Source organism: Leifsonia sp. 115AMFTsu3.1, assembly GCF_004362795.1.
Taxonomy (GTDB): domain Bacteria; phylum Actinomycetota; class Actinomycetes; order Actinomycetales; family Microbacteriaceae; genus Leifsonia.
In genome coordinates, this window is record NZ_SNYB01000001.1 from 386995 (window position 1) to 443733 (window position 56739).

Consider the following 56739-nt stretch of genomic DNA (forward strand, 5'->3'; position numbering starts at 1 on the left):
CGCTCTCATACTCAAGGAGGAGTTCATGAAGTCACGGTTGAAAAGCCCGAGGCGACGGGGACGCGTCGGCGTCGCCGTCGCGGTCGCGAGCGTTCTGGCCCTCGCTCTCGCCGCCTGTTCCGGAGGCGGCGGTGGAACGTCGGGCCTCGACGGCAAGACGCTCAAGATGTACACGTGGATCGGCGGCAAGGCCGACAAGCAGCAGTGGAGCGACTACATCGCCGGAGGCAAGCACGCCGACCCGGACATGGCTGTCAGCTTCTCCGGCCCGCCCATCGGCGACTACTACACCAAGCTGCCCACCGTGATGAAGGGCAGCAGTGCGCCGTGCCTGGTCACGTTCCAGAACGGCCGGGTGAACCAGTACGTGCAGGGGCTGGAGCCCCTGGACGATCTGGTGAAGAAGAACAAGGTCGACCTGTCGGCGTACAGCTCGGCGATGCTCGAGCAGCTCAGCGTCGACGGCAAGCTCTACTCCATCCCGTTCAATGCCGGTCCCAACGTCATCTTCTACAACAAGAAGATGTTCGCGGACGCCGGGGTGGCCGAGCCCGGTCTCGACTGGACGGTCGATGACTTCATCGCCGCGGCGAAGGCCACCACGAAGAATGGCGTGTACGGCTTCGCGATCGGACAGGGCTCGACGCCCATCAGCACTCTCATGGCGGCCGACGGCCACCCCTACGCCGACAAGAACGGTCCGAAGCTGGACGACCCGAACTTCCGCGACGCGCTGCAGCTGCTCGTCGACCTGGCCAACAAGTACAAGGTCGCGAAGCCGCTGGAGGCGGCCGCGGGCGGCACCTTCCCGGACATCGATGCGTTCAGCACGGGTCAGGCGGCCATGGAACTCGAGGGTCTGTGGGATCTGCAGCACGAGCAGCAGACCCTCGGCAAGGACAACGTCGGCATCGCTGTGGTCCCGAGCAAGAGCGGCACCTCCAAGGGCTTCATCAGCGGTTCGGGCTTCGGCATCACGAAGACCTGCGGCGACAAGCAGAAGGCCTTCAAGGCCATCGAGGCGATGACGAGCAAGAGCGGACTGGAGTTCGTGACGAAGTCGCAGGCCTCCGTGCCGGCGCGGCTCGATGCGCTGGACGCGTGGTCCACCAACGTCGGGTCGCCTGCGTTCACCGCGGTCATCAAGCAGATGACCGGTGACGCGACTCCATCACCGGTGCCCTCCAGCCAGGCGCAGCTCGACACGCTGCTGACCCAGTACGAGGTGGATGCGTTCTCCGGCAAGAGCACAGTCGAGCAGGTCCTCCAGCAAGTGAAGGCGGGCCTTCCGCAATGACGTTCGTGCGTCTGGACCGTGCGGAGGAAGAGGTCTCCGAGGGGTCCGTCGCCCAACCGGAGCGCCCGAGGGGCCGGCTTCGCCGCCGGCCCCTCGGGGGGCCCCGCTGGGTGGGGTGGGCCTTCGTGCTCCCCGGGCTCATCGGGCTGGCCGTGTTCATCGTCATCCCGCAGGTCGCCTCGCTGATCCTGGGGTTCTCCGACTCGAGCGTGCTCGGGGGCGTCCAGTTCACGGGCACGGAGAACTACATCCGGCTGTTCCGCGACCCGCAATTCCTCAACAGCGTCATGGTGACGGCGATCTTCGTGCTCGTGTACGTCCCGGCGAACATCGCGATCTCCCTGGCGATGGCGATGTGGCTCAAGACCCGCATCGCGGGCCGCAACTGGCTCCGGGTGATCTTCCTGATCCCAGCCCTGTCCCCGATGGTGGCGAACGCCGCGGTCTTCCGGTTGCTGTTCCAGAAGGACGGCGCCGTCAACCAGGGCCTCGCGGTCTTCGGACTCGGTCCGATCCCCTGGCTCAGTGACGGCAACTGGGCGTTGGCCACCGTGATCGGGGTGTCCCTCTGGCAGTCGTTCGGCTACAACATGATCGTGCTCGGCGCTGGGATCGACTCGATCAGCCCCGATGTGATCGCGGCGTCGCGGATCGACGGCGCCGGTCGCTTCCGCCGCCTGGTCTCGATCACCCTGCCGCTGGTCAGCCCCGCCCTGTTCTTCACCACGGTGCTGACCGTCATCGGCGCCTGGCAGACCTTCGCCCAGGCTTACGTGATCACCGGCGGCGGGCCGGGCAACAGCACGATGACGATCATGCTGTACCTCTATCAGACCGCTTTCACGAACAATCAGCTGGGCTATGCGTCCGCCATCGCGACCGTGCTGTTCGTGATCATCGCGATCTTCACGCTGTTCCAACTCTGGGGACAGAGGAAGTGGGTCCACTATGACTGAGCATCAGCTGCCGGCCTCCGCTCCACGCTGGCGTCGCCGCGGGCGGACCATCGGGTTCGCCGCCAACACCACGGCCGCGTGGCTGTTCGCGCTCGTGTTCTCGTTTCCGCTGATCTGGACCGTCTTCACGGCGCTGAAGCCGGCGAACGAGGTGTTCGCTGCGCAGATCACCTTCATCGGCTCGAAAGTCCTCTGGTCCAATTTCGTGGATGCGTGGACGGAGGTGGACTTCGGTCGCCTCCTTCTCAACAGCCTGGTCGTGGCCGCCATCTCCACGTTCCTCACCCTGATCGTGGCGACCCTGACGGCGTTCGCGTTCGCCCGGCTGCGTTTCCCCGGCCGCAGCGCGGTCTTCCTGCTGTTCGTCATCACGTTGACCCTGCCGAGCGAGGTCGCCGTCGTGCCGTTGTTCCTCGGCTTCGACCAGGCAGGGCTCGCCGACACGTGGGTCGCGCTGATCCTCCCCGGCCTGTTCGGAGCGTTCGGAGCCTTCCTGCTCCGGCAGTTCATGCTCCAGATCCCCGGGGAGCTGGAGGAGGCCGCCCGCCTTGACGGGGCCTCCACCTGGCGCATCCTGATCAGCGTCATCGTCCCGCTCGTGCGCCCGGCCCTGTCCGTCCTGGCGATCTTCGCCTTCCTCGGGAGCTGGAACAGCTTCCTGTGGCCGTTGATCATCCTCAACAGCTCGGAGAAGTGGACCATACCCATCGGCATCGCCGGTTTCACGACGCAGACCGGCACGCAATGGCAACTGCTGATGGCCGCGTGCGTGATGACGATCGCCCCGGTGGTGGTCGTGGTCGCTCTCGCCCAGAGACAGCTGGTGGCCGCGATCGGCGCGGGCGCCTTCGGCGGCCGTTGAGCCCCGACGAACGGAGACATGTGAACCTCGAACCGCTCGACCCCTCGACGCTGCCGGCGCCCGTCGACGTCTCGGACAACCGTGCAGCGCTCGCGATGGTCGACGCCGTCATCGACGCCGGGCCGTACGACGCCACCTGGGAGTCGCTGTCCCGGTATCGCGCTCCGCAGTGGTACCGCGACGCCAAGTTCGGCATCTTCCTGCACTGGGGAGCCTTCTCGGTGCCGGCGTTCGGGAACGAGTGGTACCCGCGCACGATGTACCGGCGCGGCACGCCCGCGTTCGACCACCACCTGGCGACGTACGGGCCGCATGACCGTTTCGGTTACAAGGACTTCCTTCCGCATTTCCGCATGGAGCACTACGACCCGCAGGAGTGGGTCGCACTGTTCAAGCGCGCGGGCGCGCAGTTCGTCGTGCCGGTCGCCGAGCATCACGACGGCTACGCGATGTACGACACGGCGCGTTCGCGCTGGAACGTGACGCAGGTCGGCCCGCAGCGCGACGTGATGGGAGACCTGCTGGCGGCGGTCGACCAGGCCTGGTTGATCACCGGCGCGTCCACCCACCGGGCGGAGCACTGGTTCTTCATGAACGGGGGAGCGGAGTTCGACTCCGACGTCCGCGATCCCGCGTACGCCGACCTGTACGGGCCGGCCCTCCGCAAGGAGATGAATCCCACCGAGCGGTTCCTGGAGGACTGGCTGCTGCGGACCGTCGAGATCATCGACTCCTACCGGCCGCAGATCCTCTACTTCGACACCGGAATCGAGGAGCCGTCGTTCGAGCCCTACATCCGCAGACTCGCCGCGTACTACTACAACCGTGCGGCGGAGTGGGGGCGCGACGTCGTCATCAACTACAAGTGGGAGTCGTTCGCGCCGGGCTCGGCGGTGCTCGACATCGAGCGCGGCACGATGGGCGGCATCCGCCCCGACGTCTGGCAGAACGACACATCGGTGTCGCGGACATCGTGGAGCTGGGTGGAAGGGCACGACTACAAGGACGCCTCCGAGCTCATCCAGGAGCTCGTCGACGTGGTCGCGAAGAACGGGAACCTGCTGCTCAACATCGGCCCCCGTCCTGACGGGACGATCCCCGACGAGGAGGCCGCGCTGCTGGAGGCCGTGGGCGACTGGCTGGCCGTCCACGGCGAAGCGATCTACGGCTCCAGCCCGTGGGTCGTCTTCGGCGAGGGGCCGACGGCTCCCGCCGCCGGCTCGTTCACCGACGCAGCCGCTCCCGTGTACTCGGCGGAGGACCTCCGTTTCACCAGGATGACGGAGGTCGGCCACGACTACGTCTACGCGATCGGGATGGTGCGGCCGGAGGACGGCCGGATGCGCATCCGGAGCTTCGGGTCGGGCAGCCGCTTCCTCGACCGCCCGATCGCCGACGTGCGCGTCCTGGGCTCGTCGGAGCGGCCGGAGTGGACGCGCACCGGCGAGGCCCTGGAAGTGGTGCTCCCGCCCGCGGAGACCACGGGACCCGGTGGCGCGGTGGTGCGTATCGAGCTGGAGCCGCCTGTCGCCGAGACACGCATCGACTTCTTCCACGGCCTGGGCATCTAGTGCGGGCGCCGCGACACATCCGCCCGCTCACATCGAAAAACGGAGAACACACATGACCACGATCGACACCGTGCCCACCCGCCGCCTCGCGAGCGGGGCCGTGATGCCCGCGATCGGCGTCGGGACGTTCGGATCCGACCATTACGGGCCGGACGAGGTGGCCGCTGCCGTGGGCGGCGCGATCCGAGCCGGGTACCGCCTGATCGACTGCGCGTCCGTGTACGGCAACGAGGCACAGGTCGGCGTGGTCCTGCAGGACGCGATCGCCGGCGGCGTACCCCGTGACGAGCTGTTCGTGATGTCGAAGGTGTGGAACGACGCCCACGAACCCGAGGCCGCGGTCGCCTCGGTCCGCCGGTCGTTGAGCGACCTGCGCCTGGACGTTCTCGACGCGGTGTTCGTGCACTGGCCGTTCCCGAACCACCACGCACCGTTCGCCGACGCGGCCGACCGCGACCCGGACGCGCGCCCGTACATCCACGAGGAGTACATGGCGCTCTGGCACGCGCTGGAGGGCCTCGTCGACGAGGGGGTCGTACGGCACCTCGGGACTTCGAACGTCACCATCCCGAAGCTGACGGCGATCCTCTCCGATGCGCGGATCGCACCGGCGTTGAACGAGATGGAACTGCACCCGTGCTTCCAGCAGCCCGAGCTCTTCCGGTTCTGCCTCGATCACGGCATCCAGCCGGTGGGCTACTCGCCCCTGGGCTCGCCGTCGCGACCCGAACGCGACCGCGTCCTCTCGGATGTGTCGGACATGGAGCATCCCGTCGTGGTCTCGATCGCCCGTGCGCACGGAGTGCATCCGGCGGCGATCTGCCTGAAGTGGGCGGTGCAGCGCGGCCAGATCCCGATCCCGTTCTCGGTGAAGGAGTCGCAGTTGATCGCCAACCTGCGGTCGGTCGTCGAGGACCCGCTGACCCCTGCGGAGCTCGAGGAGCTGCGATCGGCGGAACAGAACAACCGCCTCATCAAGGGTCAGGTGTTCCTGTGGCCCGGCGCCGGCAGCTGGCTCGACCTGTGGGACGTCGACGGAACGATCCCGAGCTGGGATGGTTACGCCGCGGATCGCACGGCCGCCCGCGCAGCAGCGGAGGTGTCCGCATGATCACCGGTCCGCTCGTCCATCCTCCGCTCCTGGAGGCGCTCGCCTCGTCGGGCCACGGCTCCGGGGTGCTCATCGCCGACGGGAACTACCCGTACCTGACCGCCACCGGATCGGGTGTGCGCCTCATCCATCTCAATCTGCGCCCTGGCCTGCTCGACGTCACATCGGTGCTCGACGCCGTGCTCACCGTCGTCAACATCGAAGCGGCAACCGTCATGCAGACCCCGCCCGGGGTCGCGGCGCCGGCGCAGGACGACTACGAACGCCGTCTGGGCGCGGACGTGCCCATGGAGAGAGTCGACCGCTTCGCGTTCTACGACCGGGTGCGCTCGCCGGACGTGGGCGTCGTCATCGCCACCGGGGACGAGCGCCTGTACGGCAACCTGCTGCTCACGATCGGTCTGCGCTGACGCGGATCCGCTTCGCACACCACCATCTGGAGATCATTCCCATGGTACCCGCCTCGCTTCCCGTCATCACCGTCGACGACCGCGTCACCGAGTCGACCGTCCTTCCCCACGTCTGGAGCCTCTGCGCGGGGGCGGGCCGGGCCAATGAAGCGCTTCGGGCCGACTGGCAGCAGCAGTTCCGTGAGGCCGTGGATCGCCTCGGGTTCCGTTACCTCCGCTTCCATGGGGTCTTCCACGACGACATGTTCGTGTACCGCGGCTCCTATGGTGGAGGCTTCGGGCCGGATGTGCCTCTCGAGACCCCGGTGCACACCTTCTCCTACGTGGACAAGGTGTTCGACTTCCTGATCGATCTGGGAGTGCGGCCGTTCGTGGAACTCGGCTTCATGCCGCGCGAGCTCGCCACCCAGACCGAGACGGTGTTCTGGTGGGGTGCGCACTGCAGCCCGCCGAAGGACATGGATCGCTGGGCGGAACTGGTGGTGCGTTCGGTGGAGCACTGGATCGAGCGCTACGGTCTCGCCGAAGTGCGGGAGTGGCGGTTCGAGGTCTGGAACGAACCCAACCTCGTTCCCCATTTCTGGACCGGAACGAAGACCGAGTACTTCGAGCTGTACGCCCGGACGGTGCAGGCCATCAAGGCTATCGATCCCGAACTCCAGGTCGGCGGTCCGTCGACCAGCGTCTTCGTGCCGGACGAGCGGTACGCGGGAGAGACCGAGGACCGCTCGGCTGAGCACGCCACCGCCGCGGCATCCGACCCGGACGCACTGGACTGGAGACCGGTGTGGATCGAGGACTTCCTCGCCTGGTGCGCTGAGCGGGAGCTCCCGGTCGACTTCATCTCGACGCACCTGTACCCCACCGACTTCGCCTTCGGAGCCAACGGCGAGGCCGTCAGTCTCACCCGCTACGCGGATGCGACCTCGGACGACTTGACGTTGCTCCGGCGGCTGATCGGCCAGAGCGCCTACCCGGACGCGGAGGTGCACATCACCGAGTGGTCGAGCTCACCGTCGAGCCGCGACCACATCCACGACACGGTGTTCGCCGCCACCTAAATCACGCGGGCCTATCTCCGCTGCGCAGACCTGGCCGACTCCATCTCCTACTGGACCTTCACCGACATCTTCGAGGAGGGCGGCGCCGGGATCGGCCCGTTCCATGGCGGATTCGGCCTGGTGAACGAGCAGGGCATCCACAAGCCGACCTTCCACGCCTTCGAGATGCTCAACCGGCTGGGCGATCGGCTGATCGCCTCCACCGAACGCGGCGTCGTCTCGCAGCACAGCGCGACGGGAAAGCTGGCCGCGGTCTTCTACAACTACCCCGACGACATGAACGGCCGCTCGGTCGGCTCGCGCACCTCCTATGAGGCGACGCGCGACCTGATCGGAATAGGTGCCGACGAGCGCGTGCGGCACACCATCGGCGGGCTGGAGCCGGGCGCCGTCTTCGCGGTCGAGATCCTCGCCCCCGGGCACGGCGACGCGGCCGAAGCGTGGAGTGCCATGGGCCGGCCCCTCAACCTCTCCCGTGCCCAGGCCACCTACCTGCGCGAGCAGGGCGACGCCCTTCAGCGGCAGACCCTGATCGCCTCGGAGAACGGGACCCTCGAGATCGACCTCGCCCTGGCCCCGTGGGCCGTGGCGTCGGTCTTCGCACTGTAGGCGCCACCATGACCACGATCACCGGCGCCCGCGTCTTCGACGTGCGCTTTCCCACGTCGCTCAGTCTCGACGGCTCGGACGCGATGAACAAGGACGGCGACTACTCGGCCGCCTACGTCGTGCTCGACACGGATGACGCCGAGCTCAACGGGTTCGGGTTCACCTTCACGATCGGCCGCGGAAACGACCTGTGCGTCGAGGCCGCTCGCCAGCGGGCGCTTCCGCTGATCGGCCGCTCGGTGGAGGAGGTCGTCGGCGATCTCGGCGCAACGTACCGTCTGCTCGCGTCCGACACCCAGTTGCGCTGGCTCGGCCCGGAGAAGGGCGTCGTGCATCTGGCGATGGCCGCCGTCATGAACGCCGTCTGGGATCTCGCCGCCCGTCGCGCAGGCAAGCCGCTGTGGCGTCTCCTGGCGGAGATGACACCGGAGGAGCTCGTCGGCGCCGCAGACCTCCGCTACCTGTCCGACGCGCTCACTCGCGACGAGGCGATCGACATCCTCACCGAGATGGCGCTGACCCGCGCTCAGCGCATCTCCGAGCTCGAAGCACGCGGAGGCTATCCCTGCTACACGACCAGTGCCGGCTGGCTCGGCTACAGCGACGACAAGCTCCGTCGTCTGCTCAGGGAGGCGGTCGATGCGGGCTACCGGCACGTGAAGCTCAAGGTCGGCGCGAACCTGGACGACGACATCCGTCGTCTTCGGATCACCCGCGAGGTCATCGGCTGGGACGCCACGCTCATGATCGACGCCAATCAGGTGTGGGATGTGCCGGAGGCCATCGAATGGGTGCGGCGGCTCGCCGAGTTCACGCCACTGTGGATCGAGGAACCGACGAGCCCGGACGATGTCCTCGGACACGCCGCCGTCCGGAAGGCTGTCGCGCCCATCGGGGTCGCCACGGGCGAGCACGGCATGAACCGGGTCTTGTTTAAGCAGATGTTCCAGGCCGAAGCCATCGATTTCTGCCAACTCGACGCCGCTCGGCTCGCGAGCGTCAACGAGATCCTCGCCGTGTACCTGATGGCGAAGAAGTTCGGCGTGCCGGTCTGCCCGCACGCCGGAGGTGTCGGACTGTGCGAACTGGTCCAGCACCTGTCCATCTTCGACTACGTCGCGGTCTCGGGGACTCTGGAGAACCGGGTGACCGAGTTCGTCGATCACCTCCACGAGCACTTCACCGACCCGTGCATCGTCGTCGACGGCAACTACACGCTCCCGTCGAAGCCCGGGTACAGCGCCGAGATGTTCGGTGAATCCGTCGCGCGGTATTCGTACCCGGACGGCGGCTACTGGCGCCAGGCCGCGCTCACGCCCTGATCACCGACGACCCGCCGCCTGTCGGTCAGCTCGACTGGCCCGCGCGGGCGCCCGGCGCGTGATCCGGCAGTCGGCGGCGCTCCCACGAGATGTGGATGTGGTCGTGCATGGCCCGCTCGGCGGCGGCCGCATCCCCGTTGGCGATGGCCTCCACGATGGCCGCGTGCTCGTCGAGAGTCAGCGCCACGGCATCCGGCGGGTTGATGCCCTGGTATCGGCTGGACTCGACGGCGCGCTTGTAGAGGTGCTTGGCGATGTTCTCCGCGAGGCGGTTGCCGGAGATCTCCATGAGCGCGTAGTGGAACACCACGTCGGCCTGCCGGAAGGAGTCCGTCTCCGACTCGCTCTCGCGCATCGCGGTGAGCGCGTTCTCGAGGCGCCGCAGCCCGTCGGCCGTGTGCGAGCGGGCGACCGCGCCTGCCATCGCCGACTCGAGGCTTGCGCGCACGACGGTCAGTTCGTCGAGCACGCCGAGGCTCTCGTCGTTGTCGATGAGCGCAGAGAGCACCACCGGGTCGAGCATGTTCCAGTAGCCGGGCGCCTGGACCTGCGTGCCGCGACCCTGGGACACGATCACCAGGCCCTTCTCCTCGAGCCGCTTCACGGACTCGCGGAGGACCGTTCGACTGACCCCGAAGTGCTCGCTGAGCGGGCCCTCCGGCGGCAGGAGGTCGCCCTCCTTCAGTTGGCCCGTGACGATGATCTCGACGAGCTCGGCCACCACGGCGACGCCCAGCCGCGCGGCGGGCAGCCGCTGCGGGATGAGCCGGGCTGCAGCGTCGGAGTCGGTCGCCATAGGTATGACCTTAGCGCGTCGTGCTCACCGTGCGGCCTGCGCGTGATCGGAGTCTCTGAGCCCTTTCAGGCGTTCGCCCCCTCCACCCAGGCGCGAAGCCGCCTCCGTTCGGGATGCTGAGTGGATGCGCAACACCGTTCCCGCCGTCACCGCCCTGTTCTGGGTGACCAAGCTGCTGACGACGGCCATGGGGGAGACGGCGTCCGACTTCCTGGTGAAGACCATCGACCCTGTCGTCGCCGTCGGTGGGGCGTTCGTGGTGTTCGCCGTGGCGCTCGGGCTGCAGTTCGCCGTGCGGCGGTACATCCCGTGGGTCTACTGGAGCGCCGTGCTGATGGTCGCCGTCTTCGGCACGATGGTGGCCGATGTGCTGCATGTCGAACTCGGCGTCCCGTACCTCGTCTCGACGGTGGTGTTCGCCGTCGCTCTCGCGATGGTCTTCGTCCTCTGGTTCGCCACCCAGCGAACCCTGTCGGTGCACCGCATCGACACTCCGGCGCGCCAGGTGTTCTACTGGTGCGCGGTCCTGGCGACCTTCGCCCTGGGAACAGCGGTCGGCGACCTGACCGCGACCACGCTCGGGCTGGGCTACTTCGCCTCCGCCCTGCTGTTCGGCATCCTGTTCGCCCTTCCCGGCGCGGCTTATCGCTGGTGGGGCTTCGGCGCGACGGCCGCGTTCTGGACCGCGTACGTGCTGACCCGGCCGTTCGGGGCGTCCCTGTCCGACGGTCTCGCCGTGTCGCACGCTCGCGGCGGCCTGGCGCTGGGGACCGGACCGGTGAGCCTGGTCCTGCTCGCCGCCATCGCGGTCTGCGTGACGGTGCTCAGCGTCCGGGGACGCCCCGCCGCCGGAACGGTCGCGGAGGCACCGTCGGCCGCTGGTCTCTGAGCGGATCAGACCTCCGTGTGGCCCAGACGCGGTTCCGGCACGAAGGCGGCGACGGCCTCGGCGGCGGACTCCAGCTCCAGCACGATCAGCTCGTTGGCGCCGGCACGCAGAACGCCGCGCGGGACGAACAGCGTCTCCTGCGGCCCGCGAGTCCAGTAGCGCCCCAGGTGGAAGCCGTTGATCCAGGCGACGCCCTTGCCCCATCCCGTCGTGTCGAGGAACAGGGGGCACGGCTCGTCCAGGCCGAAGACGGCGCGGGCGAAGACCGGACCGGCCAGGCGCTCGGGCGTCTCGGCGCCGGCGGCGTCGAGGGCGTCGCGCACGGGCGCGAGCGACGAGAGCTCGAGCGGGAGCACGCTCCAGCGCCGCAGCTCCTCGCCGTTCAACTGCACCGGACCGATGAGTCCCTTCGGCTCGCCGATACGGGGACCGTAGTCGACGCGGCCCTGGTCCTCGACGAGCACGGTGAGCGTTCCGCGGCTGGGGGAGAGCGCGATGGCGGAGTCGTGGTGATCGCGGGCGAGCACGCCGAGGCGGCTGGCGCCGACGGAGACGTACGCGCGGTCGCGGACCTCGCCGAACTCCAGTACCGCGGGCTCAGTCGTGTCGATCTCGGTGCGGTACAGGCCGAGACCGCTGTAATGGCCCAGCTCGTCGAATGTCGGCAGCGAGTCCGTGTGCGACCACTCGCCCAGCCGGTCGGCGACAGACCAGAGCGGAACCGAGGAGCCGAACGGGACGGTGAACGCGGGCGCAGCCGCGGCCGCGACGGGCTCGAGCTCCGGCACCGGTGCGTACTGCGCGATCACATCTCGGAACGCCCAGAACTTCTCGGTCGGCTCGCCCGCCTCGTCGAGCGGGGCGTCGTAGTCGTAGCTGGTGACGATCGGCTGGTAGACGCCCTTGTCGTTGGCGCCGTTGGTGAAGCCGAAATTGGTTCCGCCGTGGAACATGTACAGGTTGACGGACGCGCCCAGCGCGAGCAGCGCATCCAGATCGGCCGCCGACTCCTCCACCGAGGTGGTGTGGTGGTGACCGCCCCAGCTGTCGAACCAGCCGTCCCAGAACTCCGAGCACATCAGCGGACCGGTCGGCTGGTGCCGCCGCAGCGTCGCCAGCCGCTCGCGCGAACGGGAGCCGAAGGAGGCGGTCTTCAGCAGCTCCGGCAGCGAACCGTTCTCGAGCATGTCGTCCTGCGGCTGGTCGACCGTCGTCAGCGGCACCGTGATCCCGGCGCCTCGGATGACCTCGACCAGCTGACGCAGGTAATCCTTATCGTCGCCGTACGCGCCGTACTCGTTCTCGACCTGCACGAGCAGCACAGGGCCGCCCTCCGTCACCTGCAGCGGCCGGACGATGTCGAGCACGTTCCGCAGGTAGGCGGACAGCGCGGCGACGAACCGCGGCTCCGACCGCCGGATGCCAACCTCCGGATCCGTGAACAGCCACGCGGGCAGGCCGCCGTTGTCCCATTCGGCGCAGATGTACGGTCCGGGGCGCACGATCGCGTACATCCCCTCGTCGGCCACCGCCTTCAAGAACCGGGCGAGATCGAGCGCGCCGTCGGCACGCCATTCGCCGGGGCGCGGTTCGTGCGCGTTCCACGGCACGTAGGTCTCGATCGTGTTGAGCCCCATCAGGCGCGCCTTGTGGATGCGGTCGGCCCAGTCGTCCGGGTGCACCCGGAAGTAGTGCAGCGCTCCGGAGAGGATGCGGAACGGCTCGCCGTCGAGGACGAAGTCGTCGCCCGCGATCTCGAAGGTGGTCATGGTTCTCCTGAAGGGGTGGGAAGGCCGTGGCCGGCCGCGGCGTGCGCGGCCGGCCACGGAGGTGCTGCTGTTGCTACTTGCCGGTGACGGTGAAGCCCTGCTGGTTGCCGTACTCCACCAGCGCCTTCTGCCAGGCCTGCAGGCCGGGGTTCAGACTGGAGTTCGACGTGTAGGACTGTCCGACCGTGTCGCCGTAGATGCTGTTCGCGTAGACCTGGAACGGCAGGTACTGCCAGCCGGTCGACACGTTCTTCGAGCCGTCCACCAGCACCTCGTTGATCTTCTGGCCGCCGAAGTACTCGGGGGCGGAAGCGAGGAACTCGGAGGAGTTCAGGTCCTTCGTGGTCGACGGGAAGCCGCCGGACTCGAGGAACACCTTGATGCTGTCCTCGTCGTTGTTCAGCCACTTGAGGAAGCCGGCCGCGAGCGCCTGGTTCTTGCTCTGCTTGAGCACGACCTGGCCGCCGCCGCCGTTCTCGGCGTTGGCCGGCTTGCCGTCGTAGGTCGGGATCGGGGCGACGCGCCACTGACCGGCGCCGTCCTTCACCGACGACTCGAGCACGCCGGGCATCCACGCGCCGGTGATCAGCGTGGCGATGGAGCCGTTGCCGAGCGCCTTGAACCAGTCGTCGCTCCAGCCGGGGACGCTGGAGAGCAGCTTGCCCTCGACCAGCTTGTCCCAGGTGCCCGTCCACTTCTTGGTGCCCTCGTCCTGGAGGTTGATCGACACCTTGGTGCCGTCGACGTCGAACGGGCGGCCGCCCGCCTGCCAGATCATCGAGGTGGTGAAGCCGGAGTCGCCCGAGTCGCTCGTGATGTAGGCGTTGGGGTCGGCGGCGTGCAGCTTCTGCGCGGCCGCGACGTACTCGTCCCAGGTCTTCGGCACGGCGATGCCGTTCTTGTCGAAGACGGTCTTGTTGTAGAACATCGCCATGGGGCCGGAGTCCTGCGGGAGGCCGACCAGTTTGCCGCCGACGTTCACCGAGCCCCACGGGCCGGGGGTGTAGTCGTCCTGCAGCTTGTCGAAGCCGTACTGCTTGAGGTCGACGAGCGAGTCGGAGAGAGCGAACTGCGGGATGGCGTAGTACTCGACCTGCGCGACGTCGGGGGCGCCCGATCCGGCTTTGATCGCGTTCTGCAGCTTGGTGTACTCGGTCGTGTTCGTGCCGGCGTTGACCAGCTTGACCTTGACCTTCGGGTACTCCTTCTCGAACGCGGCGACCTGGGCCTCCGCCGACGGGGTCCACGACCAGTAGGTGATGGTCCCGCCCTGCTTGAGCGCCGCGTCGATGTCTGAGGCGCTTCCGCCGCCGGACGAGGTGCCGCCGGAGCAGGCGGCCAGGGAGGCGGCGGCGACGGCGCCGACCACCGCAGCGGTGACGATCCGGGCGATGCGCCGGGACGCGAGAGTGCTCTTCATGAGCTTCCTTTCACTTCTTCGTGGAATGAGATTGCGGATGGGGGATGGGGTTACTGCTTGACGCTTCCGGCGGCCAGACCCGACTGCCAGTAGCGCTGGAGCACCAGGAACGCGGCCACGATCGGGACGATCGTGATGAGAGATCCGGTGATCACGAGGTTGAAGATCGGCTGGGCGCCGACCCCGGTCGCCTGCGCGCTCCACTGGCTGAGGCCCACCGTGAGGGGGTACCAGGTGGGGTCGCTCAGCATGATGAGCGGCAGGAAGTAGTTGTTCCAGGTCGCGACGATCGCGAACAGTGCGACCGTGACGATGCCGGGCGCGAGGAGCCGCAGCGAGATGGTGAAGAACGTGCGGAACTCGCCTGCCCCGTCCATCCGCGCCGCCTCCAGCAGCTCCGTCGGGATGGCCTCGCTCGCGTAGGTCCAGATGAGGTAGAAGCCGAACGGGCTGATGAGCGAGGGCAGGATGACCGACCAGGGGGTGTTGGTGAGCCCGGCCTGGCTGAACAGCAGGAACGTCGGGACGGCCAGGGCGGTCCCCGGGACGGCGATCGCGCCGAGCACCACGGCGAACACGGCGCGCTTGCCCGGGAAGTTGTACTTCGCCATTCCGTAGCCGGCGACGGTGGCGAGCAGCGTGGCCCCGCCCGCACCGACGACCACGTAGAGGAGGGTGTTGCCCAGCCACTGCACGAAGATTCCGCCGCGGTAGGTGAAGGTGTCGGCGATGTTCTGGAAGAGGTTGAAGTCCTTGCCGAACCAGAGCCCGAACGACGAGTAGAGGTCCGGCTGGGTCTTCGTCGCGTTGACGATCAGCCAGATGAGCGGCACGAACGAGTAGATGACGAAGAGCACCATCACGATCGTCAGCAGCGGCGACTTGCGGATGCGGCGGCCGGAGGAGGCGCCGGCCCGGACGCGCGCTGCGGCGCGCGACGGAGCCTTGCGCGGGCGGGTGCTGCGGGTGTCGGTCAGCGTGGCCATCAGCGGGCCTCCTTCCTCGTGCCGCGCAGCTGCACCACATACGCGATGACGGCGGTCAGGACGCCCATCACGATCGCGACGGTCGCGGCGTAGTTGAACTGCTGGCCGGCGAACGAGAGGTTGTAGGCGTACATGTTCGGGGTGAAGTAGCTGCTGATCGCGTTGGGCGCCAGCTGCTTGAGCAGGTTCGGCTCGTTGAAGAGCTGGAAGCTGCCGATGATCGAGAAGATCGTCGCGATCACGAGCGCGCCGCGGATGGCGGGCAGCTTGATGCTGAACACCGTGCGGAACGCTCCGGCGCCGTCGATCTCGGCCGCCTCATAGAGCTCGCCCGGGATGACGCGCAGCGCCGCGTAGAAGATGAGCATGTTGTAGCCCATGAACTCCCAGGTGACGATGTTGCCGATGGAGGCGAGCACCCACTGCCCGCTGAGCGGCACGAGCCCGGTCCCGAGCAGCTGGTTGATGCTCGCGGTCAGACCGAACTGGTCGCCGTAGATGAAGCCCCAGATCAGCGCGGCCACCACGCCAGGCACGGCGTAGGGGAGGAAGAGCGCGATCCGGAAGAATCCGGCGCCGTGCAGCCGCGCGCTGTCGAGCGCGAGGGCGGCGATCAGCGAGAGGACCAGCATGATCGGCACCTGCACGACGAGGAACAGCGAGACGCGGCCGAGGGATGCCCAGAACTTCTCGTCCTGGAACACGGCGACGTAGTTGCCGAGCCCGACGAACGCGTTGCCGCCGATGAGCTGCTGGCGGAAGAGGCTGAGGTAGATCGCGTAGACCACCGGCGCGATGATCATCGCCGCGAAGACGACCATGAAGGGGGCCACGAAGGCCCAGCCGCGCCAGTCGCGGCGCGACCGGCGGCCGCGGCGGGGGGTGCCGGGCGCGGTGGCCCGCGTGAGGGACGTCGTTGTCATGTCTTCCCTGGGTTCGAGATCGGTGTGCGGATGTTTACGTCAACATCGTGGCGGCTACTCTAACATGTTCACGTCAACATGATGCAAGGTCGTGTTTGACACTCGTGTTGAACACCGAGAAGTGGAGACCATGGCAGAGTCGCTGGCCGAATCCCCGTCCGCCCGTGCAACCGGGCGCAAACGCGGTCCGTCGTTGGGCGATGTCGCAGCGCACGCGGGCGTCTCCACGCAGACCGTGTCGCGGGTGGCGAACGGCCTCACCAACGTCGAGGAGACCACGCGTCAGCGTGTCCTCGCCTCGATGCAGGCGCTGGGCTACCGTCCGAATCGCGCGGCGCGGGCGCTGCGGTCCGGCCGCTTCCGGAACATCGGCGTGGTCATGTTCACCCTGTCGTCCTACGGCAACATGCGGACGCTGGATGCCATCGCCGTGTCAGCGGCGACCGCGGGCTACTCGATCACGGTCGTCCCGGTCGAACGCCCGACACAGCAGGATGTGAGCGTCGCGCTCAGCCGTCTGCTGGAGCAGGCGGTCGACGGCATCATCGTCGTGATCGAGGCGCACATCGTCGACCGTGCCGACGTCGAGCTGCCGTCCGGGCTGTCGGTCGTGGTCGTCGACTCGACCGAGCGCCCCGACTACCCGCAGGTCGACACGGACCAGGCGGAGGGTGCGCGGCAGGCCACCCAGCACCTGCTCGATCTCGGCCATCGCACGGTCTGGCACATCTCCGGTCCCGGCGACTCGTATTCGGCCGCACGCAGGGAGGAGTCGTGGCGCCGGACGCTGGAGGCGGCGGGAGCTTCTGTGCCGGAGGTCTTCCGCGGTGATTGGTCGACCTCGGCCGGTTACCGCCACGGGCAGGAGATCGCCGCGCGCCCCGAGATCACGGCCGTCTTCGCGGCGAACGACCAGATGGCCCTCGGCGTTCTGCGCGCCCTCCACGAGGCGGGCCGGCGGGTGCCGGAGGACGTCAGCGTCGTCGGATTCGACGACATGGCCGAGTCGGACTCGTTCTGGCCGCCGCTGACGACCATCCATCAGGAGTTCGAGGCCATCGGCCGCCGCGCCCTCGAACTGCTGATCGCGGAGATCGAGGCGCGCCCGGAGCCGGTGCGCTCCTCGGTGCTCCACACGCGACTGGTCGTGCGCGCGAGCACGGCCGCACCGCCGGCCTCCTGACCGGCGGGCCGCTCGCTACGAGGGCTCTTCGTCCGCTTCGAGCGACTCGTCCGCATCCACGAAGTCGTCGTCGGTCTCGGTGGCCTCAGTGGCCGCCGCGGCCTGCGCCTCCGCCAGTTCGCTGGCCTCGTCCTCGTGCCGGTGTCTCGCCATGGGTTCCCCTCTCGACACCTCATCTTCTCGTAGACCCGGCACGAGCGGAGAGCCCCGAGCCGTTTCTGAGAATCGACTCATGTTCGAAACAAACGTCCGGTATGGTCTCGCCCACCGAACGCTCACGGACGAAGCATCCCTGGAGGATCACCGTTGGAACCACGGAACACCGCACCTCGGAGGCGGCTGCGGCGCCTCCTCCCCGCCGTCCTCGCAGCCACCCTGATCGGCGCCAGCCAGATCGCACTCAGCACTCCGGCCGCCGCCGCTGACGGCACACCCGGTGCGACAGCGATCGGGGACTCGCTCTTCCGCGGTATCGGCAACGGCGGCTACGACGTCACGCACTACGACGTGGCGCTCGCGTTCAACGCCGACAAGAGCATCACCGCCACGACCCTGATCACCGCAACGGCGACGCAGGCGCTCTCCTCGTTCTCCCTCGACTTCGAGGGTCTCACCGTCTCGTCGGTGCTCGTCAACGGAACCCCGGCGACGTTCAGCCGGACGAGCGATCCGAGCATCAGCTCATACAAGCTGGTCGTCACGCCGGCGTCGACGGTGACCGGCGACTTCACCGTGGCGGTTGCCTACTCAGGCACCCCGGTCACGCACGTGGATCCCGACGGATCGAGCGAGGGATGGGTCTCCACCTCCGACGGGGCGACCGCCCTCGGCCAGCCGGTCGGCACCATGACCTGGCTTCCCAGCAACAACACCCCTTCCGACAAGGCCACCTACGACATCACCATCGACGCCCCGACGACGATCGACGGCGTCTCCGCTGCCGCCGTCAGCAACGGTGAGCTCGTCGCGAAGACGCCCAGCGGCGACGGGAGCCGCACCTCCTGGCACTGGCGGCAGACGCGGCCGATGGCCACCGAACTGGCGATGATCACCATCGGCAAGTACCTCGTCTACGAGTCGGATATCGCGCTCGCGGTGAGCGGTAGGACCATCCACGAATGGACCTTCGTCGACCCGGCCGTCACGACCACGAACCAGGCGACGATCCAGACGCGCCGTGCCGCACTCCCCGAGATCCTCAACTACCTCGAGTCGAAGTACGGCGCCTACCCGGGCGGGAGCACGGGCTTCGTCGTCGACATCACCTCCCTCGGCTACGCCCTGGAGACCCAGGATCGCCCCTATTTCGAACGCTCCGTCTCGTCGGGCACGTTCATCCACGAGCTGGCGCACCAATGGTTCGGCGACTCGGTGACGCCGGCCGACTGGAACAGCATCTGGCTCAACGAGGGCCCGGCCACGTTCATCCCCACCCAGTACAACCAGGACCACGGCAGCAGCACCACGACGGCCTCGTCGCTGTTCACCACCTGGAACACGACTGCGGCGAGCAGCGCCCGCTGGACCATTCCCTCCGCAGCCATGTCCGACCCGGCCGACCTCTTCGACTGGCAGGTCTACACCCGGGGCGCGATGACCCTGGAGGCGTTGCGCCAGTCCGTCGGCCAGGCCGCTTTCGACGCCATCATGAAGACCTGGGTGCAGCGCTACGCCGGTCAGAGCAAGACGACCGAGGACTTCATCGCGCTCGCCGAAGAACTCTCCGGTCGCGATCTGGGCGCCTTCTTCCAGGACTGGGTCTACGACGCCGACAAGCCGGCGTGGCCGTCGACGTGGACGCTCGGCCTGACCTCCGACCCGGTGGACGGCGAGGTCGCCCCTCAACAGGAGATCACCTACACCCTGACCGCGAACAACACGGGCCAGGTCCCGTTGACCGGCGCGACCGCGACAGTCGACCTCGCCGACGTGCTCGACGATGCGGCCATCGACGCATCGTCGCTCCCGACCGGTCTGGCGCTGAACGGCTCCACCCTCACCTGGACCGTGCCGGACACCGCGACGAGCGGCACGGCGACCGTCGCCTTCACCGCGGTCGTCGCGAAGACCTCTTCGGGCGGCACGCTCACCGCGACGGCCTCGGTGGGAGCACTGGGCGCGACCTGTGCGGACTGCTCCTCGACCCTCACGACGCCGGTCATCTCCGGTCCGGACCCGATCACCGAGGCCGACCTGACCGATGCGACCCGCGGCCCGGTGCGCGTGCCGGCGACAGCCGTTCCGGGTGGCGTGGTCCGCGTGACGATCGTCGGCGGGGCGCACGAGGGCGAGACGGTCACTCCCGTGCTCTTCTCGACCCCGCGGCCGCTCGCGGCGGCCGTCGTCTCCGGCGGGGCCTTCTCGGTCACCATTCCGGCGGACGCCCCACTGGGAGCGCACAAGCTGGCGATCGTCGATGCCCAGGGCGACCTGATCGGCTGGGGCGCTCTGACCCTGGTCGCCGCCGTGGGTTCGTCGGATCCGCAGACCGAGTCGGCCGCCACGGGCTCCGGCGCACTCGCCAGCACAGGCTCGTCGGTGACACTGCCGCTCAGCATCGCCTCCGGAGTGCTCTTGGCCGGAGTTGCAGCGCTGCTGCTGGCGGGGTGGCGTCGCCGTCGGGCGACACGAATGACGGCCGTGGCCCCGTCACAGGACTAGCCCCCGGCGCGGAGGTCGGCCGCAAATGAAAAGCCCCGCTGAACGGCAATGCCTGTTCAGCGGGGCTTCTCTACTGTCTCAACCAGTGGGGTGTGTATAAACACAGTGCGCCACGAGGGATTCGAACCCCCAACCTTCTGATCCGTAGTCAGATGCTCTATCCGTTGAGCTAGTGGCGCATGACCCGCACGCGGACCGGATACGAGCTTACATGACGGCATCCAAGACCGCCAATTGACGGCGGAGAGCGACCTGGCGGTAGGACGTCTCGATGAGCTCGGAGGTCTCCGACCAATCCCGGGTGCCCCGATCGAGGTCGATGGCGAGCCAGCCGCTCGGGCCCCAGTACTTCGGGACGAACACGCGCGGGTCCTCACGCCAGGCCGGCGCTTCCGCGGGATCCGGTTTGAAGACGAGGGTGTCCGGGCGGTCCATCGGAGCCCCGAGCGCGGCGAATGCACGGCCCTTCTCGCCGGCCTTCCACGAGGGGCGGCCGTGGTTCAGCGTCTCGACTGCCTCGGGCAGGCCTAGGCAGAGGCTTCGGATGCGCTCCACGAGAGCATCGCCCTCCTCGAAGAGCAGTGGATGCTCCATCAGCGTGTCCTCCGCATCACCGGAAGACCTCGTCCAGGAAGCACACCAGCGCCCGCCAGCTCCGCGCGTCGGCGAGGGGACGGTACCGGTCCGTGCCCGGGATGGTGAACGCATGCGGTGCACCCGAGTACGTGTTCACCTGCCAGTCGACGTGCGGAGCGCCGCGCAGCTCCTGCTCGAACGCAACCACCGCTTCATCGGGAACGACCGGGTCGTCGCCGCCGGTCAGCACCAGCAGGGAGGCGGCGATCTGCGCCGCGTCGGACGGATCGTGCGCGATCAGGCCGCCGTGGAACGAGGCGACGCCGCGGGCAGGGGCACCGGTGCGCGCGAACTCGAGGGCGGCCGTCCCCCCGAAGCAGTAGCCGATGACGGCGAGGCGTGCGGGGTCGACGGCGGGATGCTGCTGCAACCAGCTGAATCCTGCAGCCACCCGGGCGCGAAGCAGCGGGAGGTCGTTGTAGTACTTGCCGGCCTCCGCGGGCGCCGCGTCTCCGGCCGGCCGCACGCCGGTCCCGTAGAGGTCGGCGGCGAAGGCGACGTACCCGGACCGCGCCAGCATCTGGGCGCGCATCCGCACGTTGTCGCCGACGCCGTGCCAGTCGTGCAGCACCAGCACCGCCGGCCGTCGCTCGTCGGCCTGCGCATCCCGTGCCAGGTATCCCTCGAGCGGGACTCCCTCGTGTTCGTACGCCACCGTCTCAGCCTCGATGACCGAGCGCTCACCGATCGGGACCTGCTCGAGCAGGGCCTGGAAGGCGGGGGCGAGAGCGGGCGACGGGCTGTCGTTCGTCACAGGGCGGCTCCTGGGTCGTCACGTCGCGCGGACGGCAGGCGCCGTCGGCGGCCGGGTCTGCTGTGACGTGGTCGCGGGATGCGCGCGGGAGCCGTCGGGTGCGGGTCGGGTTCCCACGCGTTCACACTACCGCGGGTTCCCTCGGAGCACGACGGACGTACGATGGGCCACATGGCCACCGAGTTCAGCGATCAGACGGATGCGAGCCGCTACGCGATGCACGTCGACGGCGAGCTCGTCGGCATGCTCGACTACCGCATCCTCGGCGACTCCATCTCCCTGACGCGCGCCTTCACCGTGCCGCACCACCGGGGCAAGGGCTACGCCGCGCAGCTGGTCGAGTACGCGGTCGGCGAGATCGAGAAGGGCGGGACGCTGCGGATCGTGCCGATGTGCTGGTACGTGGCCGACTGGTTCGAGGCGCACCCGGAACGCGCTGCCCTGCTGCAGCGCCGGGCGGGCTGACCGCTCGATGACAGCTGAGGGGTCGGCCGTTCCTTCGCGTCTCGTCGCGCGGGTCTCGCGGTTCGGCGACCCTACGGCCATGGTGCTGGCCCGTGAGGCGGTGCGTCCGCCGCGGGGCAACGAGGTCGTCGTGCGAGTGACGCACGCCTCCCTCGGCGCGACGGATGTACTGGCCCGGCGCGGCGGGTACGTGCTGCAGCCGGCCCCCGGCTTCATCACGGGATACGACTTCGTCGGTGAGCTCGTCACGGAGTCGGCGGTGTCGGTCGCCCTGGGCCTGCGCGTCGGTGCCCGGGTGGTCGCCGCGCTTCCGCGGATGGGCGCTCACGCGACGTTCGTGACGGTCGCTCCGACACTGCTCGTCGCCCTCCCCGCGGACCTCGACCCGGCGACGGCCGCGGTGCTCCCGCTCGACGGGGTGACAGCGGGTCACGCCCTCGATCTCGCCGGCGCGGGGGACAGCATCCTGGTGCAGGGCGCGTCCGGAGCCGTCGGGATGCTCGCCGCGCAGCTGGCCCTGCGTGCCGGACGGACCGTGATCGGCACCGCCTCCGCCCGCAGCCGTGCCGCGATCGCCGACCTCGGCATCCCGCTGGTCGACTACGGCGCTTCCGACTGGCCCGCCCTGGTTCGCGAGGCGGCGGGCGGCGGGGTGGATGCGGCGATCGACCACACGGGCTCACCGCGCGTCCGCGAGGTGCTCGCCTCCGAGGGCGTGCTCGTCCGCACGGGCTTCGCCGGGCGCGCCGGGCAGGAGCGGGCCGACGCCGTCCGGGGGTTCGCCCGGGCCGCGCGCGACCGGTCGGAGCGCATCTGCAGCGCCCCGCTGTTCATCGCAACCCGCCGCACCGCCTACCGCCGCCTCCTCTCGTCGCTTCTTGCCGACGTCGCCGCCGGCGGGTTGCGCACGGCGGAGCCGGTGGAGTTCCCGCTCTCCGAGGTGTGGGAGGCGCACCGGGCGGCCGAGTCAGCGGCGCCGGGACGCAAGGTCGTCCTCACGATGGTCTGAGCCGGCTCAGAACGCGAACATCTGCCCCAGCACGACCACGGCGATGATGAAGAGCACGACGATCCCCGCGATGGTGACCACCGCGCGAGCCGACAGGCGCGCGATCCCGAAGCCGACCAGGAACGGCAGCGCCAGGCAGCCGAGCGCGAGCACCCACCAGAAGGCCGCATAACCGCCCGCCGACGCTGACTCCAGGCGCCCGCCGAACAGCTTCTGGGTCGTGGGATGCGTCGCGAACGCGATGCAGGCCGACAGCGGATACGCGATCAGCACGGCGGTGATGAGGCCTGCGAACGCCCCCCAGAGCCCCCGCTTCTCGCCCAGCTGGAGCGTCTCCTCGTGGTGCGGCCCTTGGCGGCTCTTGGTGCTCATGGCGCACAGCATAGCCAGCGGCCCGGCCGCCGGGAATGCAGCAGAACGTCGGCGCTCAGGGCCGTCAGAAGTCGTCGTCGGAGCCGATGACGACCGGCACGCACTCCGAGAAGCGGTACCGGATCAGTTCGGGCCACAGCGTCGAATCGCACAGGTCGAACACATCCATCACTGCCGCCCCGCCGATGTGCGATGGCAGGCGCAGCTCGAAGGGCGGTTCGCTTGTCCGTTCGAACTCGATCTCGAAGGCATCGTCGTCGCGCTCCAGCACGGCGAGAACTGTCTCCATGGTGGCCCTCCCTCGACGGATGGATCGTCTGTTCCCACCGTTACGCCCCGACGTCGTCGTGGCAAGCCCTGGCGTGCCGGCATCCTGTCGTCGATTGGCAGCATTCTTTCTGGCACTTGGTGTCATAATCGGCTGACAACCCGACGAGGAAGGGACGACGATGACCGAATCGAAGCCGCTGACGGCGCACAGCACCATCGGCGAATGGCTGGATCACCCGAAGGGCGCTCCGCTCATCCAGGGGCTGCTCGCCCAGGCGGGAGTCGGCGAGGAGATGCTCGCGCCGGTGCGGGGGCTTCCGCTCCAGCAGCTGGTCGCGCTCAGCCAGGGGCAGCTGCCGCAGTCCGTCGTCGACGACCTGGTGCTGCAGGCCAACGACGGCGTCATGCCCGAGGATGTGGAGACCGGCTGGGTGGAGAAGGTCACCCCTGGTCGCTTCGACGGCCGCACGGTGATCGTCACCGGCGCTGCGTCGGGGATCGGCCGGGCGACCGCGTCCCGCATCGCCCGCGAGGGCGGCCGGGTGATCGCCGTGGACATCTCCGCGGAGCGCCTGGACGAGCTCGCGTCGAGCCTCCCGGCCGGCGCGGTCACCACCGTGGTGGGCGACATCACCAAACAGGACGACATCGACAGCATCGTGGCCGCCGCCGGAGACCGCATCGACGCCCTGGCGAACGTCGCGGGCGTCAACGACGACTTCTCGCCGGCGCACGAGACCTCCGACGCCGTCTGGGACCGTACGATCGGCATCAATCTGACCGGCGGGTTCAAGCTCACGCGGGCGGTGCTCCCCGCCATGCTGCAGGCGGGTGCCGGCTCGATCGTCAACGTGGCGTCGGAGGCCGGCCTGCGCGGGAACGCGTCCGGCACCGCGTACACCGTCTCCAAGCACGGCGTCATCGGTCTCACCCGCAGCACGGCGTTCATGTATGGTCCGCAGGGCATCCGGGTCAATGCCGTCGCCCCGGGCGGAGTGGCCACCGGCATCCCGATGCCCCCGCACCCGTCGGAGGCCGGGACCGCGCGACTCACCCCGTTCCAGCAGCAGATCCCGACCATCGCGACCGCCGAGCAGCTGGCCGCGTCGATCACCTTCCTGCTCAGCGACGACGGCGTCAACATCAACGGCGCGGTGCTTCCGAGCGACGGCGGCTGGTCGGTCCAGTAACTGCCGCAGGGGGTGTCGGTCAGCTGCGCTGGTCGCGCCTCGAACGGATGGCGTAGGCGGTGCCGGCCGTGAGCGCTGCGAGCAGCAGCACGCGGCCGGCCTGCTTGCGCCGGCCGCCCCAGCCACCCGTCACGCCGAGCGGAGCGCCGGACGGCCTGTCGAGGTTTCCGGATGTCGGAGCGGCCGGCGCCTTCCGGAACTGGCCGATCTCCGTCTCCCGCGCGATCGCCGCCTCCACCGCCTGAGGGTGCCGACGGTGCCGGCGGACCATCGCCCTGCCGGCGCCGCTGACCGTCCGCTCCGGTGCCCCCGGCCGCTTCCATGCGGCGAGAATCTGCTTCACCGCATCCGTCGGCGGATAGACCGGAGGAAGGGCCTGCAGGGCGCGGCCGGTGCGGTTGCCCGCGTGCTGGAAGATCGGGGTGTCCAGGGTGGGCGGCAGCACCGTCACCACGTGCACCGGCGACGTCGCCAGCGACAGCTCGGAACGCAGGCTGCGCCCGAGGGCGATCACCGCGGCCTTCGACATCGAGTACGCCGCCGTGTACGGCTGCGGCACCTCTCCGAGGATGGATGCGACGTTGATGATGGTGCCGGATCGCTGGCGCAGCATGACGCGCAGGGCGCTCCTGCTGCCGTTCGCGTAGCCGTGGATGTCGACGTCGATGATGCGCTCGAACTCGGCAGGCGGCTGCTCCCAGAACACTCCGTAGCTGCTCACCGCGGCCGCGTTGATCCACACGTCGAGCCGGCCGTGACGGGCGATGGCGGTGTCGACGGCGCGGTCGCTCGTCTCGCGGTCGGCCGTGTCGCCGGCCACCGTGACGACATCGCTGGCTCCCTTGGCCGTGCACTCGGCGGCGACGTCCTGAAGGGCGGTTGCGCCGCGGGCGACGAGCACCAGCCTCGCGTGACGCTTGGCGAACTCCAGGGCGGTTCCCCGGCCCAGGCCGCTGGATGCTCCGGTGATGACGACGACAGGGGATGCGCTCATGCCGCCGACGGTAGGCGCTGTTGCCGGATGCCGTGAGGCCTTGACAGCGTCATACTCGCGCGGTGGCCGCGCGTGAAGGGTCTGCCGCGCCCCGACCGCCGGTCCGACGATCGGGGGACAGCAGAAGGAGAACACCATGACCGCCACCGACAACGACACCGGCTTCCGCCGCGCCAAGCGGCCCCGTTCCATCATCGCCGGCCCCTATGGACACCCGTTCCACGCGACCGTCGTCACCATCCCGATCGGCGCCTGGACGGCAGCCGTCGTGTTCGATATCGCGGCCCTGCTCGGTGCCGCGCCGGGCGCGCTGGCGACGGGTGCTCTGTGGCTCGTGGTGATCGGCGTCATCGGCGGCGTCGTGGCCGCGATCCTCGGGCTGCTCGACTTCTCCCAGCTCCCGGCGGGCACGAAGGTGAAGCGCACCGCCGTCTGGCACCTGATCTTCAACTCCACGGCGCTCGTGCTGTTCATCATCAGTGCGATCGTTCGCGAGGGGGACCCCGACCATCCCAGCGTTGCGGGCTTCGTGCTCGCGCTGATCGGCATCTTCGTCGTCGGTGTCTCCGGCTTCCTGGGCGGTGAGCTCGCCTACCGTCACGGCGTCCGCGTCGCCGACGAGCGGGACCAGCAGCGCGCCTACGACGCATGAGCCCGGACCACCCCGTGAGCGTGACCGGCTACGGTTCTGATGTGTCGCGCATCCAGGAAGTCGCCCGCGAGTCCTTCGGCTGGGAGCAGCTGCGCCCTGGCTTGGCCGAGGCCATTGAGGTGCTGCTCGGCGGGGGCGATGTGCTCGCCGTCATGCCGACCGGGTACGGCAAGTCGTCGCTCTATCAGGTGACAGGCGCCATCCTCGACGGCGTGACCATCGTCGTCTCGCCGCTGATCTCCCTGCAGGAGGATCAGGTGCGCGCGCTCAGCGAGGCGAGGGATGTGCCGCGCGCGGTCGCCATCAACTCCTCCGCCGGACAGCGCGAACGCGAGCGCGACTGGGAGGCGCTGGAGTCGGGCGAGGCCGGATTCGCCTTCCTCGCTCCTGAGCAGCTCGCCAACCCGGAGGTGCGTGAGCGGCTGCGCGCCGTCGACGTCTCGCTGTTCGCGGTCGACGAGGCGCACTGCGTCTCCTCGTGGGGCCATGACTTCCGCCCCGACTACCTGCTGCTCGGCGACGTCATTGACGAACTGGGCCATCCACCGGTCGTCGCGATGACGGCGACTGGAGCGCCTCCCGTGCGCGCCGAGATCTCCGAGCGGCTGGGCCTCCGCAAACCGCGGTTGTTCGCGACAGGGTTCGACCGCCCGAATCTCCGGCTGGAGGTGGTGCGTCACGAAGAGGATGCGGCGAAGCGTGCCGCCGTCGTGGAGCAGATCCGCGGGCTGGAGGGGGCCGGGCTCGTCTACGTCGCCACTCGCAAGGATGCCGAGCTGTACGCCGATGAGATCGGGGAGGCCGGCATCCCGGCGGCGGCATATCACGCCGGACTGCGCCGAGCCGAGCGCGACGACGTCTACGAGCGCTTCATGGACGGGCGCGCCCGCGTGGTCACGGCCACCAGCGCCTTCGGGATGGGCATCGACAAGCACGACGTGCGCTCGGTCGTCCACGCGTCGGTGACCGACTCCCTCGACAGCTACTACCAGGAGGCGGGACGGGCGGGCCGCGACGGCGAGCCGGCTCGGGTCACCTTGCACTATCGACCGGAGGATTTCGCCCTCACCAAGTTCTTCTCCGGCGGCGGACCGGACGCCGACGAGCTCGCCCGCGTCTTCGGGGCGATCGCCCTCGAGCCGGGCATCACCCGTGCAGGCCTCGCGGAACGCGTGCGGATCAGTGTGCGCTCGCTCGGGCGGCTTCTCGGCCTGCTGCGGGATGCGGACGTGCTGTCCGGGAGCGACGACGATCTCCGTGCGGCCGATGTCGTTCCGGGCGATGCGGCCGCGAAGGCGGTCGCCGAAGCAGAGTCGCGACAGCGCATCGAGCACTCCCGCGCGCAGCTGATGCAGGAGTATGCCGAAACCGGAATGTGCCGTCGTCAGTTCCTGCTGGGCTACTTCGGCGAGGAGCTTCCCGAGCCGTGCGGCAACTGCGACACCTGCTCCTCCGGAAGCGCACAGCGCTGGGCAGCCGAGCACGACGCGATCCGGGAGGACCAGTTCCCGCTCGCCGCGCGCGTACGCCACGAGACGTGGGGCGCGGGCGTCGTCATGCACACCGAGGCGGACCGGCTCACCGTGTTCTTCGACGACGCGGGCTACAAGGTCCTCTCGCTCTCGGCCGTGACGGACGCCGGACTGCTCGAGGTCGTCAGTCCGGCCGCCTGACCTCCACTCGGCTCCACCCGATCGCGGGCGTGCACCGGTACGCCTAACTCCTCAGTCGGCCACCTCGGGTACGGGGTTCGCGCGACGGCGTCACGATCCCGGCTTCGCTTCGTCTCCATTGATGTGCCCTCCTGACGCCGCGGCGTCCGGCACGGCACGTCCAATGCCGTCCAACTGACTGGGGTACCCGATGCCGGCTCGGTCCACCGCGAGCAATCGCACCTTCCGACAAGCGATTCTCTGCGCACTCACGATGCTGGCGGTGCTGGTCGGAGTCTGGGCTCCGGCAGCGGCAGCCTCCGCCGCTCCAGCTCACGAGCCGTGCCCCGCACAGCGAGATGCTGCTTCCTGCGACGCCGACGGCGACACGGTGCCGGATACCGTCGAGCGAGTGGTCGCCGGTACTGCTACGGGAGCCACGGGGCGCGAAGACGCCGACAAGGATGGCGTCCCGGACTGGACCGAGGTGATGGCCTGCGGGACGGCGCGATGTGCATCCCCCACCACAGATAGTGCTGGCGACGGAATCCCGGACTACGCACGCATACTTACCTGCGGTTCGGCGGCGTGTTACACGGACAATACCGACAGCAATCGCAACGGGGTGCCGCGCTGGGCGAGTGTGGTGATCTGCGGAACCACGGAATGTGCAACGGGGCACGAGGACTACGACGCCGACGGCGTCTCCGATGCCATTCAGCTGGCCGCCTGCGTGAAGCCGCGGGGGGATCTGGCGTCGACGGGTCAGGCGATCGCGATCTGGCTGATCATTGCGTTCGCGGCCGGGCTGATCGTGACCGGCGTGATGCTGGCGCGGAAGCGCGCGCTGTTCGCCGCCGCCGTCCGCCCCAGTGGGATCGCGTGATGCGGTTCTCGACGCCGCGCCTCCGGTGGATGACGCGCGGGCTGATCGGGGGCGTAGCCGTCGTCGCCCTGACACTGTCCGGAACCGTCACGACCGCTGAGGCGTCGCCGGCAGAGACATCGCGTCGTGTCGCGGCAGCCACGCTCGCCGAGGTCCGTGCTGCCGCAGCCGAACAGGAGGTGCGCGTCAGAGAAGAAATCGAGGCTCCCGCACCGCAAGCTCAGGGGACCATCCGACCGGGAACCGAATCGACGGTTCAGGCCAAGGACTTGGGCGCGTCGGCCACCTTCTCCGGCAACGGTGTCGCGTCGTCGCTCACGGTGAACGTCGGCGCGGCGCCGGCCAACGCTTTGCGCGCTGCCAAGGCCGAGGCGCCCGGCGCAGGTGCGCCGGTGTCGGACCCGGTCGAAATCACCGCCGTGAACGACGCCGGCGAGCAGGTCACACAGTTCCCGGCCTCGACGGAGAACAGGCGGGGAGGTGGCGACAATGGCCCGGTCGTCTCAGACGTCATCCCCGGCATCGCCCTCGAACTGAAACCGGACCTCTCGGCCGTCAAGGCAAAAAGCCTCGATCCTTCGACCCTGCAGATCTACACCCGAGAGGGTGCGGGCGAGCCCTGGACAGCGCTGCCGTCCTACTACGACGCGAAGGCCGGTGTCGTGAAGGGTGTGTCCACGCACCTCTCGCAGTTCGTCGTGATCGGCATCCCGTTCCCGGTCCCGGCCGGTCCCGTGGTCGTGCTCGATCCGGACAACGACGAGGGACGTGCGTCGACCCCCGCGCCGCCGGTCACCGAGCTCGGGTACAATATCCAACTTGCGCAACAGGTGGCGGCACTCTTGGAGCAGGACTGCCGGGCGACGGTCACGATCACACGACAAGACCCGAACCAGCCATTCGTCCCGCGCGAGATCCGAGCGGGGATGGCAGCTGCCGCCGATCCCGTCGCTACATTGGGGATCGGCTTCAACACCAATCAGGGAACCGCGTGGGGATCGCCCGGCGATGGGGGATCCCAGGTGTACTCCCGGGGCGGGGCGCCCGACGACGCGCTCTCCAACGCACTGGTCGGTGTGCTGCCCACCTATACCAACCGGCCCGCAAAGAGCCTTGGCAACAATGGGAACTTCCCGGGCGACGAGTTCGCGGGACTTCCCAACGCGTTCACCCACGTGGAGCCGCTGTTCCTCGACCACAACTACGACCGTCCCGTCATCAATGAAGGGATGACGGACATTGCCAACGGTGTCCTGACCGGACTCGGCGTCTACCTGGAATCGCAGGGCTTCGACTGCACGGACCCCGTGACCGGCGGCTGGCCATCCCCGCCGTCCGCGGCGGAGATCGCGCGGTGGCGCCAGCTGGGACACCAGAACCACCAGACCTATGGTGGCGAGCCGTTCTCGTTCTCCACGGGGAACCTGATCGAGGACGAGAAATTGTTCTCGCTCCCCGGCCCCGGAGGATCGGTGACCGACCTGACCCTCACGTACAACTCGCAGGACGGACGGCTGACACGCGTGGGTGCCGGCTGGTCGTTCGAATGGGGTGCACGCGCCCAACGCTTCATTGACGGCTCGGTGATGGTGGTCCGCGGCGATGGGGCGTCCTTCGTGTTCACTGCAGACGGCCATGGCGGGTATACGACGGCCGACGCCGGGGTGCACCAGACGCTGTCCGAGGTACCGGGAGGGAAACTCCGGTTGACCGATGTCTCGGGCGAATCCTGGGTCTTCGACGCCTCCAACATCGACGGCATCGGCAACCTCGTCTCATACACGGACGACCAAGGACACGTGACCACCCTGGCCTACGGGCCGGCGACGGACCCGAAGGCCTCCCAGTTCTATCCGCTCGCCTCCATCACGGACCCGGCAGGCCAGGTCATCTCGGTCGGCTCGGACGCTCTGGGTCGGGTTACGGGTTTCACGCGCCCGGGCGGTGATCGGTGGGGACTCGCGTACGACGGCGAAGGGAACCTCGCGACGATCACCCTTCCCGACGGGCGGACGCATTCGTTCACCTACGACGATGCCCACCAGCTGCTGACGGGGACTGACGCCACCGGAGCGCTGTACCTCAAGAACCAGTACGACAGCCAGGGACGTGTGGTCAAGCAGTGGGACGTTCAGGGCAACGTTCGAACGCTCGACTACTCCACCCAGGGTCAGACCACGTACACGGACAACCTCGGACGTGTCTCGGTGTATTTCTACGATGCCCAGTCGCGGATCACGAAGGTACAGCATCCCGACGGCACCACCGCATCGTTCCGCTTCGACGCGGACAACAACGTGACGTCGTCAACGGACGAGAACGGCGCACGGACGGCCTATACCTACGACCAGTCAGGGAACCTGACCTCGGAGACTGCACCGGATGGTGTTGTGACGAAGTACACGTACAGCACCTCGGGCCACGTGGCAACCAAGACCGACGCCGGGGGACCGGGCGGCTCCCCGCGCACGTGGACATACGACTATGACGGTTCCGGGCGCACGGTCGCGGTGCATCAGCCGGATGCCACGATCGTGCGTTACGCCTACGACGCGGCAGGGAACCTGGTCTCCTCCGAGCAACCCTCCGGAGCAACCACGACCTATAACTATGACGCGGCGGGGCGGCCGGCGTCGCAAACCGATCCCGCCGGGGGCGTCACACGGTACTCGTACGATGCGGCCGGACGGATGCTCTCGCAGGTCGACCCCGGCGGCCACTCCACCCGCTACAGCTGGGATTCGGGCGACCGCGTCGTCACGGCGACCAACGCGGTGGGAAGTGTGTTCCGTTATGGGTGGGAACCGAACGACCACCTCGCTTCGCTGACCGATCCCACCGGAGCCGTTACGAAGTACTCGTGGGACGCGATGTTCCACCTGACCGACTCGACGAGTCCGTCAGGGGCCGTGACCACGTATGGCTACACGGCTGAGGATTCACTGTCGAAGCGGTCGGACCCCCTTGGCGGCACGGCGTCCTTCACCAGCGACGCGCGAGATCGAACGGTGAAGACCGTCGACCCGAATGGCGGGACGTGGAGCTATTCCTATGACAGCGTCGGAAACCTGACATCCGTCGTCTCTCCCGAGGGCGGAAAGACGTCTTACGCGTATGACACCCACGGCAACCTGACAGCGGAGACGAGCCCCACCGGGAGCAAGACGCGCTACAGCTACGACAGCGTCGGCCGTCTCATCAAGCAGATCGACGCGGACGGCGTCACCACCTCGTACGCCTACGACCTGATGGACCGCGTCGCCCGTATCACCGATGGTCGTGGAAAGCACACGGACCTGGCCTACGACTCCGACGGCAACCTCACCTCGGTCACAGACCGCGGCGGAGCCGTAACGGCCTACCGCTACGACGTGGTGGGCCGGGTCGTCTCCCAGACGAGCCCGTCGGGCGACGTCACCTCCTTCGGCTACGACTCGGACGGCAATGTCACCTCTGTCACGGATGCCTTGGGTCGGACCCGGTCCTACTCCTATGACGCACTCGAGCAACTCGTCGCGGCGACCGATGCAGAGGGAAGCGCGACCGCGTACGCATACGACGCCAACGGTCGCACCACCTCCGTCACCGACCCGAACGGCAACGTGACCGCTTTCGCGTATGACGGTGATGGCAATCAGGTAAGCACCACGGATCCACTCGGAGGGGTGACCCAGTATGGATGGGACGCCGCCGGAAACCAGACCTCCGTCACGGACGCGAAGGGCCACCGCACTCTCTACAGCTACGACCCGGCCGGTCAGCTGGTCAAGGTCACGGAAGGCCGTAAGTCGGGAGCGAAACCCTCGCCCGACACGAATGTCGTCTCGACGTACACCTACGATCGCGACGGCAACCTTGCGACGATCACCGACCCGAACGGGCACACCACTCGATACACGTCCGACGCATCGGGACGGACGACCTCCGAAACGAACCCCGTCGGCAACACGACGAGCTGGATGTACACACCGGCAGGGCGGATTGCCAAGACCACCTTTGGTACGGGGGCGACCACCGCACTTTCCTACGACAAGCGAGGTGACCTGGTCAGGCAGGACCAGGCCGGCGCTGTGGCGACTTACGAGTACGACGCGGAGCAGCGTTTGATCGCGATGACCGATCCCACGGGCGTCTCCGGCTGGGTCTATGACGATGACGGCCGCGTCACCACCCAGATCGACCAGTCGGGCGGCCGACTCGCGAACGCGTACGACAAGGCGGGCCAGCTCGCGTCCATGACGCTGCCGACCGGCCAGAAGCTGACGTACACGTACGATCGGGCGGGCAAGACGACATCCCAGTCGTCGCCCTGGGGGTCACTGGCCTACGCGTGGGATCCGGCGGGCAACCTGACCGAACTGCAACGCTCGACCGGCGTCACTACGACGTACGCATACGACGGGTCGAACCGCGTCACCGATGTGCGGCACTCCACGCCGGCGGTTGTCGCCGGGACGACATCCACGCCGTCGCCGAAACCTGCTGCCTATGCTTCGGGGGACGCCACGGCTGCCAAGTGCACCACGGTCGCCGGCTACTTGTCCGCCCGGAGCGCCCCGGCGGCGGGGGAGAGCACGCTGTGCACCCACACGAACACCTATCTGAAGGGTCGGACTCTCCCAACGGCGTCCAAACCTGTACCCGACGGCGGTTCCCTCGCTTACCACTACGACTACGACGCCGACGGCAACCTCGCGGGGGCGAGCCGCACCGTCGCTCAGCCGACGCAGGAGTTCGCCCCAAAGCCCGGCTCCACCCACCCGTCGGGTACGTCGGGGCGGTCGACCGACTCGACGCCCGCCGCGAAGGCGGCACCGATATCGAACGTGACCTCCGTGACTTACGGATACGACCGGCTCGACCGGCTGGCGACGTCTCAGACGTCGTCGGCCGAGAAGAACATGTACGGCTATGACGCCGCGGGTAACCGGACATCGTGGTCTCGGTCGGGCGCGAAGGACGGGGACTTCGCGCAGACGGCGACGTTCAACGACGCCAACCAGCTGACGCAATCCGTGACCACGGGTTCTGGTCGTGGAGTCTCCGCTGGCGTCGCCTCGTATTCGTATGACGGCGCCGGGAACCGGGTGTCGCAGGCGGTAGCGGGGACGGGAACTTCATTCGCGTACTACGCGGCAGGTCAGGTGGGTGCCGTAACGCGTGAGGGCCGGTCGACAACCTATGCCTATGACGGTCTGGGGCGCCGGGCGTCGGTGACGGATCAGTCGAGGTATGGCACGTCGACCACCCGCAACAGTTACGACGGTGCCGAGCTGGTGCAAGCGAACGTGTCCGGTCAGGGGACCACAACGCTGGTCCGGGATGCTGCGGGTGCGTTGGCTGAGCATGTGACCTCCACGGGTGAGGCGACATGGGATCTGCTGGATGGGCTGGGTTCGACGGTCGCAGGTGCTCGGGCGGGTTCGGTGACCGAATTGTCTTCGTACGATGATTGGGGAGCTCAGCGTTTCGAGTCGAGCGGTTGGTCGGCTCCGGAGTCGTATACCGGTCATCCGCAGGATGTGACGCAGGGTCAGGTGCACACGTTCGCTCGCAGCTATGACCCGGCGACCGGCAGTTGGACGACCCCGGACAGTTGGCGTGGTCTGCTGACGGAGCCGGCCTCCCTGGCCCGGTACCGTTACGTGTCGAGCAACCCGGTCACGTTCCTGGACCCGGACGGTCACAAGTGCGCGCCACGTACTGGTGCCAGCGATGCGCTCCCACTCGGGTGCGGCGCACCGCCCCACAAGGCATACCAAGACGTGAAGATGCCACCCGAGCCGCCGCCCTACACCCCCGCGAAGAAGGACCCGAAGACACCCGCGGCCAAGGGGCCGGGCGACAAGAATGACCTAGGTGAGCGACACGGCTGCCCGAGTAGTCAGACTGCGTCTCTTAATGCCTACACCGACAAGGGCTGCGTCTCGGATGACGAACTCAAAAGGCAGGCTGAAAACTGGGGAAAGTTCTTCGATTTCCTGGGATTTGTCGGCGCAGCGGCAGGCCTAGCGTCGCTGATCCCGGGGTTCCAATGGCTCGCGCCAATCGCGCTCGTGGCGAGCATGGCGGGGACGATTTACAGCTGCCTTGCCGGAGGGTCGCGCCTGACAGGATGCATCGTCGGTGTGGTTACGACACTCATTCCGGCCGTCGGCGGCGCGATCGGAAAGGCTGCACGAAAGCAACTTACCGACTGGATAGACGATGCTTTGAAGGCTTTGGGCGTAGCCGGAAACACAACAGGCGTTGCCCACGGTTGGGGTTAGCCCAGTGCCGGCGAAAAGTGCGCGGAGAAAACACGATTGGAGCGGCCGATGAGCAATAGCCCTGAACGGAGGCAACGCTGGGAGCGGCGGGACCTTCTCCCCGGGCCCAGTGTCTTGCAGTGGTCCAGCTGGGCGCTGTGGGGTGGATGCGCTGCAGTGGTGGGCGGGGCCGGTGCGGTCATCTGCGGTCTCACCGTCGTCGCGCGGACGCAAGCGTTGGATCCGGTGACGCTTGCGTTCATGATGACTTTCCTCGTCGGCTGCATAGTCCTTTTCTTTTGTGTCCGGATGATGGAGCGCAAGGAAAAGCAAGAACTCGCTGCGGGTTACACGACAAGCAAGCAAGGACATTACGAAGTGGAGAGACGTCACTCGCCGACGGGTCTCATCGTTCGCAAGGCCGGGCAGCCAGCGCTTACCCGCGACCAAGAGGCGGCAGCGAACGCGTTGGTACGTGACTTTTTATCGTCTCGAGCACAAGGGCGATGAGTTCGCCTGAAGGGTGCGATCCTGAGCGCCACCCCTACCGAGCAAGTCGTCGGGCCAGGGAGCGTGGCGAGATGGGTTCGTCGACTGTCTCAGCATGGCGGGACGAGAGAGTTCGCTGATGATGACGGTGTTTCGATGGCTCGCCGGCTTTGCAGTAGCGGGTACGTTGACCGGTCTGCTCGTTGCCGTTGTCTTCGGCAGCGCTCAGGCTCTCTCGCAGTTCCTTGCGCTCCTTGCCGTTGTTGCGGTGCTCGTCCTCATCCGGCTCGGTCTGCGCATCAAGGCAACCCGAGCGGTCGCGCGAGCTCGAAAGCAGCTAAGCCATCGCGGACTTGATACATGGGTGTGCTGTCTCGAAGAGGAGTCGTTGGGTGCTCTGCCGGAACTGGCAGAGAAATTCGGCTCGCTCGTTAATAGTGGGCAGGGCCTTCCGCCGTTCATCGTGACTTTGGACGATCGTCACCTTTGCCTATACACGCCACACGGTGGGGGCTCTCCCGTCACGCGCCTTGATCGGTCGCACGTGCGGGCCACCTTCGGCACTCGCGAGGGAAGGCTAGAGCGAAGAGCCGCCATTCTGACCATCGACCCGCATGGGGCCCCTGTGCGACTTCGGGCGCTGGCTACGCGATTGCTCGTGCCATCTGGTCGGGCCACCAAGGGGCTGGTGCGTGCGGTGTCCCAAATCTGATGCAGTCTCGACTTCCGGATGTCCCAGCCGAAAGGGGAGTCGCATTGTGACTGACGCGGTAAACCTTGCTATCGGGCTCGGCATTATCGGAGTTGGGCTCTTCGTCCTTCCGTTCGCGATCCTCGACGCCCTCGGCTGACCCGATGATGCAAAACGCCAACAGAAGAGACGCGCTATTTGGAGCGGCCGGATTCGTCGTTGGCTCACTCATTCTCGCCGGAATGGTCGCAGGAGCATTGACTACGGGGCAGGCGTCGCAGCTCCAGGCTTTCGTGATCGGGGGAGTTGCGGCGCTGTTCGCTGTCTCCAGTCTTATGCTGCTCTATCGCGCTTCTGTACGGCGCCAGCTGGATCGTATCCGGGCTGCCGAGGGTTCCGAAGCCATAGCGATCCAGTTGTCATCTCGTACGCGTCGCGACCTTGAATCGTCCGGACTCGCGCCTGTTTTCACTCTCCATAACCTGGCCGTGACGATCCGGTCGAACGACATCCGACTGTGGACCGGGCTGCGGGAACCCTTCGCCTTCGGGAGTATCGAGTCGTCAAGCGTGGAGTCCATCGAGGTCGTGGGTCGTGCCCTCCGACTCACGTTGCGTTCCCAGCGGCGCGCCGCGTGCACGTTGGAGCTTGCCCCTCGATCAGTGGATACCCCGATGCCGAAGTTCCTCACTCCGTCTGAGTTGACGGAGATCCGAGATCGGATGCTCCAGATTTCCTGACTACGTCGGGTCACATCTCAGCACACGATTCGCGAGACAGCGTCACGATCCCGGGTCTGTTTCGTCTTGGTGGAAGAGACGATCGAAAAGGAATCGCATGACGAGCACCGAACAGCACGCGCCACCTGTCCAGAAACCGGCCCCAGCCGGTCCGCGTAGCGGCTTCACCCGGATCGTCATTGCGAGCGCGGCCGGCGTGGTGGTCTTCGCTGCAGGTGCCGGGGCGTCGGGTGCGGTCGCGATGAATTCCCAGCGGACCGTGGAGAACACGTTCGTGGCGGCAAAGAAGAAGGCCGTCGCGTTGTACGAAGACGATAGGGCGGCGCAGAAGAAGCTGGCGACGAAGCAGAAGGAGGTCGAGGCGGCTCGTGGGGCGCTGACGCAATTGCAGCGTCTGCTGGAAGGTTCGGAAGCGGTGTCCGATACCACGCGCGAACACCTCGATGACGCCCTGGATGAGCTGACGTCCTACGACCCGGAGGCGACACCGGCCGACGCTGTTCCACGGCCTCAGCCGAAGGACGCGGCCGGAATGTGGATCGGCGATCTCTCTGCCGAGGCGCACCGCTTGGTCGAGTTTTCCCTGGATCACGAGGAGGACCACGAGGCCACCGAGCGAGCCGTGGACTACCTGGAGGAGACGCTCGCCGACGCCAAGCAGGTCGCTCAGGAGATCATCGCCGAAAGTTGGTCGGCCGGGCTGAACCTTCCCGGCGCATGACTGCGAGCGGCACTCCTCGGGAACGTCGCCGCCGCGTCCGCTTGGCCGCCGTGCTGACCGTGGCTGGCGCTCTCGTTGCAGGCAGCGTCGGCTGCACGCCGATCGCCGAGCGCCCGGAGGCGGCCGTCCGGGCCTACCTGGACCGGATCGTGGCCGGGGACATCGAGGGGGCACTCGAGCTGGATGGAACCCGACTGGCGGTGAGCGAGGTCCTCCTCACGAACGCGGCCTACCGCGCGGCGACCGACCGGATCACCGGCTACAGGATCATGACGACGAACATCGATGGAGACGAGGCGCAGGTCAGGGTTCGGACCGTTCAGAAGAGCGGCCGAGCGCTGACGCGGTTGACGGTGAAGCGAACCGCGGGCCGGTGGCACCTTCTTCCCGCTTCGCTCGGCTACATCGAAATCCGGCCGGGGCCCGACGGCTTGGGTCGGACGATCAGTGGGCAGCGGATCCCGGATGAGCGCGAGCTGACTCTTCACGCCTTCCCTGGCACGTACCGTCTGGAGGGCGTTTCGACAGACGACATCACGGTGAAGAGCGCCCCGGCCGTCCTCACCGGGTTCGGCTCGCACTCTGGCCTGGTGCCGACGGTCGCGCTGACGGAACGAGGGAAGGAGCGCGCCGTCGGAGCGGCGAAAGCCCACCTCGACGCGTGCGCCGCGCTCGGAGATGCGGCCAGAGGAGCGGAGTGCCCGTTCGAGATGGACACCACGGAGAAATGGTGGACGACGAGCCGGTGGAACATCGAGCGAGAGCCGACGTTCACGGTCAGTGAATGGGAGCCGGAGTGCGACCCGCCGGGTCGATCGAGCTTCCGGAGCGCCGGGTGCTGGATGGTCGACTCGGACAGCGTACCGGTCACCTTCACCGCGTCATCCCCTGACTCATTCGACTCGACGACGGAACCGGTGGACACCCAACTCCACGGCTGGCTTCGCGGTTTCACGGATGCCGGGGCCGGGTTCAATGCCTTTCCCACGCGTTTCCGGTAGCCGGCAGGCATGGACAAAGAAGGGCGCAGGGTCCGCGACCCTGCGCCCTTCTTCCGCGCCGCTCAGCCCTGGCGGGCCTTCATGCGCGGGTTCTTCTTGTTGATGATGAACGTGCGGCCCCGGCGACGCACCACCTGAGCTCCGGGCATCGCCTTGAGCGACTTCACCGAGTTGCGTACCTTCATGACGGACCTCCCTTGTTGAAACCTATTCTCAATAACAATGGGGGATCGTCGTTTATTGCCCGGCTGCGGCTAGATCCCGAATGTGGCCAGCCAGGAATCGACCACCGGGATGTCCAGACGCTGGTAGCCGCCGAGGTAGCGGCAGTTGTCCGTGTAGCCGTAGCTCGTCACCGCGACCAGCTGGTCGCCGAGGAACACCGGGCCGCCCGAGTCGCCGAAGCAGGTCCCGCCGGTTCCGCGGGTGTCGTTCGGATTGCCGTTGGTCTGCAGGATCTGCGGGGTCAGCTTCTGGCCGGGCATGTCCACGTAGCGCCGGATGAGGGGGTAGCTCATCGGCTGCGGCTTCTGCGGGCCGGACTCCGGCTTGCGGACTTCCGTGCCGTAACCGACTGCGGTGAACAGCGTCTTCGACAGGTTGCTCGTCTTGATCGCGTCGAGCGTGCCCACGGGCGCGATCTGCGGGTAGCCGGATCCGAACGAGGCCACGGGCTGGTCGAGCACGATGACGCCGACGTCGTTCCAGTTCGCGGTGTCGGTGAAGTCCGAGTAGTCCGGATGCGTGTACGCCGTTCCCGAGTAGTAGCCGGCCGCGGTGATCTCGGCGGCGGTGAACCCGGCGGTCGGGTCGGCGGCGACCGGGAACGGAGCGGGCGGCTGCTCGGCGATCACGGAGTCGAACGTGACGAGTGTCTTGCCCAGCGTCCCCGAGGTGCAGTGTGCGGCGGTCACGACCACCGTCGGCGACACCAGCGTCGCCGAGCACCGGAAGCGCCCGTCGGCGTCGTAGAACAGGATCAGGCCGACATCGGGATGCTTGTCCCCGTCGGCGACCCCTCCCGTGCTGGCGACGGCGGGTGTGCCGACGGCCAGTCCGGCGAATGCGGCCAGCGCGATGGCGGCGGCCAGGATTCTCTTACGCATGGATCCCCCTTTGGATCTCGTAGCGGTTCAGTCCTCCGAGTATGCACATCCCCCAGTCGGGGGCCAAGGCTCGATGCCTGCGCGATGTTCGTTCGGAACCACTTCGATGAGCAGCGTCACGATCACGAGACGGCCCACGTCTTCATGTGTGAAGGGTTCGGGCGAACGGGCCGGACCCCTTCAGGCGATGTGGCGGGGAGTACGGGAACTGTCCCGCCACATCGCCCCCACGCGCCGTCGAACCGTTGATCGGGTGCGCCGCGGACCGTTTCGCGAAAAGGCGTCACCCCCTATGCTGTTCCGGGGGAAAGGGGATTCTGATGGGCGCGATCGCAGTGCACGAGTTCGTGTCGCTGGACGGCGTGTTCGAAGATCCGAGCTGGACGTTCGAGTTCGGGTTCGATCCCGACATGGGCGAGGACATCGGCCGCATCACGCGGGCGTCGGACGCGATCCTGCTCGGCAGGCGCACGTTCGAGATGTTCGCTCCCGCGTGGTCCCCGCGCACCGCCGACGACGATCCGGGTGCGCCTTTCTTCAACGACAGCCCGAAGGGCGTCGTCAGCTCGACCCTGGACGACCAGACCGCGGAGCGCACGTGGCGTAATTCGCGGTCGCTCGGCGCGTACGACGCCGAGCGCATCCGGGCCTTCGCCGACGAGTTCAGCGGCGGGGTGTACATCAGCGGGTCCGGCTCGCTGGTGCGGGCCCTGCTGGCCGACGGACTCGTCGACTCACTCCATCTGTTCGTCTATCCGCTGGTCCGTGGGACGGGCGCACGCCTGTTCCCCGAGGGAAGCGCGCCCGCTAAGCTGCGGCTGCGTCACCACGACGCCTACGACAACGGCGTCCTCCACCTCCACTACACGGCCGCCTGACACCGCCCGCGTGCGGCCGCCCCATCGCGGCCGCCGGACCGGTTCTCAATTGAGGCCGCTCATCGTCCGCAATCGACGTTAGCCTCGCTCATGGCGGGGCTGCTCCGCCATCACATCCATACACAGCACACCCGGGAATCACTGTGACTCTGCTTCGTCTCTCACTCCGCTTCGTGCGCCCCTACTGGCGCGCGGTGACCGCGGTCGTGGTCCTTCAGCTGATCGCGACCATGGCCGCCCTCTACCTTCCGACCCTCAACGCCCAGATCATCGACAAGGGCGTCGTCACCGGCGACACCGACTTCATCTGGCGCACCGGCGGCACGATGCTCGTCGTCTGCTTCATCCAGGTGATCGCCGCCGTAACGGCAACCTACTTCGGGGCGCGCGCCTCGATGTCCGCGGGCAAGGACATCCGGCGCTCCTTCTACCGCAAGGTGGATGCGCTGCCGTCGCTCGACCTCGCCCGCTGGGGGATGCCGACGCTCATCACGCGCAACACGAACGATGTCCAGCAGGTGCAGATGCTCCTGCTGATGACGTTCAACTTCATGGTGTCCACCCCGATCATGTGCATCGCAGGAATCATCTTCGCGGTGCAGGTCGACGCCGGGCTCTCCTGGCTGATCTGGGTCTCGGTCGCCGTGCTGTTCATCGTCGTCGGCGTCCTCGTCTCGCTCCTGCTGCCGATGTTCCGCATCATGCAGGAGCGCATCGACGGCGTGAACGGCGTCATCCGCGAGCAGATCGTCGGCATCCGCGTCATCCGCGCCTTCGTCCGCGAGCGCTTCGAGACGAAGCGGTACGACGACGCCAACGCGGCCCTCACGCGCATCTCGGTCAAGGTCGGAAACGTCTTCGTGCTGATGTTCCCGATCATCATGCTCATCCTCAACGCGGCGACCGTCGCCGTGCTCTGGTTCGGTGGTCACCGGGTCGACGCCGGCGACATCCAGATCGGCGCGCTGACCGCCTTCCTGCAGTACCTCCTACAGATCCTGGTCGCCGTCATGATGGGCGTGTTCATGGCCATGATGATCCCGCGCGCCATGGTCTGCGCGGAGCGCATCGAAGAGGTTCTCGGTGCGACGCCCAGCACCGCTCAGGCTCAGGCCGACGCCGACGAGGTCCCGACGAACGGCCGGGTCGAGGTGCAGGATGTCACCTTCGGCTACCCGGGCGCCGAGAAGCCGGTGCTCAGCGACGTGACGTTCACGGCCGAGCCCGGCAAGGTGACCGCGATCGTGGGCTCCACCGGTTCCGGCAAGACCACCCTGGTCTCGGTGATCGCCAACCTGTTCACGCCGCAGAGCGGACACGTCCACATCGGCGGCGTCGCCGTCGACGCGCTCACCCGCAAGCAGATCGCCGGGGTGCTCGGGCTGGTGCCGCAGCGGCCGTACCTCTTCTCCGGGACGATCGCCTCGAACCTGCGCTTCGGGCGTCCGGATGCGACCGACGAGGAGCTCTGGGAGGCGTTGCGCGTGGCCCAGGCCGAGGACTTCGTCCGAGCGAAGGAGCACGGCCTCGACGAGCGCATCTCCCAGGGCGGTACCAACGTCTCCGGCGGACAGCGCCAGCGACTGTGCATCGCCCGCGCCCTCGTCGCCCAGCCGAAGGTGTACCTCTTCGACGACTCGTTCTCGGCGCTCGACGTCGCGACCGACGCCCGCCTGCGGCGCGCGCTCGCCGAATCCATCGGGGACGCGGCGATGATCGTCGTCGCGCAGCGCGTCTCCACGATCCGCGAAGCCGACACGATCATCGTCATGGACGACGGACGGGTCGTCGGACGCGGCACCCACGACGAACTGCTGGAGTCCAACGAGACGTACCGCCAGATCGTCGAGTCGCAGCTGAGCCTGGAGGTGGCCTGAGATGGCACGGACCACAGAACGCAAGAAGCGCGGCGGACGCCCCGAGGAGGGGCAGAACCCGACCGCGAAGGACATCGTCCTCGACGAGCTCGAGGAGGAATACGACTTCACGCCCACCGAAGCCGACGGCGACATGTTCGGCGGAGCACCGGCGAAGAAGGCGGAGAACTTCTGGCCGTCGTTCAAGCGGCTCATGGGACTCCTCAAGCCCGAGTGGCTCGGGATGGCCTGGGTCACCCTTCTCACGGTCGTGTCGGTCGTGCTCGTCGTCATCGCGCCGAAGATCCTCGGTGACGCGACCAACGTCATCTTCAACGGCATCTACGTCACGAAGCAGGGCATCGACTTCACGGAGCTCGGGCGCCTCCTGCTCATCGTTCTCACGATGTACTTGGTCGCGTCGCTGCTGCAGTGGTGGCAGGGCTACCTGCTCAACGCCCTCGTCATGCGCGTGGTCTATGGGCTGCGCAAGGACGTGGAGTCGAAGCTCAACCGCCTCCCGCTGAGCTACTTCGACACCCGGCAGCGCGGAGACCTCATGTCCCGCGTGACCAACGACGTCGACAACATCCAGACGGCTCTGCAGCAGGCGTTCTCGCAGCTGATCCAGTCCGTGCTGATGGTCATCGGCATCGGGATCATGATGTTCATCGTGTCGTGGCAGCTCGCGCTGATCGCGCTGATCTCCATCCCACTCTCCGGTGTGATCGCCGGGGTGATCGGCTCGCGCTCGCAGAAGCTCTTCACCGCGCAGTGGGCTTCGACCGGTTCGCTCAACGGCCACATCGAGGAGTCCTACTCCGGTCTCGACCTGGTGCGCGCCTTCGGCCGCGACGAGGTCATGCTCGGCGAGTTCGACGAGCGCAACTCGAAGCTGCACCGGGCGCAGGTCGGCGCGCAGTTCGTCTCGGGCAGCATCATGCCGGCGATGAACTTCGTCTCCTACCTCTCCTACGTGCTCATCGCGGTCGTCGGCGGCCTGATGGTCGCCGGGCGCACGCTGACCATCGGAGACGCCACCGCGTTCATCCAGTACTCCCGCGAGTTCTCGCAGCCGATCGGGCAGATCGCCGGCATGGCCAACATGCTGCAGTCGGGTGTCGCCTCGGCCGAGCGGACGTTCGAGTTCCTGGACTCGGAGGAGCAGATGCCCGAGACGCCGACGCAGCACCTCCCGGAACGTGCGGACGGCCGGGTGGAGCTCGACACGGTGGACTTCTCGTACGACCCCGAGACGCCGCTGATCCAAGACCTGTCGCTCAGCGTCCAGCCGGGCAGCACGGTCGCGATCGTCGGTCCGACGGGAGCGGGCAAGACCACGCTCGTCAACCTGATCATGCGTTTCTACGAGCTGAACGGCGGCACCATCCGCCTCGACGGCATCGACACAACGCACCTGTCGCGGGATGAACTCCGCGGCCAGGTCGGAATGGTGCTGCAGGACGCATGGCTGTTCTCGGGGACCATCCGCGAGAACATCCGGTACGGGCGCCTCGAGGCGACCGACGACGAGGTGATCGAGGCGGCGAAGGCCACCATGGTCGACCGGTTCGTCCGGCAGCTGCCCGACGGCTACGACACGGTGATCGACGCGGAGGGCGGCAACGTCTCGGCCGGTGAGCGCCAGCTCATCACCATCGCGCGGGCGTTCATCGCGAACCCGTCGCTGCTGATCCTCGACGAGGCCACCTCCTCGGTCGACACCCGTACAGAGCTGCTCGTCCAGCACGCGATGGCGGCGCTGCGCACCGACCGGACCTCGTTCGTCATCGCGCACCGCCTGTCCACCATCCGCGACGCGCACACCATCCTCGTGATGGAGCACGGCCGGATCGTCGAGCAGGGCGACCACGCAACGCTTCTCGAGCGGCGCGGGGCGTACTACGACCTGTACATGACGCAGTTCCGCGGCGACGACGCGGGGGCAGAGGTCGACCAGCAGGATGAGGCAGGCATGCCCGAAGAGGTCGCCGCCCCGTAAGGGTGGCGCGCGGACCGCCTAGCGGGGTTGGGGCGGTCCGCGCGCCGGACACCAGTGAACAACCACCGCGGCACCGGGTCACTCTCGTTGACACCGGTGCCGCGGCGTGCGGCTAGACCGAACTGTTCAGCGGTCGATCGCACCTAGCGTCGGGCGATCTTCGCCACCGTACGGATGGCGAACACTCCGGCGAGTACCCACGGCCCCACCACGATGATCGGGTCGAGCCACGTGTGCTTCACGTCCGCGCGGCGAACCCCGAACCGCGACGACACGGCATGGTGGCCTGCCTCGCCCAGGACGCCCGACTCCGTGATCGGGTCGTCGGGCCGGCGGGACGCGAGCGACTTCACATGTGCGCCCACCGACTCCACCCGGTCGCCCAGCACGAGCAGCAGCCAGTGCGCGGTCTGCCCCTCGCTGTAGCGGTCGTAGGCGAAGCGGCGGATCGCGCCCGAGACGCCGTGGAGCGGTTGAGCCGTTCCGAACACCGGCGTCATCCGGGTGTGCTCGATCGAGCGCTCTCGCCCCTGTACGGGCTGTTGCTGCTCCGGGATCTCCCAGTGCGCACCGGGCGGCTCCAGGTCGAGACGCTCCCGCGGATGCGACGGCCGGTCGGCCGGGTCGCTGTCGACTCCCCAGCCGGGGATGCGCCTGCGGAGCTCCTCCGGGTCGTACTTCTTCGTGTGATCTGTGGCGACGTACGGCATCTGCTGTCCTCCCTCGATCCGTGGTTACGCGGCGCTCGGCACGACGAGCGGCTTGATGATCCCGTCGAGCTTCGACGAAAACAGGTGGTACCCCTCCGCGATGTGCTCCAGGGGGATGCGGTGGGTGACGATGTCCGACGGCGTGAGGTATCCGTTCCGGACATGCTCGAACAGGCGGGGCCACTGACGTTTCACCGGGCACTGGTTGGTGTGGATGGTGAGGCCCTTGTTCATGGCGTCGCCGAACTTCACCGCGCTGAACAGCGGGCCGTACGCCCCCATCACGGAGATCGTGCCGCCCTTGCGCACGGAGTCGATCGCCCAGTTCAGCGCGATCGGGGAACCGCCCTGCAGCTTCAGCTTGGAGGCGGTGATGTGCTGCAGCGCAGCGCCGTCGGCCTCCGCACCCACCGCGTCGATGACGACGTCCGCGCCGAGACCGTCGGTCGCCCGCTTGAGCGCGAGCACCACATCCCCCAGCTCGACGAAGTTGTACGTCTCGGCGTGCGCGAACTCGCGCGCCTTGGCCAGCCGGTAGTCGAGGTGGTCGACCACGATGACCCGGCCGGCGCCCATCAGCCACGACGACTTCGCGGCGTACAGGCCCACCGGGCCGGCACCGAACACGACGACCGTGTCGCCCTCGACGATGTCACCGAGCTGGGCGCCGAAGTAGCCGGTGGGGAGGGCGTCCGTGAGCGTGACGGCGTCCTCGTCCGACATCCAGTCCGGGATGATCGTCGGCCCGACATCGGCGAGCGGGACCCGGACGTACTCGGCCTGGCCGCCGTCGTAGCCGCCGGTCGTGTGCGAATAGCCGTAGATTCCCCCGACCGCGGTGGCGTTCGGGTTCACGTTGTGGCAGTTGGAGTAGAGCCCCCGCTGGCAGAAGTAGCAGGTGCCGCAGAAGATGTTGAACGGCACCATCACCCGGTCGCCGACCTTCAGCGTCTCGACGTCCGGCCCGACTTCGTCGACCACCCCGATGAACTCGTGGCCGAACGTGTGGCCGATCCGGGTGTCCGGCATCATGCCGTGGTAGAGGTGCAGGTCGGATCCGCAGATCGCGGCCAGCGTGACCCGGACGATGGCGTCTCCCGGGTGCTCGATTGTGGGTCGGTCCTTCTCCTCCACGCGGACCTTGTACGGGCCGCGGTACGTCATCGCCAACATGGCTCTCCTCTCGTCCCGACCCACTTCATGCCGGATGCACGAGTGAATCGAGGAGTTGACAGCCGGGAGGGGCGGTGTAGCCCTACACCTTTTTGCTAGGCAAGTGAACGAGTTGCCGAGCGGGTCGGAGCGCCGTACAACGGGGACATGACGAAAGACGAGCGCGCCTCCCTGCCTCCCGGACCCGACTTCTCCTACGGCGGGTACACGGTGAAGCTGGAGCCCGAGCACGGGCAGACCGGACGGTGGCGCGTTGTCGACGACGAGAACTACTACGGTCTGGTCGCCGCGGCGGAGCCGCTCCGAGGTGAGCCCGAGGTCCATTTCGCGGCGCACTTCCCGGGCGAGGAGGACATCCCGCCGATGAAGATCGTGCCGCTGTGGACGCTGGCGGTGGAATTCCTGCTGGATGCGGGCAAGGGCGAGGCTCTGTGGGGACTCCCCGACGACCGGACGGCGCCGCATCCCATCGTCGCCGACGCCCTTCCGGAACCGTCCGCCGAGGCCGAGGCCGAGGCCGAGGCCGAGCCCGAAGCCGACGCGAGCAGACAGGCCTGAGACGCACGAAGGCCCGGAGCCGAGCGGCTCCGGGCCTTCGTCGCGTCGCGCCGCGTTAAGCGGTGACGCCGATCGCGAAGCTGACGGCTCCCTGGTCGTCGACCTGTGCATCGAGCACCTTGTCGTCGAGGACCTCGGCCGCCTGCGTCTCAAGGAAGATGCGGGCGCCGCCCGACTCGACCACCTGGTCCGAAGGGTCCGGCTCCGGGGTGACCGCCGCGGCGAACGCGGTGTTGTCGGGGTTGCTGCTGCTGATCCGCAGACCCGCGGAGTCGTCCGGGGACTGGTCGGTCAGCGTCTTGACGATGGTGCTGGCGTTCTCGGTGAGGGTGAGCATGTGCTCTCCTTCCTATCGATGGTCCAGGAGTCGACTACGTTCCCGCGCACTCCGGCCGACCGCAACCGGCTCGGAGGCCATTGCCAGGGAACGTTCACGCGGCTCTACTCGAAGGCCTTCACGAGCTCGCGGTCGAAGGCGTCCAGGTCGTCGGGCTTGCGCGACGAGACGAGGGTGAACGGGCCGTCGTCGACCACGACCTCCTCGTCGACCCAGGTCGCCCCGGCGTTGCGGTAGTCCGTCTGCAGGCTCGGCCAGCTGGTCAGTGTCCGGCCGCCCACGACGCCCGCCTCGATCAGCACCCAGCCGCCGTGGCAGATCACGGCGATGGGTTTCCCTGCGGCGGCGAAGTCCTTCACCAGCGACACGGCTTCGGGGAACGTGCGCACCTGGTCGCCGTTGGCGACACCGCCCGGCAGCACGAGGGCGTCGAACTGGTCGGCGCTCGCAGAGCCGAGGGTCACATCCACGGGGAAGGTGTCGGCCGGCGTCAGGTGGTTGAACGCCTGCACCTCGCCCTCGTCCTTCGACACGAGCTTGGGCGTGCCGCCCGCCTCTGTCACCGCCTGCCAGGGCTGCACGAGCTCGGCCTGCTCGATGCCCTCGGGGCCCACCAGGAACGCGATCGTCTTGTTGGTCAATGCCATGTTGTTGGTCTCCTTCCGATGCCCCACCTGTACGCCGGGGGCACGGCAGAATGAACCCATGGCGAGCATCCCGCAGCTGACTCTCAACGACGGCAACACCATCCCGCAGCTGGGCTTCGGCGTGTACAAGATCCCGGAGGCCGAGACGGCGGAGGCGGTGGTGACGGCGCTGGAGGCGGGCTACCGCCACATCGACACGGCGGCGTTCTACGAGAACGAGCGCGGGGTCGGCGAGGGCGTGCGGCGCAGCGGGATCGACCGGTCGGACGTGTTCGTCACGAGCAAGGTGTGGTGGACCGAGAACGGTTACGACTCGACGCTGCGGTCGTTCGACGCCAGCCTCGAGCGACTCGGCTTCGACACGATCGACCTGTTCCTCATCCACTGGCCGGCGCCGCGTAGTGACCGGTACGTGGAGACCTGGCGCGCCCTGGAGCGGGTGCGGGAGGAGGGTCGCGCGCGGTCGATCGGAGTGGCGAACTTCCACATCCATCACCTCGACCGGCTGGCGCGCGAGACCGGCACGGTGCCCGCGGTGAACCAGGTGGAGCTGCATCCCTGGCTCCCGCAGGCCGAGGTGCGCGCGTATGACGCGTCCCACGGGATCGTGACGGAGGCGTGGTCGCCGCTGGCGCGCGGCCGGGTGCTCGGCGACCCCGTCCTCGACGTGCTCGCCGCGAAGCACGGAGTGACGCCGGCGCAGGTGGTGATCCGGTGGCAGCTGCAGCTCGGAAACGTGGTCATCCCCAAGTCGACATCGCCGGAGCGCATCCGGTCGAACATCGACGTCTTCGCGTTCGAACTGGATGCGGAGGATCTGGCCGCGATCGCAACGCTCGAGTCGGGGGAGCGCACGGGCAAGGACCCGGACGACCTGGGCTGAGCCCGCTGCGTCCTAGTCGACTCGGCTGACCGGCTGGCGCAGGATCGTCCGCAGCTTCTCCTGCGCCGTCCTCCGGGCGTCGCTCAGGTAGATCTCGTGGTGGCGGCCGGTCATCCGTAGCCCCGCTTCCGGGATGAACACGTCGTGCAGCTCCGCCAGCACGGGCGCCTCGTCGTCGTAGGAGCCGACGTGGAGGATCTGCACACTCAGCCCTTCGTCGAGCGTCTCGACGCGCAGCTCGTCCAGGCGCGGGGCGCCGCCCTTGCTTCGCACGGTCGCCGTCGCCTCCTCGACGTGCGCGTCCGTGATCCAGTCGGGGACGAGGTTGAGCACGGTCCAGCGCCACTGAGACTTGTTGCGGGCGCTCGTGAACGCCGCCATGTCGTCCGCCCACCACAGCGCCTCCAACGGCATGACCGTGTAGTCGCGGTCGAGGCTGCGCTTGCTGAGGAACTTCAGCGCGTAGGCGAGCGGGAAGATCGTCTGAACCGCATCGCGATACTCGTCCGAGGTGTTCGGGTCGCCGTGACCGTCCACCATCAGGTAGCGCAGCGGCGGAACGGTGACGACCTCGAAGCGCCCGCGCCGGGGAGCATAGAGCCCCAGCTCCTTCTTCAGGTCGGTCTTCACGGTCACTCGCCCGATGGATGCGCCCCGACGACATCGAGGAGCCACGCCAGCGCGAACGCCCGCTCGCGCCAGGCGGCGTACCGCCCGGAGACCCCGCCGTGGCCGGCGGCCATCTCGATCTTGAGCAGCGGGTCCGCATCCACCTCGCGCAGCTTCGCCACCCATTTCGCCGGCTCGACGTAGAGCACGCGGGTGTCGTTGAGGCTCGTGATGGCGAGGATGCGCGGGTAGTGCGTCGCGTGCACATTCTCGAGCGGCGAGTACGACTTCATGTAGTCGTAGACCTCCGGATCGTGCAGAGGGTCGCCCCACTCGTCCCACTCGATGACGGTGAGCGGCAGGGACGGGTCGAGGATGCTGGTGAGCGGATCGACGAAGGGCACCTCGGCGAGGATCCCGGCGAAGTCGCGGGGCGCCAGGTTCGCCACGGCGCCCATGAGCAGGCCGCCGGCGCTCCCGCCCTGCGCCGCCATGCGCGACGGATCCGTCCATCCACGGTCGACGAGGTGGCGGGCGGCGGCCACGAAGTCGGTGAAGGTGTTCTTCTTGTGGAGCTTCTTGCCGTTCTCGTACCAGAGCCGGCCCAGTTCGCCGCCGCCGCGGACATGCGCGATGGCGAACACGACGCCGCGGTCGAGGAGGCTGAGGCGCGGGATGCTGAACGACGGATCCATGCTCGCCTCGTACGAGCCGTAGCCGTAGAGCACGAGCGGGGCCGGCTCACCGGGCGTAACGAGGTCGCGGCGGTAGACGAGCGAGATCGGGACGCGCGCGCCGTCGGGTGCCGTCGCCCACTCCCGGCGCTGCTCGAACAGGGAGGCGTCGAACGCCCCGAGCACCGGCTGCTGCTTGCGCAGGGCGAGCTCGCGGGTGCGGACGTCGTAGTCGTACACCGTTGAGGGCGTCACGAAGCTGCCGTAGCCGAGGCGCAGGAACGGCTGCGTCCACTCCGGGTTGCCGCCGACCCCGACGGTGAAGAGCTCCTCGTCGAAGTGCAGCTCGTGCGGGGTGTCGTCCGCCGGCTGCTCACTGTTCGGATCGGGCACGCAGGCGACGGCGACCCGCGTCATCCCCTCGCGGCGGTACTCGACGCTGACGAAGTCGCGGAACGCATCGACGCCCTCGATGCGCACGGCCGGATCGTGCGCGAGGAGCACCCGGCGGGGCCCCTGGGGGTCGTCGGCCGAGACGCTGACGAGCTCGAAGTTGATGGCGCCGTCGTTGTGGACGATGAGGAGGCGGTCGTGGCCGCCGACGATGGCGTGTTCGACGTCGTACTCGACGCCCTCCTTCCGCGGCCAGACCACGCGGAACTCGCCGGTGGGGTCGTCGGAGCGGAGCAGCCACGCCTCGCTGGTGATGTTCGAGCCGGCCTCGATGACCAGGAAGCGCCGGCTGCGGGTCAGGCCGACGCCGATCCAGTAGCGCTCGTCCGGTTCGTGGAAGACCTGCGTGTCAGGGACCGCAGGAGCGTCGCCCACCCGGTGGCGCCAGACGGTGTCGGGGCGCCAGGACTCATCCACCGTCGTGTAGAAGATGTAGGCGCCGGTCTGGTCGAACAGCGCGCCGCCCGCGGTCCCCTCGATCTCATCGGGGAAGGTCACGCCGTCGTCGATGAGCGAGCGGACGCGGAGCGTGTAGCGCTCGTCGCCCTCGGTGTCGACGGCCCAGAGCAGGCGCGTGCCGTCGGCGCTCACGTCGAAGCTGCCGAGCGCGTAGAAGTCGTATCCTTCGGCCTCGGCGTTGTCGTCGAGCAGGATCTGCTCGCCCGGGAGGCCGTTGCGCTGGGCCGCCTCATCGAGCGTCGGGGGAACCCAGTCGTCGGCGGAGGCGATGGGAGCCCGGCAGTGGATGCCGTACTGCTTGCCCTCGACCGTGCGGGTGTAATACCACCAGTCGCCCTCGCGGACCGGCACGCTCAGGTCGGTCTCGCGGGTGCGCGCCTTGATCTCGTCGAAGATCTGCTCGCGGAGCAGAGCGAGGTGCTCGGTGCGGGCGTTGGTGTACGCGTTCTCCTCGTGGAGATGCGTGATGACCGCCTGGTCGTCCTTCTCGCGCAGCCACTCGTAATCGTCGACGTAGACGTCGCCGTGGTGGATGCGTTCGACGGGCTTCTTGGCGGTGACCGGCGGGGTGAGCATGTGCCCAGGCTATCGGGCGGTGCCCACCCCGCACGCGGTCGCGGCCGTCGCCGCGGCCATCGTCAGGGGCGCAGCAGCACCTTGCCGACGCGTCCGGCCTCGCCGCTCGCGGCGACGGCTCCGGCGATGTCGTCCAGCCCGTGGACGCCTGCGACCGGGAGGGTCAGCGTGCCGTCCTGGAGGCGGGCGAACAGCTCCTGGAAGAGCCGCCCGCGCTGGTCGGCCGGCATCTCGCGGCTGACGACGCTGCCCCAGAAGCCCTTGACCGTGGCCTGCTTGAAGATGATGTCGCCCGAGGCGAGCTCGAGGGTGGGAGACGCCATCGCGCCGAACACGACCAGGGTGCCGTTCTCGGCGAGCGTGGAGAGCACATCCCCTGCCGACGAGCCGCCGACGGAGTCGACGCCCGCGCTGATCGGTGCGCCCCCGGTGATCTCGGCGAGCCGGTCGCGCCATCCGGTGTCGTCGGTCGCGACGACGCGCTCGATGCCCTGGGCGCGCAGCTCCTCCACGCCGGCGGACCGCCGGACGAGGCCGACGACGTTGAGCCCGCGTGCGGCGCCGAGCTGGGCGACCATCCGGCCGACGGCGCCGTTCGCGGCGTTCTGGATGAGCCAGTCGCCCTCGCTCAGTCCGAGCGAATCGAGCAGGCTGATCGCGCTGAACGGCATCGACACCAGCTGGGCGGCGGACTCGTCGGGGAGCCCATCGGGCACGGGGATGAGGCCCGCGGCCCGGGTGACGAAATACTCGGCCCACACGCCGAACGTGCCGCCGGTGACGACCCGCTGGCCGACCGTGAGCTGCTCGACGCCCTCGCCGACCGCATCGACGACGCCGAGTGCCTCGGTGCCGGCCTGCGCGGGAAGGTCGGGCTTGAAGCCGTAGGTGCCGCGCACGGTCCACAGGTCGTGGTTGTGGATGGGCGAGAGCAGCATCCGCACGCGGACCTCTCCCGCACCCGGCTGGGGGAGGGGGCGCTCTTCGACCGCGAGCACCTCGGCGGGGTCGCCGAACTCGTGGTGGACCAGGGCGCGCATCGTGGTGGCGTCTGTCACGGCTCAGTCCTCCGAAACCGTGATGGTGACGTCGATGTTGCCGCGCGTAGCGTTGGAGTAGGGGCACACGTGGTGCGCCGCGTCCGCGAGGGCCTGGGCCTGCTCGGCCTCGATCCCGGGCAGGACGACCTCGAGCAGCACGGCGAGCTGGTAGCCGCCGTCGCCGTTCGGGCCGATCTCCACACGGCCTCCGACCGACGAGCCGTCGAGCTTCACCTTCTGGCTGCGGGCGACCGCCTGCAGCGCCGAGTGGAAGCAGGCCGCGTACCCGGCGGCGAACAGCTGCTCGGGGTTGGTGCCGGCTCCCGATCCGCCCATCTCCTTGGGGACGGCGAGGTCGAGGGCGAACGAGCCGTCGCTGGTGGCGACACGGCCGTCGCGGCCGGCGCCGGTCGACAGGGCTTCTGCGGTGTAGAGGACGTTCATCAGTTCCTTTCGGAGGGTGTTCTGTTGTGCGCGGGGGCCTGCGGCTGCGCTGCAGCGTGCATGGTCTCCGTGAGCCGGTGGAGGGTGTCGATGAGGGCGCCCGCCGCCTGCTGGTCGGGCAGGCCGGTGCCTGCCGCGATCCGGGCGGGGATGTGGGCGAGCTCCGAGCGCAGCTCCCGGCCGCGATCGCCGAGCGTCACCGTCACGACGCGCTCGTCGCCCGCGCGGCGTTCGCGCCGGACGAGACCGGACTGCTCCATCCGCCGCAGCAGCGGGGACAGCGTCCCCGAGTCGAGCTGCAGGTGTTCGCCCAGCGACCCGACGGTCTGCTCGCCCTCGACCCAGAGGGTGATGAGGACGAGGTACTGCGGGTAGGTGAGCCCCCAGGGCTCGAGGAGCGTACGGTACGCCTGCGTGGTGGCACGCGTGGCGGCGTAGAGCGAGAAGCACACCATCTCATCGGTCACCGGCATGAGCTAATAGTTGCACACAATAAAGTTGTGCACAATTTAATGCGTGGCCATGGGACGCGACACGCCGTTATGCGGAGCGGATAACGGCGTGTTGCGACCCACGGAGGGTCAGGGGGCGGGGGATGCGCGCAGCGCGGCCGCGAGGGCGACGAGGGCCGCGCGGACGCGGGCGAGCTCCGGAGGGGATGCGAGGCTCGCGCGGGCGCGCTTGACCGCTGTGAGCGCACGGTCGGCGTCCTCCGGCCCGCGTCGGGAGAGGTGCTTGTCCAGGGCGCCCGGCAGCTCGGCGGCGGCGTCGATGCAGTCGATCGGCAGCACGGCGGGGGAGGTGCCCGCCGGGCCGACACCTCGACCTGGGCGACGGAGCATCCGACGCGCGCGGTGCGCAGGTGCCAGTTGCTCGACGCGGGCCGCTGACGCCCGCACGGCGGCGACCGCGCGGGTCCGCTCCTCCTCGTCGTCTGACGGCACCGCGATCGCCGCCCCGACCGTCGTCAGCAGCTCCGACAGCCGGCGCCGCAGGACGTCGATGCTGCGCACGGGCAGCACGAACCAACTGGCGGCGATGCCCAGCGCGGCGCCGAGGACGATCGCCAGCATCCGCTCGGCCAGCATCCCGGTCTCGCCGGTGAGCGACGCCGTCCCGGTCAGCTGCTGAAGAAGCGTCAGGACGAGCGTCACGGTGAGTGCCCAGAAGGCGTAGCTGTATGCGCGCAGCCAGGTGCCGACGAAGAGCGCGACGAAGATGATGACGACGCCGCCGAAACCGGAGGCGTGCGGGGCGGCAGCGGTCAACGCGACGGCAGCGATCGTTCCGGCGAGGGCCCCCACCACTCGGAGGGCGCTCTTGTGCACGACGTCCCCGCGCCCTCGGTTGCCCGAGCACACCAGGAAGGCGGTCAGCACCACCCACATCGCATGCTCTGGAAAGAGCAGCCAGCCGAGGAGGAAGGCGGCGGTGAGCGCGACGGCGAGCTGGATCGCCATCCGGGTGCTCGCGGGCAGACGCGCCCGGCCCGATCCGGTCGCAGCGCCGCGGGCCGCCGACGGAGCAGGGTCGGCCGGTGCGGCCTCCTGCCGCCGCACCGGCAGCAGGCGCAGGATCTCGCGGGCGACGGCCACCCATACGGTTGCGATCACACCGGCGAGCAGGACGAGCAGCGTCGTGACCCATCCCGGCTGGCCGGAGACGGGCGACACCGGCGCGATCAGCATCGCGGTGAACGGCAGGGCGACCAGGGCTCCCAGCCGCGAGAGGCGGGGACCGAACCGCCGGAGCCAGATCGGCACGCTCATCCCGGCGACGAAGAGCGCCGCGCCCACGAGAGGAGCGACGACGAGCAGCCATCCGACGCCTCCCGCCACGAGTCCGACGAACGGCAGTACGACCGCCGAGCGTGCGAACTCGGACCGCGATGCGAAGGTTCGCCGGCCGAGGCTGAGCGCCACGACCGTCGCCAGCACCGCGGCACTCGTCACGCCCGCGATCGAGCCGCCCGCCAGCAGGGACCCGAGCCACCACACGGTCGCGCACGCGGCGGCGGCAGCGGCGGTGGCGACGAGCGCAGTCGTCCCGTCCGCCAGGATGGCGCCGATCTGCCGCGTGCCCACCGGCACATCCTCTCACCGCGTCGGAGGAGCCGTGGACGGCGCGGCGGAGGCCGGCAGGCGGAGCTCAGCCCGGCTCAGCGCGGAACGCTCAGCGAGCCGCGTCGAAAGCCAGCAGGGCAGCCCCGGCACGACCGGCGTCGCCACCGAGAGCGCTCTGAACCACCGGCGGCCGTTCTCGCCATGCCAGCCCAGCCGACATCCGTTCTCCGAGCGGCTCGAACAGGGCATCGCCGGCGTGCGAGACACCGCCGCCGAGCACGATCAGTCCGGGATCGAGCAGCAGGGTCAGGATGTTCAGGCCCTGGGCGAGTACGTCGAGCGCCTCCGACCAGATGCGGTCGGCGAGCGGGTCGACCCCGAGCCGCTCGACGATGCGCCGGGTGCTGAGGGCGTCTCCGCCTGCCGCCCGGTACCGCCGGGCCACGCCCGCGCCGGACATGTACACCTCGAGGCAGCCGCGCTGGCCACAGGTGCACGGTTCGCCGTTCGGGATGACGGGGATGTGGCCGAACTCGCCGGCGGCGCCGGTCGCGCCGGTCACGGCGCCGCCGGACGAGACGAGAGCGGCCGCGACCCCGGTGCCGATCGGCACGAGGGCGAAGTCGCCGAAGCCGCGCGCGGCCCCGCTGTTGCGCTCCGCGAGCCCGGCGGCACGCACGTCGTGACCGACCGCCACCGGCAGGTGCAGCTCGGATCGGAGGATGTCGAGGAGGGGCACGTCACGCCAGCCGAGGTTGGACGCGTAGTGCACCAGACCGCGCTGCTCGTCGAGCATCCCCGGAGTGGCGACGCCCGCGCCGACGACGTCGTGACCGTTGTCGGCCGCGGTTCGGCGCAGCTCGCCGAGCAGGCCGACGAGCGCGGTGAGGATGCCGTCCGTCGGGGTCGCGAGCGTCGTCTCCGTCACGGTCGCGCCGTCCTCGCGGACGACCGCGCCCTTCATCGCAGTACCGCCGAGGTCGACGGCCAGGACGACCGGGAGGCCGCTCATGCGGACTGCTCGCTCGCCGTGTCGCGGACGGCCGCGACCACGGCGCGGACCACCTCGGCCGAGGTGACGTCGCGTTCGCCCGAGTCGTACGCCGTCGGGGCGCCCGCGCCGGGAGTCGCGACCGCCCGCGGTGCCCGCAGATGGACCTCCGCGACGCCGGTCCGCCGCACGACCTCGGCGACGTTGGCGGGACGGACGCCGCCGCCCGCGAGGATCGTCACCCGGTCACCGGCGAGCTCCACCAGTCGCGTGAGCTCGTCCGCGCCGTCCAGCGCTGTCGCGGCACCGGCCGAGGTCAGCACGCGTGTCACGCCGAGATCGGCGAGCTGCTGCAGCGCCTCCGCCCGGTCGGCGACTTGGTCGAACGCCTTGTGGAAGGTCACCGGCGCATCGCCGCACGCGGCCACCAGGCGGCGGGTCGCATCCACGTTCACCCGTCCGTCGGCGCGCAGGGCTCCGACGACGAAGCCCAGGACGACGCCCGAGGGATTGGGGAGCGCACGGATCGAGTGGATGTCGTCCACCATCGCCTGCAACTCATCGTCGTCGTACACGAAGTCGCCCGGCCGCTGGCGGATGAGTACCTGGATGCCGATCCGCGTCGCCGCGCGCAGCGCTCCTGCGACCGTGCCGATGGACGGCGTGATGCCGCCTTCGCCCAGC

Annotated in this window: 51 protein-coding genes, 1 tRNA gene and 1 pseudogene (1 of these 53 only partly in view); 27 read left to right on the top strand and 26 right to left on the bottom strand. The window is 68.5% G+C overall.

The window, feature by feature from the left end:
- Nucleotides 1–25 precede the first annotated feature (25 nt).
- From AXZ95_RS02010 to AXZ95_RS02045, 8 genes and pseudogenes are all read left to right on the top strand, one after another.
- Entirely contained in the window at nucleotides 26–1297 is a 1272-nt protein-coding gene (locus tag AXZ95_RS02010) for an extracellular solute-binding protein (RefSeq protein WP_018189322.1), read from the top strand.
- A complete protein-coding gene (locus tag AXZ95_RS02015; RefSeq protein WP_018189323.1) occupies nucleotides 1294–2253 on the top strand; it encodes a sugar ABC transporter permease in 960 nt (319 codons plus the stop codon). Before AXZ95_RS02010 ends, AXZ95_RS02015 begins: the two co-directional genes overlap by 4 nt.
- On the top strand, nucleotides 2246–3115 hold the full coding sequence (locus AXZ95_RS02020; RefSeq protein WP_018189324.1) for a carbohydrate ABC transporter permease: 870 nt from the start codon (nucleotides 2246–2248) through the stop codon (nucleotides 3113–3115). The genes AXZ95_RS02015 and AXZ95_RS02020 overlap by 8 nt, the downstream gene beginning before the upstream one ends.
- A gap of 20 nt (nucleotides 3116–3135) precedes the next feature.
- Nucleotides 3136–4686 carry an alpha-L-fucosidase gene (locus AXZ95_RS02025; RefSeq protein WP_018189325.1) on the top strand — a complete coding sequence of 517 codons (1551 nt, stop codon included), beginning with the start codon at nucleotides 3136–3138 and terminating at the stop codon, nucleotides 4684–4686.
- 52 nt (nucleotides 4687–4738) lie between these two features.
- Entirely contained in the window at nucleotides 4739–5797 is a 1059-nt protein-coding gene (locus AXZ95_RS02030; protein ID WP_018189326.1) for an aldo/keto reductase, read from the top strand.
- Complete coding sequence (locus tag AXZ95_RS02035) at nucleotides 5794–6207, top strand: RbsD/FucU family protein (RefSeq protein ID WP_018189327.1); 414 nt, start codon at nucleotides 5794–5796, stop codon at nucleotides 6205–6207. Before AXZ95_RS02030 ends, AXZ95_RS02035 begins: the two co-directional genes overlap by 4 nt.
- A gap of 41 nt (nucleotides 6208–6248) precedes the next feature.
- A pseudogene (locus tag AXZ95_RS02040) lies at nucleotides 6249–7877 on the top strand (beta-xylosidase).
- Between the two features lie 8 nt (nucleotides 7878–7885).
- Nucleotides 7886–9199: an L-fuconate dehydratase gene (locus AXZ95_RS02045; RefSeq protein WP_018189330.1), complete on the top strand. Its 1314-nt coding sequence runs from the start codon at nucleotides 7886–7888 to the stop codon at nucleotides 9197–9199.
- Between the two features lie 25 nt (nucleotides 9200–9224).
- On the opposite strand, the gene AXZ95_RS02050 is transcribed toward AXZ95_RS02045, so the two are convergent.
- Nucleotides 9225–9995 (bottom strand): FCD domain-containing protein, encoded by a 771-nt coding sequence (locus tag AXZ95_RS02050; protein ID WP_018189331.1) that lies wholly within the window; start codon nucleotides 9993–9995, stop codon nucleotides 9225–9227.
- Between the two features lie 124 nt (nucleotides 9996–10119).
- On the opposite strand from AXZ95_RS02050, the gene AXZ95_RS02055 reads away from it, so the two are divergent.
- Complete coding sequence (locus AXZ95_RS02055; protein ID WP_018189332.1) at nucleotides 10120–10884, top strand: hypothetical protein; 765 nt, start codon at nucleotides 10120–10122, stop codon at nucleotides 10882–10884.
- A 5-nt stretch (nucleotides 10885–10889) separates the two neighbouring features.
- Here the strand turns inward: AXZ95_RS02055 and AXZ95_RS02060 are convergent, their stop codons facing one another.
- The 4 genes from AXZ95_RS02060 to AXZ95_RS02075 all read right to left on the bottom strand — a co-directional run bounded on the left by AXZ95_RS02060 (nucleotide 10890) and on the right by AXZ95_RS02075 (nucleotide 15982).
- Entirely contained in the window at nucleotides 10890–12653 is a 1764-nt protein-coding gene (locus tag AXZ95_RS02060) for a beta-galactosidase family protein (protein WP_018189333.1), read from the bottom strand.
- 73 nt (nucleotides 12654–12726) lie between these two features.
- Nucleotides 12727–14073, bottom strand: a complete 1347-nt coding sequence (locus AXZ95_RS02065; RefSeq protein WP_018189334.1) for a sugar ABC transporter substrate-binding protein — start codon at nucleotides 14071–14073, stop codon at nucleotides 12727–12729.
- A gap of 50 nt (nucleotides 14074–14123) precedes the next feature.
- Nucleotides 14124–15059 (bottom strand): carbohydrate ABC transporter permease, encoded by a 936-nt coding sequence (locus tag AXZ95_RS02070; RefSeq protein ID WP_018189335.1) that lies wholly within the window; start codon nucleotides 15057–15059, stop codon nucleotides 14124–14126.
- Nucleotides 15059–15982 carry a sugar ABC transporter permease gene (locus tag AXZ95_RS02075; protein WP_018189336.1) on the bottom strand — a complete coding sequence of 308 codons (924 nt, stop codon included), beginning with the start codon at nucleotides 15980–15982 and terminating at the stop codon, nucleotides 15059–15061. The genes AXZ95_RS02070 and AXZ95_RS02075 overlap by 1 nt, the downstream gene beginning before the upstream one ends.
- Before the next feature lie 130 nt (nucleotides 15983–16112).
- Here AXZ95_RS02075 and AXZ95_RS02080 point away from each other — a divergent pair, with 130 nt between their 5' ends.
- Nucleotides 16113–17165, top strand: coding sequence for a LacI family DNA-binding transcriptional regulator (locus tag AXZ95_RS02080; protein ID WP_018189337.1), 1053 nt, complete (start codon nucleotides 16113–16115; stop codon nucleotides 17163–17165).
- Between the two features lie 15 nt (nucleotides 17166–17180).
- Here AXZ95_RS02080 and AXZ95_RS19550 read toward each other — a convergent pair whose 3' ends face one another.
- Nucleotides 17181–17318, bottom strand: coding sequence for a hypothetical protein (locus AXZ95_RS19550; RefSeq protein ID WP_018189338.1), 138 nt, complete (start codon nucleotides 17316–17318; stop codon nucleotides 17181–17183).
- A 153-nt stretch (nucleotides 17319–17471) separates the two neighbouring features.
- Here AXZ95_RS19550 and AXZ95_RS02085 point away from each other — a divergent pair, with 153 nt between their 5' ends.
- The gene (locus AXZ95_RS02085; protein ID WP_018189339.1) at nucleotides 17472–19826 is read left to right on the top strand and encodes a M1 family aminopeptidase; all 2355 of its coding nucleotides are present in this window, start codon (nucleotides 17472–17474) and stop codon (nucleotides 19824–19826) included.
- A gap of 106 nt (nucleotides 19827–19932) precedes the next feature.
- Here AXZ95_RS02085 and AXZ95_RS02090 read toward each other — a convergent pair.
- From AXZ95_RS02090 to AXZ95_RS02100, 3 genes are all read right to left on the bottom strand, one after another.
- A tRNA-Arg gene (locus AXZ95_RS02090) sits at nucleotides 19933–20005 on the bottom strand.
- Between the two features lie 28 nt (nucleotides 20006–20033).
- Nucleotides 20034–20420 (bottom strand): MmcQ/YjbR family DNA-binding protein, encoded by a 387-nt coding sequence (locus AXZ95_RS02095; protein WP_018189340.1) that lies wholly within the window; start codon nucleotides 20418–20420, stop codon nucleotides 20034–20036.
- Between the two features lie 16 nt (nucleotides 20421–20436).
- A complete protein-coding gene (locus AXZ95_RS02100) occupies nucleotides 20437–21216 on the bottom strand; it encodes a dienelactone hydrolase family protein (protein WP_018189341.1) in 780 nt (259 codons plus the stop codon).
- A gap of 171 nt (nucleotides 21217–21387) precedes the next feature.
- Here AXZ95_RS02100 and AXZ95_RS02105 point away from each other — a divergent pair, with 171 nt between their 5' ends.
- Nucleotides 21388–21681, top strand: a complete 294-nt coding sequence (locus AXZ95_RS02105; RefSeq protein ID WP_018189342.1) for a GNAT family N-acetyltransferase — start codon at nucleotides 21388–21390, stop codon at nucleotides 21679–21681.
- A gap of 79 nt (nucleotides 21682–21760) precedes the next feature.
- Entirely contained in the window at nucleotides 21761–22690 is a 930-nt protein-coding gene (locus AXZ95_RS02110; RefSeq protein ID WP_018189343.1) for a zinc-binding dehydrogenase, read from the top strand.
- 6 nt (nucleotides 22691–22696) lie between these two features.
- On the opposite strand, the gene AXZ95_RS02115 is transcribed toward AXZ95_RS02110, so the two are convergent.
- Complete coding sequence (locus AXZ95_RS02115; RefSeq protein ID WP_018189344.1) at nucleotides 22697–23062, bottom strand: hypothetical protein; 366 nt, start codon at nucleotides 23060–23062, stop codon at nucleotides 22697–22699.
- 64 nt (nucleotides 23063–23126) lie between these two features.
- The gene (locus tag AXZ95_RS02120) at nucleotides 23127–23351 is read right to left on the bottom strand and encodes a hypothetical protein (protein WP_018189345.1); all 225 of its coding nucleotides are present in this window, start codon (nucleotides 23349–23351) and stop codon (nucleotides 23127–23129) included.
- A gap of 160 nt (nucleotides 23352–23511) precedes the next feature.
- Between AXZ95_RS02120 and AXZ95_RS02125 the strand changes: the two genes are divergently transcribed.
- Nucleotides 23512–24522 (top strand): SDR family oxidoreductase, encoded by a 1011-nt coding sequence (locus AXZ95_RS02125; protein ID WP_018189346.1) that lies wholly within the window; start codon nucleotides 23512–23514, stop codon nucleotides 24520–24522.
- A 19-nt stretch (nucleotides 24523–24541) separates the two neighbouring features.
- Here AXZ95_RS02125 and AXZ95_RS02130 read toward each other — a convergent pair whose 3' ends face one another.
- Nucleotides 24542–25516, bottom strand: coding sequence for an SDR family NAD(P)-dependent oxidoreductase (locus AXZ95_RS02130; protein WP_043742126.1), 975 nt, complete (start codon nucleotides 25514–25516; stop codon nucleotides 24542–24544).
- Nucleotides 25517–25652: 136 nt separating this feature from the next.
- Here AXZ95_RS02130 and AXZ95_RS02135 point away from each other — a divergent pair, with 136 nt between their 5' ends.
- From AXZ95_RS02135 to AXZ95_RS02175, 8 genes are all read left to right on the top strand, one after another.
- Nucleotides 25653–26168: a DUF2231 domain-containing protein gene (locus AXZ95_RS02135; RefSeq protein ID WP_018189348.1), complete on the top strand. Its 516-nt coding sequence runs from the start codon at nucleotides 25653–25655 to the stop codon at nucleotides 26166–26168.
- 41 nt (nucleotides 26169–26209) lie between these two features.
- Entirely contained in the window at nucleotides 26210–27841 is a 1632-nt protein-coding gene (locus AXZ95_RS02140) for an ATP-dependent DNA helicase RecQ (RefSeq protein ID WP_133638745.1), read from the top strand.
- 391 nt (nucleotides 27842–28232) lie between these two features.
- Nucleotides 28233–28706 (top strand): hypothetical protein, encoded by a 474-nt coding sequence (locus tag AXZ95_RS19750; RefSeq protein WP_231374306.1) that lies wholly within the window; start codon nucleotides 28233–28235, stop codon nucleotides 28704–28706.
- Complete coding sequence (locus AXZ95_RS02150; RefSeq protein WP_231374307.1) at nucleotides 28706–34975, top strand: RHS repeat-associated core domain-containing protein; 6270 nt, start codon at nucleotides 28706–28708, stop codon at nucleotides 34973–34975. Before AXZ95_RS19750 ends, AXZ95_RS02150 begins: the two co-directional genes overlap by 1 nt.
- Nucleotides 34976–35131: 156 nt before the next feature.
- Nucleotides 35132–35464, top strand: coding sequence for a hypothetical protein (locus tag AXZ95_RS02155; RefSeq protein ID WP_133638747.1), 333 nt, complete (start codon nucleotides 35132–35134; stop codon nucleotides 35462–35464).
- 94 nt (nucleotides 35465–35558) lie between these two features.
- Nucleotides 35559–36155: a hypothetical protein gene (locus AXZ95_RS02160; protein ID WP_133638749.1), complete on the top strand. Its 597-nt coding sequence runs from the start codon at nucleotides 35559–35561 to the stop codon at nucleotides 36153–36155.
- An 816-nt stretch (nucleotides 36156–36971) separates the two neighbouring features.
- Nucleotides 36972–37595: a hypothetical protein gene (locus tag AXZ95_RS02170; RefSeq protein ID WP_018189353.1), complete on the top strand. Its 624-nt coding sequence runs from the start codon at nucleotides 36972–36974 to the stop codon at nucleotides 37593–37595.
- On the top strand, nucleotides 37592–38596 hold the full coding sequence (locus AXZ95_RS02175) for a hypothetical protein (protein WP_231374308.1): 1005 nt from the start codon (nucleotides 37592–37594) through the stop codon (nucleotides 38594–38596). Before AXZ95_RS02170 ends, AXZ95_RS02175 begins: the two co-directional genes overlap by 4 nt.
- 62 nt (nucleotides 38597–38658) lie before the next feature.
- Here AXZ95_RS02175 and ykgO read toward each other — a convergent pair whose 3' ends face one another.
- On the bottom strand, nucleotides 38659–38781 hold the full coding sequence (gene ykgO / locus AXZ95_RS02180) for a type B 50S ribosomal protein L36 (RefSeq protein ID WP_018189355.1): 123 nt from the start codon (nucleotides 38779–38781) through the stop codon (nucleotides 38659–38661).
- A gap of 69 nt (nucleotides 38782–38850) precedes the next feature.
- Nucleotides 38851–39702: a trypsin-like serine protease gene (locus AXZ95_RS02185; RefSeq protein ID WP_018189356.1), complete on the bottom strand. Its 852-nt coding sequence runs from the start codon at nucleotides 39700–39702 to the stop codon at nucleotides 38851–38853.
- 320 nt (nucleotides 39703–40022) lie between these two features.
- Between AXZ95_RS02185 and AXZ95_RS02190 the strand changes: the two genes are divergently transcribed.
- The 3 genes from AXZ95_RS02190 (at nucleotide 40023) to AXZ95_RS02200 (ending at nucleotide 44438) form a co-directional block, all read left to right on the top strand.
- Nucleotides 40023–40580 (top strand): dihydrofolate reductase family protein, encoded by a 558-nt coding sequence (locus tag AXZ95_RS02190; RefSeq protein WP_018189357.1) that lies wholly within the window; start codon nucleotides 40023–40025, stop codon nucleotides 40578–40580.
- 143 nt (nucleotides 40581–40723) lie between these two features.
- Nucleotides 40724–42457, top strand: coding sequence for an ABC transporter ATP-binding protein (locus AXZ95_RS02195; RefSeq protein WP_018189358.1), 1734 nt, complete (start codon nucleotides 40724–40726; stop codon nucleotides 42455–42457).
- Between the two features lies 1 nt (nucleotide 42458).
- A complete protein-coding gene (locus tag AXZ95_RS02200) occupies nucleotides 42459–44438 on the top strand; it encodes an ABC transporter ATP-binding protein (RefSeq protein WP_018189359.1) in 1980 nt (659 codons plus the stop codon).
- Nucleotides 44439–44581: 143 nt separating this feature from the next.
- Here AXZ95_RS02200 and AXZ95_RS02205 read toward each other — a convergent pair whose 3' ends face one another.
- Both AXZ95_RS02205 and AXZ95_RS02210 read right to left on the bottom strand, forming a co-directional pair.
- Nucleotides 44582–45148 (bottom strand): hypothetical protein, encoded by a 567-nt coding sequence (locus AXZ95_RS02205; RefSeq protein ID WP_018189360.1) that lies wholly within the window; start codon nucleotides 45146–45148, stop codon nucleotides 44582–44584.
- A 24-nt stretch (nucleotides 45149–45172) separates the two neighbouring features.
- The gene (locus AXZ95_RS02210; protein WP_026307011.1) at nucleotides 45173–46321 is read right to left on the bottom strand and encodes a zinc-dependent alcohol dehydrogenase; all 1149 of its coding nucleotides are present in this window, start codon (nucleotides 46319–46321) and stop codon (nucleotides 45173–45175) included.
- Between the two features lie 147 nt (nucleotides 46322–46468).
- Between AXZ95_RS02210 and AXZ95_RS02215 the strand changes: the two genes are divergently transcribed.
- The gene (locus tag AXZ95_RS02215; RefSeq protein ID WP_018189362.1) at nucleotides 46469–46879 is read left to right on the top strand and encodes a hypothetical protein; all 411 of its coding nucleotides are present in this window, start codon (nucleotides 46469–46471) and stop codon (nucleotides 46877–46879) included.
- A 55-nt stretch (nucleotides 46880–46934) separates the two neighbouring features.
- Here the strand turns inward: AXZ95_RS02215 and AXZ95_RS02220 are convergent, their stop codons facing one another.
- Nucleotides 46935–47216 (bottom strand): hypothetical protein, encoded by a 282-nt coding sequence (locus tag AXZ95_RS02220; protein ID WP_018189363.1) that lies wholly within the window; start codon nucleotides 47214–47216, stop codon nucleotides 46935–46937.
- Between the two features lie 104 nt (nucleotides 47217–47320).
- A complete protein-coding gene (locus AXZ95_RS02225) occupies nucleotides 47321–47863 on the bottom strand; it encodes a type 1 glutamine amidotransferase domain-containing protein (protein ID WP_018189364.1) in 543 nt (180 codons plus the stop codon).
- A gap of 58 nt (nucleotides 47864–47921) precedes the next feature.
- Here AXZ95_RS02225 and AXZ95_RS02230 point away from each other — a divergent pair, with 58 nt between their 5' ends.
- On the top strand, nucleotides 47922–48746 hold the full coding sequence (locus AXZ95_RS02230) for an aldo/keto reductase (protein ID WP_018189365.1): 825 nt from the start codon (nucleotides 47922–47924) through the stop codon (nucleotides 48744–48746).
- Nucleotides 48747–48758: 12 nt separating this feature from the next.
- On the opposite strand, the gene AXZ95_RS02235 is transcribed toward AXZ95_RS02230, so the two are convergent.
- The 8 genes from AXZ95_RS02235 to AXZ95_RS02270 all read right to left on the bottom strand — a co-directional run.
- Entirely contained in the window at nucleotides 48759–49376 is a 618-nt protein-coding gene (locus tag AXZ95_RS02235) for a GyrI-like domain-containing protein (protein ID WP_043742134.1), read from the bottom strand.
- 2 nt (nucleotides 49377–49378) lie between these two features.
- Complete coding sequence (locus AXZ95_RS02240) at nucleotides 49379–51517, bottom strand: S9 family peptidase (protein WP_018189367.1); 2139 nt, start codon at nucleotides 51515–51517, stop codon at nucleotides 49379–49381.
- 62 nt (nucleotides 51518–51579) lie between these two features.
- A complete protein-coding gene (locus AXZ95_RS02245) occupies nucleotides 51580–52557 on the bottom strand; it encodes a zinc-binding dehydrogenase (RefSeq protein WP_026307012.1) in 978 nt (325 codons plus the stop codon).
- 21 nt (nucleotides 52558–52578) lie between these two features.
- Entirely contained in the window at nucleotides 52579–53001 is a 423-nt protein-coding gene (locus AXZ95_RS02250; RefSeq protein ID WP_018189369.1) for an organic hydroperoxide resistance protein, read from the bottom strand.
- Nucleotides 53001–53474 (bottom strand): MarR family transcriptional regulator, encoded by a 474-nt coding sequence (locus AXZ95_RS02255; protein WP_196802416.1) that lies wholly within the window; start codon nucleotides 53472–53474, stop codon nucleotides 53001–53003. The genes AXZ95_RS02250 and AXZ95_RS02255 overlap by 1 nt, the downstream gene beginning before the upstream one ends.
- Before the next feature lie 108 nt (nucleotides 53475–53582).
- Complete coding sequence (locus AXZ95_RS02260; RefSeq protein ID WP_018189371.1) at nucleotides 53583–55085, bottom strand: FUSC family protein; 1503 nt, start codon at nucleotides 55083–55085, stop codon at nucleotides 53583–53585.
- Nucleotides 55086–55173: 88 nt separating this feature from the next.
- The gene (locus AXZ95_RS02265) at nucleotides 55174–56076 is read right to left on the bottom strand and encodes an ROK family protein (RefSeq protein ID WP_018189372.1); all 903 of its coding nucleotides are present in this window, start codon (nucleotides 56074–56076) and stop codon (nucleotides 55174–55176) included.
- Nucleotides 56073–56739, bottom strand: partial view of a copper homeostasis protein CutC gene (locus AXZ95_RS02270; RefSeq protein WP_018189373.1) — the 3' portion only. It continues 89 nt past the right edge of the window; only the last 667 of its 756 coding nucleotides appear in the window; its start codon lies beyond the right edge, outside the window — the gene reads right to left on this strand; its stop codon occupies nucleotides 56073–56075. The genes AXZ95_RS02265 and AXZ95_RS02270 overlap by 4 nt, the downstream gene beginning before the upstream one ends.

Bases quoted from the DNA above. Each gene is read 5' to 3' on its own strand.
- AXZ95_RS02010 (WP_018189322.1), top strand. From the start codon at position 26: ATGAAGTCACGGTTGAAAAGCCCGAGGCGACGGGGACGCGTCGGCGTC.
- AXZ95_RS02015 (WP_018189323.1), top strand. From the start codon at position 1,294: ATGACGTTCGTGCGTCTGGACCGTGCGGAGGAAGAGGTCTCCGAGGGG.
- AXZ95_RS02020 (WP_018189324.1), top strand. From the start codon at position 2,246: ATGACTGAGCATCAGCTGCCGGCCTCCGCTCCACGCTGGCGTCGCCGC.
- AXZ95_RS02030 (WP_018189326.1), top strand. From the start codon at position 4,739: ATGACCACGATCGACACCGTGCCCACCCGCCGCCTCGCGAGCGGGGCC.
- AXZ95_RS02035 (WP_018189327.1), top strand. From the start codon at position 5,794: ATGATCACCGGTCCGCTCGTCCATCCTCCGCTCCTGGAGGCGCTCGCC.
- AXZ95_RS02045 (WP_018189330.1), top strand. From the start codon at position 7,886: ATGACCACGATCACCGGCGCCCGCGTCTTCGACGTGCGCTTTCCCACG.
- AXZ95_RS02050 (WP_018189331.1), bottom strand. From the start codon at position 9,995: ATGGCGACCGACTCCGACGCTGCAGCCCGGCTCATCCCGCAGCGGCTG.
- AXZ95_RS02055 (WP_018189332.1), top strand. From the start codon at position 10,120: ATGCGCAACACCGTTCCCGCCGTCACCGCCCTGTTCTGGGTGACCAAG.
- AXZ95_RS02060 (WP_018189333.1), bottom strand. From the start codon at position 12,653: ATGACCACCTTCGAGATCGCGGGCGACGACTTCGTCCTCGACGGCGAG.
- AXZ95_RS02065 (WP_018189334.1), bottom strand. From the start codon at position 14,073: ATGAAGAGCACTCTCGCGTCCCGGCGCATCGCCCGGATCGTCACCGCT.
- AXZ95_RS02070 (WP_018189335.1), bottom strand. From the start codon at position 15,059: ATGGCCACGCTGACCGACACCCGCAGCACCCGCCCGCGCAAGGCTCCG.
- AXZ95_RS02075 (WP_018189336.1), bottom strand. From the start codon at position 15,982: ATGACAACGACGTCCCTCACGCGGGCCACCGCGCCCGGCACCCCCCGC.
- AXZ95_RS02080 (WP_018189337.1), top strand. From the start codon at position 16,113: ATGGCAGAGTCGCTGGCCGAATCCCCGTCCGCCCGTGCAACCGGGCGC.
- AXZ95_RS19550 (WP_018189338.1), bottom strand. From the start codon at position 17,318: ATGGCGAGACACCGGCACGAGGACGAGGCCAGCGAACTGGCGGAGGCG.
- AXZ95_RS02095 (WP_018189340.1), bottom strand. From the start codon at position 20,420: ATGGAGCATCCACTGCTCTTCGAGGAGGGCGATGCTCTCGTGGAGCGC.
- AXZ95_RS02105 (WP_018189342.1), top strand. From the start codon at position 21,388: ATGGCCACCGAGTTCAGCGATCAGACGGATGCGAGCCGCTACGCGATG.
- AXZ95_RS02110 (WP_018189343.1), top strand. From the start codon at position 21,761: ATGGTGCTGGCCCGTGAGGCGGTGCGTCCGCCGCGGGGCAACGAGGTC.
- AXZ95_RS02115 (WP_018189344.1), bottom strand. From the start codon at position 23,062: ATGAGCACCAAGAGCCGCCAAGGGCCGCACCACGAGGAGACGCTCCAG.
- AXZ95_RS02120 (WP_018189345.1), bottom strand. From the start codon at position 23,351: ATGGAGACAGTTCTCGCCGTGCTGGAGCGCGACGACGATGCCTTCGAG.
- AXZ95_RS02125 (WP_018189346.1), top strand. From the start codon at position 23,512: ATGACCGAATCGAAGCCGCTGACGGCGCACAGCACCATCGGCGAATGG.
- AXZ95_RS02130 (WP_043742126.1), bottom strand. From the start codon at position 25,516: ATGAGCGCATCCCCTGTCGTCGTCATCACCGGAGCATCCAGCGGCCTG.
- AXZ95_RS02135 (WP_018189348.1), top strand. From the start codon at position 25,653: ATGACCGCCACCGACAACGACACCGGCTTCCGCCGCGCCAAGCGGCCC.
- AXZ95_RS02150 (WP_231374307.1), top strand. From the start codon at position 28,706: ATGCGGTTCTCGACGCCGCGCCTCCGGTGGATGACGCGCGGGCTGATC.
- AXZ95_RS02160 (WP_133638749.1), top strand. From the start codon at position 35,559: ATGGCGGGACGAGAGAGTTCGCTGATGATGACGGTGTTTCGATGGCTC.
- AXZ95_RS02170 (WP_018189353.1), top strand. From the start codon at position 36,972: ATGACGAGCACCGAACAGCACGCGCCACCTGTCCAGAAACCGGCCCCA.
- AXZ95_RS02175 (WP_231374308.1), top strand. From the start codon at position 37,592: ATGACTGCGAGCGGCACTCCTCGGGAACGTCGCCGCCGCGTCCGCTTG.
- ykgO (WP_018189355.1), bottom strand. From the start codon at position 38,781: ATGAAGGTACGCAACTCGGTGAAGTCGCTCAAGGCGATGCCCGGAGCT.
- AXZ95_RS02185 (WP_018189356.1), bottom strand. From the start codon at position 39,702: ATGCGTAAGAGAATCCTGGCCGCCGCCATCGCGCTGGCCGCATTCGCC.
- AXZ95_RS02190 (WP_018189357.1), top strand. From the start codon at position 40,023: ATGGGCGCGATCGCAGTGCACGAGTTCGTGTCGCTGGACGGCGTGTTC.
- AXZ95_RS02200 (WP_018189359.1), top strand. From the start codon at position 42,459: ATGGCACGGACCACAGAACGCAAGAAGCGCGGCGGACGCCCCGAGGAG.
- AXZ95_RS02205 (WP_018189360.1), bottom strand. From the start codon at position 45,148: ATGCCGTACGTCGCCACAGATCACACGAAGAAGTACGACCCGGAGGAG.
- AXZ95_RS02210 (WP_026307011.1), bottom strand. From the start codon at position 46,321: ATGTTGGCGATGACGTACCGCGGCCCGTACAAGGTCCGCGTGGAGGAG.
- AXZ95_RS02215 (WP_018189362.1), top strand. From the start codon at position 46,469: ATGACGAAAGACGAGCGCGCCTCCCTGCCTCCCGGACCCGACTTCTCC.
- AXZ95_RS02220 (WP_018189363.1), bottom strand. From the start codon at position 47,216: ATGCTCACCCTCACCGAGAACGCCAGCACCATCGTCAAGACGCTGACC.
- AXZ95_RS02225 (WP_018189364.1), bottom strand. From the start codon at position 47,863: ATGGCATTGACCAACAAGACGATCGCGTTCCTGGTGGGCCCCGAGGGC.
- AXZ95_RS02230 (WP_018189365.1), top strand. From the start codon at position 47,922: ATGGCGAGCATCCCGCAGCTGACTCTCAACGACGGCAACACCATCCCG.
- AXZ95_RS02240 (WP_018189367.1), bottom strand. From the start codon at position 51,517: ATGCTCACCCCGCCGGTCACCGCCAAGAAGCCCGTCGAACGCATCCAC.
- AXZ95_RS02245 (WP_026307012.1), bottom strand. From the start codon at position 52,557: ATGCGCGCCCTGGTCCACCACGAGTTCGGCGACCCCGCCGAGGTGCTC.
- AXZ95_RS02250 (WP_018189369.1), bottom strand. From the start codon at position 53,001: ATGAACGTCCTCTACACCGCAGAAGCCCTGTCGACCGGCGCCGGCCGC.
- AXZ95_RS02255 (WP_196802416.1), bottom strand. From the start codon at position 53,474: ATGCCGGTGACCGATGAGATGGTGTGCTTCTCGCTCTACGCCGCCACG.
- AXZ95_RS02265 (WP_018189372.1), bottom strand. From the start codon at position 56,076: ATGAGCGGCCTCCCGGTCGTCCTGGCCGTCGACCTCGGCGGTACTGCG.